We start from the raw sequence: 55,974 nt of genomic DNA on the forward strand, positions 1-55,974 counted from the left end.
CTGCATCATCTTCGAGGTGACGCCGCGGTACATGAAGCTGCACAGCTACTACCGGCTGCTGGATGCCGCCGCCGAGGCGGAGTTCGCCGCCCTGTTACGGCAGATAGTGGAACTGATACCGACGATCGACGATCAGGGAGTGGGGGGCTTCATGAAGTTGCCCCACAAGAATACCCGGCTGTTCAGTCACCAGCCGGTGCAACCGACGTTGTTCTACCCGGCCAATCCCAGGGCCCGGGACTGATCCAGCACGAAGCGCTGCAGCTCGGGATAAAAGCCGAGAAAGGCCTGCTCCATGGCGGAATACTGTTGCTGCAGGAGTGGCGCGCACCGGGGCAGGGGAGTGGGCCGGCGAAAACGGGGGTCGATGCGAGCGATGGCGAGGGTAATGCCCTCCAGGCTCCGGTAGCTTTCCAGCAAGCGGTATTGCTTGAGCCGCTCCACCAGGGTGACCATGGCCTCAGGCCAGTGTGCGTCCGGTTGCAGCTGCCGATGGCTGTAGCCGATAAAGTCGTCCAGCGGCCAGGGGTGATAGCGAGACCAGTGGCTGGCGAGAAAGTGATCGAACATCATGTCCATGATGATGCCGCCATAGCGACGAAAGGGGCTGGGCAGGTTACGCACGGCCCCGGCATGCAGGGGATGGGCATCGGTGAAACTGTCGATGCGCCGGTGCAGTTGAATACCGATCTGCAAGGATGATGGCAAACGGGGATCGATGCTGCCCCTGGCATATTCGCCGAGCAGGGCGCCGGGCAGGCTGGTGTTGCTGATATACGCCAGATGCAGGTGAGCCAGGTAATTCATGACGCAGGCTGATCGTCGGCACTGGCCCGGGCGTTCGCCAAATCCAGGTCCAGATCGTCGTCATCAGGCTCGTCGATCGGCGGCTCGGCCAGCTGGGCATCCAGCACCTCCAGCAGGTGGATGGCGACGGTGACGAAGTCGCTGTCGGTGACGATGCCCACCAGTCTGCCCTTGTCGACCACCGGCAGGCAGCCGTACTTGTGCTTTTGCAGATGAAGGGCGGCTTCGCGGATACCGGCTCTGGGGCTGACGGTGGTCACCTCATGCACCATCACCTCCGAAATCTGATGCTGTTGCAGAAAGTCGCCATTGGTGCTCTGCTCCAGACTCGACTCCTGCGCCGCCAGAATATCCCGCTGGCTGACCAGTCCCACCAGACGATCGTCCGTCTGTACCGGCAGATGACGGATATGATGGCGCTGCATCAGGGTGCGGGCTTCGGCCAGGGTGGTCGAGGGGGGCAGGGCGATGACGTTGCGTGACATAATTTCAGAGACGATGGCGGGCATAATCTTTCTCCTCTCTACTTTATATCAAGATAGCCTAACCGGGCGGTCGGGTAGAGCAACCTCTTGCGGCACCGGTACGGCCGCGCGGGAATGCCCATTATGCCCCAAGGGTGGGCGAATTGCCTTGATCCTGTGGGACGGCCTCACTAGACTAGCGCCCGTTATGACAAGAGGTTGTGTATGCTGGTCCGCGATTTTTCCTTTGAGCTCCCCGACGAACTGATAGCCCGCCATCCGATGCCCGAACGCTCCGCCAGCCGGCTGCTGCAGCTGAACGGTAACAGCGGTGACATCACCCATGGTCAATTCGGTCAGATCCTGAACCTGGTCAATCCCGGTGATCTGCTGGTATTCAACAATACCCGGGTGATCCCGGCCCGGCTGTTCGGGCGCAAGGCCAGCGGCGGCAAACTGGAAGTGCTGGTCGAGCGGGTGCTGGACGACAAGCGGGTGCTGGCCCACGTGCGCGCCTCCAAGGCGCCCAAACCGGGCTCTGCCCTTGTGCTGGAGCCGGATGTGCAGGCGACCATGCTGGCCCGCCACGACGCCCTGTTTGAAATCGAATTCCACGACGAAAGACCGGTGCTCGAGATCCTCGAAGCGGTAGGTCACATGCCGCTGCCGCCTTACATCGACCGGCCCGACACCGACGCCGACAAAGAGCGTTACCAGACCGTTTACAACGAAAAGCCCGGCGCCGTGGCCGCGCCCACCGCCGGCCTGCACTTCGATCAGCCGCTGTTGGACGCCCTGACCGCCAAGGGCGCCGAACTGGCCTTCGTTACCCTGCACGTGGGCGCCGGCACCTTTCAGCCGGTGCGGGTCGACAAGGTGCTCGAGCACAAGATGCACGCCGAATATATCGAAGTGTCGCCCGAAGTGGTCGCGCAGATAGCAGCCACCCGCGCCCGGGGCGGTCGGGTCATTGCCGTGGGTACCACCTCGGTACGCTCGCTGGAAAGCGCCGCCCGGGCCACCATGGCCAACGGCGAGCCGCTGGCGCCCTTTTACGGCGATACCGATATCTTTATCTACCCCGGCTACCGCTTCCAGCTGGTGGACGCCATGATCACCAATTTCCACCTGCCCGAGTCGACCCTGATCATGCTGGTCAGCGCCTTCGCCGGCTACGACCATATCATGGAAGCCTACCGGCAGGCGGTAGCCGAGCGTTACCGTTTTTTCAGCTACGGTGATGCCATGTTTATTACTCGACAACAGGGTTAAAAACAGGGATTAGGGACTGGTGACTGGGGATTCGAGCGCTGTTTACAGACTCAGGTTTACTCAGGCAGCGATGCCGCATGGTTTGCCGGGAGTAAACCCCGGCAAACCATGCCTCGGGTCTCTAATCCCTATTCCCTAATCCCCAGTCCCATAAAACCAAGGTCGGACTGTTTCTCCGGCCAGTGAGGTAACTGATGAAGTTTGAACTGCAAACCACCGATGGCCGTGCCCGTCGCGGCCGCCTGATCTTCGACCGTGGCGTGGTGGAAACCCCGGCCTTCATGCCTGTGGGCACCTACGGTACCGTCAAGGGCATGACCCCGGAAGAAGTCGCCGACACCGGCGCTCATATTCTGCTCGGCAACACCTTTCACCTGTGGATCCGTCCCGGTCAGGAGGTGATGAAGATGCACGGCGACCTGCACGATTTCATGAACTGGCAGGGCCCCATCCTCACCGACTCCGGCGGCTTCCAGGTGTTCAGTCTGGGCGACATCCGCAAGATCACCGAAGAAGGCGTTCATTTCCGCAATCCGGTCAACGGCGACAAGATTTTCCTGTCACCCGAAGTGTCGATGGAAATCCAGTACGATCTGGGCTCCGACGTGGTGATGATCATGGATGAATGCACCCCCTATCCGGCGACCTGGGAAGAGGCCAAGAAGTCGATGGAAATGTCTCTGCGCTGGGCCAAACGCTCGCGGGATCATTTCGACAAGCAGGGCAACAAGAACGCCCTGTTCGGCATTATCCAGGGCAGTGTCTACGAAGATTTGCGTGATCAGTCGCTGGAGGGTCTGCTCGAGATAGGCTTCGACGGCTACGCCGTGGGCGGCCTGGCGGTGGGCGAGCCCAAACACGAAATGCACAAGGTGCTGGAGCATACCTGCCCGAAAATTCCGGCCGACAAGCCCCGTTACCTGATGGGGGTGGGCAAGCCGGAAGATCTGGTGGAAGGGGTGCGTCGGGGCGTCGACATGTTCGACTGCGTGATGCCGACCCGTAACGCGCGCAACGGCCATCTGTTTACCACCGAAGGGGTGGTCAAGATCCGCAACGCCAAGCACAAGACCGATACCGGCCCGCTGGATGCGGACTGCGATTGCTACACCTGCAAGAATTATTCGCGCTCTTATCTGCACCATCTGGACAAGTGCAACGAGATCCTGGGTGCGCGTTTAAACACCATTCACAACCTGCGTTTCTATCAACGGGTGATGGAAGGTTTACGCGGAGCCATAGAGCAGGGTAAATTAGACGACTTTGTAGCTGAGTTCTATGCGCGTCAGGGTAAACCCGTGCCGCCATTGGGCCAGACGGAGCAAGTGGAATAACCAGGTTGACCATTGAGTCTGCAGCCTGGCGGCGGAAGGCACAGCACACCGACACGCTGTGAATACATCCATGTACGCTCGGACATGCCATCCATGGCATGTCACGGTCGGCTAAGCTGTATCCTTCCGTCGCCACGGAGGTTGTAACTCGGCACTTATTGTTTTAACCATCAACGAGGAAATGAAAAGAATGGATATTATCTCCAACGCTTATGCCCAGGACGGAGCCGCCGGTGGCGGTATGGAAATGATCATCATGCTGGTTGTGTTCGGCCTGATTTTCTACTTCATGATCTTCCGTCCCCAGTCCAAGCGGGTCAAAGAGCACAAGAACCTGATGTCTTCCCTGAGCAAAGGTGACGAAGTGCTGACCAACGGTGGCCTGGTAGGCAAGATTGCCAAGATCTCCGCCGAAAACGACTACGTATTGCTGAGCCTGAGCGAGCAGAGCCAGGTCACCATCAAAAAGGACTTCATCACCGCCGTCCTGCCCAAGGGTTCTATCCAGTCCCTTTAATTCTCTGTCGAGGAGCACAGCGTGTTAAATCGATATCCGCTGTGGAAATACTTGATGGTGATCGCCGTGATCACCATCAGTTTTCTGTATGCAGCACCCAATCTATTTGGTGAAGACCCTGCCTTGCAGGTGTCTGGCTCCCGTGGCACCCAGGTTACCCCCGCCGTTCTGAATCAGGCTCAGCAGACTCTCAGCAATGCCGGCATTGCGGTGAAAAGCGCCGCCCTGGCCGATGATCAGTTACTTATCCGCTTCCGTAATACCGACGATCAGCTCAAGGGCAAGGATCTGGTGGCGGATGTGCTGGGTGATGGTTACATCACCGCCCTCAACCTGGCTCCGTCAACGCCTTCCTGGCTCGAGGCCATCGGTGCCGGCCCACTCAAGCTGGGTCTCGACCTGCGTGGTGGTGTGCACTTCCTGATGGAGGTGGACATGGACGAAGCCCTGAGCCGGGTGCAGGAGCAGACGGTGCAGGACTTCCGCACCGACTTGCGTGAACAGCGCCTGCGTTATTCCGGTGTGCTGGCGAAAGACGGCGGCACCCTGGTGGTGTTCCGTGATGCCGAAACCCGTGACCAGGCGCTCAGCCACCTGCGTGGTCGTTACCCGGGGCTGGTGTTCTCCGACCGTGACAACGGCGAGACCTTCGGTCTGTTTGCGATGATGAGTGAGCAGCGGCTGAAGGAAGTGAAGGAATACGCCCTGCAGCAGAACATCACCATCATCCGTAACCGGGTCAACGAGCTGGGTGTGGCCGAGCCGCTGGTGCAGCGTCAGGGTGCCGAGCGTATCGTGGTGCAGTTGCCCGGTATTCAGGACACCGCCCGCGCCAAGGAAATCCTCGGCGCCACTGCGACCCTGGAATTCCGCCTGGTAGATGAAAGTGCCGATGTGGCCGCTGCCAGTGCCGGCCGGGTACCGCCCAACAGCGAGTTGATGCGGGACAGAGACGGTCGCCCGGTGGTGTTGCAAAAGCGCATCATCCTGACCGGTGAGCATATCGTGGATGCCAGCTCCGGCATGGACGAGTTCAGCCGCCCCCAGGTGAACATCAGTCTCGATGCCCCCGGTGGCAGTCGCATGGCCGATTTTACCAAGGATAATGTCGGTCGTCCGATGGCGACGGTGTTTACCGAGTACAAGCCCGGCGATGAGCAGAACGAAGATGGTACACGTCAGTTCCGCAAACAGCAGGAAGTGATCAACGTGGCCACCATACAGTCGCGGCTGGGGCGCAGTTTCCGTATCACCGGTATCGATTCCATGGCGGAAGCCCAGAATCTGGCGCTGCTGCTGCGGGCGGGTGCCCTGATTGCGCCCATCCAGATCGTGGAAGAGCGCACCATAGGCCCGAGCCTGGGACAGCAGAACGTGGAAAATGGCCTGCTGGCCATGGTCTACGGCATGCTGGCGGTGGTGCTGTTCATGCTGATCTATTATCGCAAGTTTGGCCTGGTGGCCAATGCGGCGCTGCTGGCCAACCTGGTGATCATCATCGGGGTGATGTCGATGGTGCCGGGGGCGACCATGACCCTGCCGGGTATTGCCGGCATCGTGCTGACCATCGGCATGTCAGTGGATGCCAACGTGCTGATCTTCGAACGGATCCGTGAGGAGCTGCGGGACGGGCGCGGAGTACAGCAGGCGATTCATATCGGCTATGACAAGGCGCTCGGCACCATTGCCGATGCCAACATCACTACCCTGCTTACCGCCATCATCCTGTTTGCGGTCGGCACCGGTCCCATCAAGGGCTTCGCCGTGACCCTGATGATCGGTATTCTCGCCTCCATGTTTACCGCCATCGTCGGTACCCGGGCTCTGGTCAACCTGCTCTGGGGCGGCAAGCGTCTCAGCAAACTGTCGATATGAGGAAATAACCGATGTTTGAGATCCTCAAAACCCGGGCGCCCATTCGCTTCATGCACTATTCAAAGGCGGCGACGGTGTTGTCGCTGGCCCTGATTGCGCTGTGCTTTTTCAGCCTCTTTACCCGGGGGCTGAACTGGGGCCTGGACTTCACCGGGGGCACCGTGGTCGAAGTCGCGTTCGAGCAGGCGGTTGTACTGGACGAGGTGCGCGATAACCTCGAACAGGTCGGCCTGTCGGGGGCGACGGTGCAGAACTTCGGTACCAGCAGGGACGTATTGATCCGGCTGGCGCCCCAGGAAGGGGTGGACGTGCAGCAGCAGGGCGAGTCGGTCATGACCGCCATGATGCAGGTGTCTGCCGAGGCAGAAATGAAGCGGCTGGAGTTCGTCGGCCCTGCCATCGGTGCCGAGCTGGCGGAGCAGGGTGGTCTGGCCATTCTGGTGGCCTTGCTCTGTATCCTGCTTTATGTCGGGATGCGCTTCGAATGGCGTCTGGCTTCCGGTGCCGTGCTGTCGCTGGCCCATGATGTGGTGATCACCCTGGGGGTGTTCTCCTGGATGCAAATCGAGGTGGACCTGACCATAGTGGCGGCCTTGCTGACGGTGGTGGGCTACTCGCTCAACGATACCATAGTAGTGTTCGACCGGGTGCGGGAAAACTTCCGCCGGGTGCGTGACACCAGCACCGCCGAGGTATTTGACGAGGCCATTACCGAAACCCTGAGCCGGACCCTGATCACCTCGGCCACCACTTTGGTGGTGGTGGTGGCGCTGTTCCTCAAGGGGGGCGCGCTGATCCACGGTTTTGCCACCGCGTTGCTGCTGGGCATCGGCTTCGGCACCTACTCTTCCATCTATATCGCCAGTGCCTGGGCCATGCTGCTCGGGGTACAGCGGGAGCATATGCTGCCGACACAGGTGGAGAAGGAAGGGGCGGATCAAGAGCCGTTACCCTGATAGCATCCTACCAAAGGGGCCTGTCGGGCCCCTTTTTATTGTGAAATGCATTTGCAACATGACAAATGTCGTGGAGCTGCATAACATGTGGTCATAATAAGACAAGTTCGGAGCCGTCTTGAAAGACAGATTATTGCTCGGTCCCTTGGCCTTTCTTGGTTTAATGCTGACCGGCTGCAGTGCGCCTCGGGTGGTGACGCCCACTCTGGTGTTACCCTTGCCGATGCAGGTTTCCTATGAAAGCGAGCTGGGAATTGCCCGTCTGGGACAGATGCTGAATTCACCGGGGTTGACGCCAGAGCAGCGCGCCGAGCTGTTTTTTCAGCGTGGCGTGGTGTTTGACCGGGTTGGACTGCGAGCCATGGCCCGCCTGGACTTTAACCGTGCGTTGCGGGAAAGGCCTGACTTTGCCGATGCCTATAACCTCAATGGCGTCTACCTGACCCAGAACCAGGAGTTTGACGAAGCCTACGAGGCTTTCGACTCGGCACTGGAGCTGGCGCCTGACTACGCCTACGCCAACCTGAACCGGGGCATCGCCCTGTATTACGGCGGCCGCCCCCAGCTGGCGGCACGGGATCTCAAGATTTTCCTGGAAGAAGACCCTTCCGACCCTTACCGGTTGCTGTGGTGGTATCTGGCGCTGGAGCAGCTCGATCCCGAGACCGCGACAGAGGCCTTGCACAGTCATCAGCAGATCCATGGCTCCGACGAGTGGGCCTGGGACATCGTCAACGTTTATCTGGGGTCGATGAGTGATGAACAACTGCTCAACCGTATCTCGGAAGAAAGTCAGGATAACCAGGAACTGGCCGAACGCCTGTGCGAAGCCTACTTCTATCTGGCCAAGCAAGCCCAGCATAATAAGCAACCGGAGCAGGCGGTGGTCTATTTCAAGCTGGCACTGGCCACCAACATCTACGATTTTGTCGAGCACCGCTATTCACTGCTCGAGCTGGATCTCATCGGTGAGCAGGCCCGCCTGAAACGCTGAAGACAGCCGTCAGTCAAACAAGCCAGCCCGCACCTTGTATCCTACCGCCAAGTGCGGGCTGGTTTCTCTTGCTGAAATCGATCAGTCATACCCCAAACCGCAACCCTGACCCGCATGCGACGCGGGCTACTGAACGCCGATGGCTGAAGGCTTACAGCTGCCTTCGACTGTGCTAGAATCCTGCGCCTTAAGCACCCTTGGATTACGTGAATATGCTTGAGCAAGTACGCATCGTGTTGGTCAATACCTCACATACCGGCAATATCGGCTCTGCCGCCCGCGCCATGAAAACCATGGGGCTGAGTGACCTGTGGCTGGTCGATCCGGTCAGCCCGCCGGACAGCCAGGCCATTGCCCTGGCCGCCGGTGCCAGCGATATTCTGGCCAATGCCCGCACCGTGCCGACCCTGGCCGAGGCCGTGGCCGACTGTGGCTTGGTGATCGGCACCAGTGCCCGTTCGCGTACCTGGTCCTGGCCCATGCTGGATGCCCGGGAGGCGGGAGAAAAAGTCATGACCGAAGCGCCGCGGCACAAGGTGGCGCTGGTGTTCGGTCGGGAGCGGACCGGTCTCTCCAACGACGAATTGCAGCAATGCCATTTTCACGTGGCCATTCCCGCCAATCCGGAATACAGCTCGCTCAACCTGGCGATGGCGGTGCAGACCCTGAGTTACGAAGTTCGCATGGCCTGGCTGGCAGGGGAGCAGGGAGCGGTGACCGAAATCGAACAGGACTACCCGCTGTCCGAGGATCTGGAACGTTTCTATCAGCATCTGGAGCAGACCCTGCTCGAAACCGGCTTCATCATCAAGCCCCATCCGGGACAGGTAATGACCAAACTGCGCCGGATGTTCAATCGGGCGCGACCGGAAGATCACGAGCTCAACATACTGCGCGGCATCCTGACTTCGGTGCAGAAAAAGGGCCGCTAACGGGAGCCGAATAGCTGACGGTTCTGGTCGGGTTAATACTTGACTGAAACACTCGGGTATGACACCCTGAGCCCATGTCTGAAAACGGTTTAATCACATGAGACTGACATCAAAAGGGCGTTACGCGGTAACCGCCATGCTGGATGTGGCGCTACACGGCGATACCGGCCCGGTGTCCCTGGCCGACATATCCGAGCGTCAGGGAATTTCCCTGTCTTACCTCGAGCAGTTGTTCGCCCGTTTGCGCAAGCAGGGCCTGGTCAGCAGCGTACGAGGTCCGGGTGGGGGCTACTTGCTGGGCATGAAAGCGACCGCTATTTCGGTGGGCGCCGTTATTGCCGCCGTCGATGAGTCGGTGGATGCCACCAAGTGTCAGGGCAAGGGGGACTGCCACAGCGGAAACCAGTGTCTGACCCATTCACTCTGGTGCGCGCTCAGTGATCGAATCAGCAATTTTCTTGATGGCATCAGCCTGGACGAGCTGGTTAACCAGCGGGATATCCGGCGGATTTCCGAGCGGCAAGACACCAATCTGAGCCTGCTGACTCTGGACGAGCCTGAACAACAGGCACAACAGAAAGTGAGCCTTAAAGTTCAACTTTAAAATGTCGATGACAAGACTGCCGAACAGGGCAGCGTTGGAACGGAGAATATGATGAAACTGCCCATTTATCTCGACTATGCGGCTACCTGCCCGGTAGACCCTCGCGTCGCCGAAAAAATGATGCAATGCCTGACCCAAGACGGCGTTTTTGGTAACCCGGCCTCCCGCTCGCACCGCTTCGGCTGGCAGGCGGAAGAGCTGGTTGATGTTGCCCGCAACCAGATTGCGGATCTGATCAATGCCGATCCGCGTGAAATCGTGTTCACCTCGGGTGCGACCGAATCCGATAACCTGGCCATCAAGGGTATTGCCAATTTCTACGGCAAGAAAGGCAAGCACATCATTACCTCCAAGACCGAGCACAAGGCTGTACTGGATCCCTGTCGCCAGCTGGAACGTGAAGGTTTCGAGGTCACCTATCTCGAGCCTCAGCCCAACGGCCTGTTCACTCTCGAGCAGATCGAAAATGCCATGCGTGATGACACCATTCTGGTGAGCATCATGCACGTGAACAATGAAACCGGCGTGATCCAGGACGTCAAGGCCATCGGCGAACTGTGCCGCAGCCGCAAGATCATGTTCCATGTGGATGCCGCCCAGAGCGCCGGCAAGACCGATATCGACGTGCAGGACATGAACATCGATCTGCTGTCCCTGTCAGCCCACAAGATTTACGGCCCCAAGGGCATCGGCGCCTTTACGTTTGCCGCAAGCCGCGCGTACGTCTGGAAGCCCAGATGCACGGTGGCGGCCACGAGCGGGGCATGCGCTCCGGTACCCTGGCGACCCACCAGATTGTCGGCATGGGTGAAGCCTTCCGTATCGCCAAGGAAGAAATGCACGCCGAAGGCGAGCGAATTCTGGCGCTGCGCAACCGTTTGTATGACGGGGTCAAGGATATCGAAGAAGTCTATGTCAACGGTGACCTGGAACAGCGGGTACCGGGCATTTTCAACATCAGTTTCGCCTATGTAGAAGGTGAGTCACTGATCATGGCACTGAAAGACCTGGCGGTCTCTTCCGGTTCTGCCTGTACCTCGGCCAGTCTGGAGCCGTCTTACGTACTGCGTGCCCTGGGGCTGAACGACGAGCTGGCGCACAGCTCCATCCGCTTCAGCATCGGTCGCTTTACCACCGAAGAACAGATTGACTACGCCGTGCGCCTGGTCAACGAGGCCATCGGCCGTCTGCGTGACATGTCTCCGCTGTGGGAAATGTTCAAGGACGGAATAGATCTGGATCAGGTTGAATGGGCACACCATTAAGGTGTCTAAATCATTGAAGCATGGGTGAGGAGTTAAATCATGGCTTACAGCGAAAAAGTAATAGATCACTATGAAAACCCCCGTAACGTCGGTGGTTTCGACAAGAACGATCCCAATGTAGCGACCGGCATGGTCGGTGCGCCGGCCTGTGGCGACGTGATGAAGCTGCAGCTGAAGATCAGCGACGAAGGCATCATCGAAGATGCCAAGTTCAAGACCTACGGCTGTGGTTCCGCCATCGCCTCCAGTTCGCTGATCACCGAGTGGGTGAAAGGCAAGAATCTGGACGAAGCGGCCAGCATCAAGAACACCCAGATCGCGGAAGAGCTGGCCCTGCCGCCGGTGAAAATCCACTGCTCCATTCTGGCAGAAGATGCCATCAAGGCAGCGATTGACGATTACAAGAAGAAGAAAAACCTGGCGTAAGACGGAGACACCATGGCGATCACCATTACCGATGCGGCTGCACAGCGGGTGCAGACCTTCCTGAACAACAGGGGCAAGGGCCTGGGATTGCGGCTGGGAGTGAAAACCTCCGGCTGCTCCGGTCTGGCCTATGTGCTGGAATTCGTCGACGAACTGTCCGAAGGCGACCAGGTGTTCGAGCATGGCGAGGTCAAGGTGATCGTCGACAGCAAGAGCCTGGTGTATCTGGACGGGACCGAGCTCGACTTCGCGAAGGAAGGCCTGAACGAGGGCTTTAAATTCAACAACCCCAATATCAACGGGGAATGTGGTTGCGGCGAAAGCTTTAACGTTTAAGGACCCCGGCATGAACTACTTCGAGCTGTTTGGCTTACCGGTCGAGTTTGGCCTCGACAGCCAGACACTGGCCGACACCTACCGTCAGCTGCAGATGCAGTTCCATCCCGACAAGTTTGCCTCCCGCCCCGAGCGGGAGCGCCTTCAGGCGGTACAACGTGCCGCCCAGATCAATGATGCGTTCACTACCCTCAAGCATCCCCTGAACCGTGCCGAATACCTGCTGTCCTTGCAGGGAATCGACATCCGTGCCGAACAACAAACCCTGAAAGATCCGCTGTTTCTGATGCAACAGATGGAGTGGCGCGAGCAGCTGGAAGAGATTCCCGCCGTTCAGGATGTGTTTGGTGCCATCATGGCGTTTGACCGGGAGCTGCAACAGGCCTCTGCCGACTTCTATGCCGAGCTGGAACAACAGCTCGGTTCTTCCCAGTGGCTGGATGCCGCCGATACGGTGCGCAAACTTAAATTCATGACCAAGCTGCATGCCGAACTCGAACGTTTGGAAGATGCGCAGCAGGAATTCTGAACCTCATGGCATTACTACAAATTTCCGAGCCGGGCCAGAGCGCGGCTCCTCATGAACACAAGTGGGCAGTGGGTATCGATCTCGGTACCACCAATTCGCTGGTGGCGGTGGTACGCAGCGGCCTGCCCGACACCCTGCCCGATGACCAGGGGCGCGAGCTGCTGCCGTCGGTGGTGCACTATACCCGGGACGGTCTGCGGATTGGCCATGACGCCAAGCACGAGGCCGAACTGGATCCGCAAAACACCATCGTCTCGGTGAAACGGCTGATGGGCAAGGCGCTGGCGGATATTCCTCGTCAGCGGCTGCCCTATGTCTTCCGCGAAACCGGAAACGGCGTGATCGAACTGGACACCCCCCAGGGCGCGGTCAATCCGGTACAGGTGTCGGCCGAAATCTTGAAAACCCTGGCACAAAGAGCCGAGCACAGCCTGGGTAACCCAATTCAGGGCGCCGTTATTACCGTGCCGGCCTATTTCGACGATGCCCAGCGCCAGGGCACCAAGGATGCGGCCCGTCTGGCCGGTCTTGAAGTGCTGCGGTTGCTCAACGAGCCTACCGCCGCCGCCATCGCCTATGGCCTGGACTCCGGTCAGGAAGGGGTGATTGCGGTTTACGATCTGGGCGGTGGTACTTTCGATATCTCCATTCTGCGTCTGCACAAGGGTGTGTTCGAGGTGCTGGCCACCGGCGGCGATTCCGCGCTGGGTGGTGACGACTTCGATCATGCGCTGGCCGACTGGATCCAGCAGCAGGCCAACATCGGCGAGCTGAGTCCGACTCAGCAGCGTAACCTGCTGGACGCCGCCTGTGCCGCCAAGCAGGCCCTGACCGACAGCGACACCGTATCGGTGAGCTGGGAAGGCTGGCAGGGTACCCTGAGCCGGACCGACTTCGATGCGCTTATCCTGCCCTGGGTCAACAAGACCCTGATGGCCTGCCGCCGGGCACTGAAAGATGCCGGTGTTAAGGTTGACGAAGTACAGCAAGTGGTAATGGTCGGCGGCTCGACCCGGGTGCCGCTGGTACGTGAGCGGGTCGGGGACTTCTTTGCGCGCGAACCCCTGACCAGTCTGGATCCGGACAAGGTCGTCGCCATCGGCGCCGCCATTCAGGCCGATGTGCTGATCGGCAACAAGCCGGACAGCGACATGCTGCTGCTGGATGTGATCCCGCTGTCGCTGGGGCTGGAAACCATGGGCGGCCTGGTGGAGAAGATCATTCCGCGCAACACCACCATACCGGTGGCCCGGGCGCAGGAATTCACCACCTTCAAGGACGGTCAGACCGCCATGGCCATCCATGTGTTGCAGGGCGAACGCGAGCTGGTGGCCGATTGCCGTTCCCTGGCCCGCTTCAACCTGACCGATATTCCGCCCATGGCCGCCGGTGCCGCCCATATCCGGGTCACCTTCCAGGTGGATGCGGACGGCCTGCTGTCGGTCAGCGCCACGGAGAAGTCCTCCGGGGCACAGGCCGCCATCGAGGTCAAACCCTCTTACGGGCTGAAGGAAGATGATATCGCCACCATGCTCAAGGCGTCGTTCGAACATGCGAAGGAAGACATCGACGCCCGTATGCTGGCCGAGCAAAAAGTGGAAGCGGCGCGGGTGATTGAAAATATCGTCAGCGCCCTGGCCGCCGACGGCGATGAACTGCTCAACGAGCAGGAGCGTGCCGACATCCTCGCGGCTGTCGAGTCACTGCAGCGCAGCGCCGAAGGGCAGGATCTGGATGCCATCAAGGTGGCGATAGAGCAAACCGACAAACAAACGGCCGATTTTGCCGCCCGCCGGATGGACGCCTCCATTCGCCGTGCCCTGGCCGGTCAACGAGTTGATAAGGTGTAACGATGCCGAAGATTGTTTTTCTGCCCCATGCCGAGCTGTGCCCCGAAGGGGCTGCGCTCGAAGCCAAGCTGGGCGAAACCGTACTGGACGTGGCCCTGCGCAATGGTATCGACATTGAGCACGCCTGTGAAAAATCCTGTGCCTGTACTACCTGTCATGTCATAGTGCGGGAAGGGTTCGACTCGCTGGAAGAAAGCTGCGAGCTGGAAGATGATATGCTGGACAAGGCCTGGGGGCTGGAGCCCGAATCGCGTCTGGGGTGTCAGGCCCGGGTAAGCGACGAGGATCTGGTGGTCGAGATCCCCAAATATACCGTGAACATGGTGTCCGAAGGTCATTGATCGGGGAGGGTGTATGAGTCTTAAGTGGACCGACAGTCGTGAAATCGCACTGGAGTTGCTGGATGCCTATCCGGAAACGGATCCCAAAACGGTGCGCTTTACCGATTTGCATCAGTGGATTTGCGAGCTGGAAGACTTTGACGACGATCCCGCCCATTCCAGCGAACGCATCCTCGAGGCCATCATCATGGTCTGGATGGATGAATACGAATAAAGCGGCAAGCAGCAACCGTGAGGAGTGAGTCGTAAGGCGTGAGGTGATTCTTCCCTGACGCCCCACCCTTTACCCTTACTGTTTTTAACTCACCGCTTACCGCTGTTTTCAAGCCACAGTTCTTCTGTGGCTTTTTCCGTTTTTCTGCCAACAGAACAAGGAATGATCATGCCTGCAATGATGAATGTCGTACTTAGTGCCGAAGCCGCTCCCGCGCAATGGGGCGACAAGGCGCTGTTGAGTTTTAAGGATGATGAAGCCCGGGTGCATGTGCCCAGCGCCGCCGAGCAGGAGCGCAAGGCGCAGCAGGCCGGGCGCAAGCTCGATGCCATGGGCATCAAGGCGGTGCGGCTGAGTGGCGATGGCTGGCAGTTGGAAACCCGCTGGGCCTTCGCCCAGGGCTTCTACAATGCCCGAGGCGGTCAGCAGCTGGAGTGGGGTGAGACGGCGGCGGAAGAGCTGGCCGAACTGCAAGCCCGCAACAAGGCCGCCCTCTGGGTGCGGGAGATGATCAACGGTACCCCGGAAGAGGTTTACCCGGCTTTTCTGGCCGCCGAGGCGGGCAAGTTCATTCAGTCGCTGGCCCCCCAGGCGGTGACCTATCGTACCTACAGTGGCGAACAGCTCAGGGATCTGGGTTATGTCGGTCTCTATGAGGTCGGCCGGGGCAGCGAACGCCCTCCCACCATGCTGGAGCTGGACTTCAATCCGGGTGGCCAGGCCGATGCGCCGGTCGCCGCGGCACTGGTGGGCAAGGGCATTACCTTCGACTCCGGCGGTTACAGTATCAAGTCGTCCGACGGCATGTCGGTGATGAAGTCCGACATGGGCGGTGCGGCCACCGTCACCGGCGCCTGGCGCTGGCTATCCAGCGCGGTCTGCAGCAACGGGTCAAGCTGTTCCTGTGCTGCGCCGAAAACCTGGTCTCGGGTCATGCCTACAAGCTGGGTGATATTCTTACCTACAAGAACGGCATTACCGTCGAGATCCTCAACACCGATGCGGAAGGCCGGCTGGTACTGGCCGATGGCCTGCTGGCGGCCAGCGCCACCGGTGCGCCCTTTATCCTGGATGCGGCGACCCTGACCGGTGCCGCCAAGATGGCGCTGGGCCGGGATTACAACGCGGTATTCAGCATGAACGAGACCCTGGCCCAGAGCACGGTACAGGCGGCCAGAGCCGAGTTTGAAAAAGCCTGGCACCTGCCGCTGGAGCCGTTCCATGTCGGCCAGCTGACCTCGTCGTTTGCCGATATGGCCAATATTCACGGTGGCGAGGGCATGGCCGGCGCCTCTACCGCAGCGGCCTTCCTGTCTCGTTTCGTGCCGGAAAGCGGCCGCCAGTGGGTGCACATGGACTTGTCCGGTTCTTATCAGAAGTCGGCCAACGATCTGTGGGCGGCCGGCGGCAAGGGCCATGGCGTGCGCACCATCGCCGCCATGCTGGCCCGGGTGTGTGAAGGTACCGACTAAGCACCAACAGCCACAAACGAGTACTTTGGGGCAATGGTGAGACCGTCGGGCAAAGGGCCAGCTCCGCCGACTCGCCGTAAACCCCTGGGGGCTCAGCCGCGCCATCCGTGGCGCGGATGGTCGGCTGAGCAGATCCCTTTGCCCTCGCTGAGACATCAGCGTCGTCTGTTTGTGCTGCCAATTTAGGGTGCAATTAAATTACCCGGCAATGGTGTTAACTTGGGCCGGCTTTACGTATAATTCGGCGCGCTTTATTCCGTCCGACTGATTATTTAAGGAACAAACATGGCTATCGAACGTACTTTTTCCATCATCAAGCCTGATGCCGTCGCCAAGAACCTGATCGGTGCCATTTATCACCGTTTTGAAACTGCCGGCCTGAAAATCGTTGCCGCCAAAATGGTACACCTGAGCCAGGAACAGGCTGAAGGTTTCTACGCCGAGCACAGCGAGCGTCCTTTCTTCAAGGCGCTGGTTGACTTCATGACTTCCGGCCCGGTAATGGTTCAGGTACTGGAAGGCGAAAACGCCGTACTGCGTCACCGCGAAATCATGGGCGCCACCAACCCGGCCGACGCGCTGGCTGGTACCCTGCGTGCCGACTACGCCGACAGCATCGATGAAAACGCCGTACACGGTTCCGATGCCGCCGCTTCTGCCGCGCGCGAAATCGCTTACTTCTTCAGCGACGAAGAAGTGTGCCCGCGTACCCGCTAAGGGATAACGTATGGCGAAAAAGGAGCTTCGGCTCCTTTTTTTATGTCCGTGATCTCCCGGGCGGGACTACGTCGACTCGTCTTCCCGTCTCTGTCTGCTCCGAGCATGTCAGGGGCGGGATTTCCGAGCCCCCGGAGATGGGTGCGTGGCGTACCGGGGGAGGCGTTTTTTTCGTTATTATCGGCCGGCGAGTGCCATCGCCGATGCCACCACCACTGGCAACCAGATGCTAAACTCTGTACAATTTCGCGCCCTGTGGGCTCTGGTCAGAAAGCGAGAGGCAACCGATGAGTGAAACAAAAGTAAACCTGCTGGATCTGGATCGTGACGGCATGCGTGCGTTCTTTAATGAACTGGGCGAGAAGCCGTTCCGTGCCGATCAGGTGATGAAATGGATCTATCACTTCGGTTGTGACGACTTCGAGCAGATGACCAACATCAACAAGGTACTGCGCGGCAAATTGCAGCAGCAGGCCGAAATCCGCGCGCCGGAAATCAGCGTCGAGAAAAAATCTGCCGACGGCACCATCAAGTGGGCCATGCAGGTCGGTGGCCAGGAAGTGGAAACCGTCTATATTCCCGATGGTGACAGAGCCACCCTGTGTGTGTCTTCCCAGGTCGGTTGTGCACTGGACTGCAAGTTCTGCTCCACCGCCCAGCAGGGCTTCAACCGTAACCTCAAGGTTTCCGAAATCATCGGCCAGGTGTGGCGTGCCGCCAGCCGGGTGGGTTTTGTGCGGGATAGCGGACGCAAGCCGATCACCAATGTGGTGATGATGGGCATGGGTGAACCGCTGCTCAACCTCAACAATGTGGTACCGGCGATGCGCCTGATGCTGGAAGACTATGGCTTTGGCCTGTCCAAACGCCGGGTGACCCTGTCTACCTCCGGGGTGGTGCCGGCACTGGACAAGATGGGCGACATGATTGATGTGGCGCTGGCGGTTTCTCTGCATGCGCCCAACGACAAGCTGCGCTCCGAGATCATGCCGATCAACGACAAGTACAATATTGCTACTCTGCTCGACAGCGTGCGTCGTTACATTTCCAAATCCAATGCCAATCACGGCAAGGTCACCATCGAGTATGTGCTGCTCGATCACGTCAACGACGACATGCAGCATGCCCATGAGCTGGCCGAGTTGCTGAAGGATCTGCCCTGCAAGATCAACCTGATCCCGTTCAATCCCTTCCCGGGCAACGATTACGGCAAGCCGAGCAACAGCCGCATCGATCGCTTCAACAAGGTGTTGATGCAATACGGCAATACCGTCACCATCCGCAAGACCCGGGGCGATGACATCGATGCGGCCTGTGGCCAGCTGGTGGGGGATGTGATCGACCGGACCAAGCGCACCATGAAAAAACGGATGCAGGAACAAAGTATATCCGTCACAATGGTTTAAGGATAAAAATCATTGGTGTGAAAGGGAATGCGAACGGTTACTTTACTGCCGATGTTACTGATGGGGACCATGCTGGGTGGTTGTGTGCACGAAACCACCTATCTGACCGATGGTCATCAGTCCCGGGATGTGATGTTCAAGCCGGAGGACGCGGCATTGACTCGCATGAATCTTGGTTTGGAGTATTTGCGGCGGGGAAATGCGGGGCAGGCCAAGTACAATCTTGACCGGGCCGTGGCGCAGGATCCCCGCAATGCCGATGTTCACCTTGCTCGAGCCTATTTTTATCAGTCGGTGTCCGATCTCGAGCAGGCCGAAAAAAGCTATCGTCAGGTGCTGAAGCTGAACCCGCAACACGGCGACGGACTCAATAATTACGGTGTTTTTCTCTGTGGCCGGGAACGTTTCGATGAAGCGGATGTCATGTTCAGGAGGGCCGTGGTGTCACCTGGCTACGTACAGGTGGCAGACAGCTATGAAAATGCCGCTTTCTGTGCCCTTCAACATGACAAACCCCAGGCCGCGCTCGAGTATTTCCGGCGGGCACTGGAGTTCAGTCCGGCCAGACCGAAGGCGCTGCTTGGCAGTGCCGAGTTGCTGGTAGAACAAGGGGATGATGGTGGTGCGAGCGAATATCTAGCCCGTTATCGGGACGACCATCAGCCCAGTCCACAAAGTTTATGGTTAACAGTACGTACCGCAGAGGCACAGGGGAGTGTGGCGCAGGCCCAACTGGCCGGTGCCGAGCTGGTACGATTATTTCCGGATTCAGAGCAGGCCAGGCGATTCTTATCAAATGACTATTAATGAAGCAGACCCGCAGCCTCAGGCTGAAAAACCAGTGGTAACGGCCGGCCCAGGGGCCCTGTTGCGTGATGCCCGCGAAGCCAAAGGCTGGACCCAGGCCGAAGTGGCCCGACGGTTGAATCTGCGGTTGGCGGTGATCGAAGCCATCGACAGCGATCAATACAAGGCCGGGGTCGCCGTTACCTTTCTTCGTGGCTACGTGAAAGCCTATGCCAAGGTAGTGGGGGTCAAGGAACAGGACGCGGTAGCCGCCTTCGATGGCATGAGTGGCGTCGAGCAGATCAAGGCTGCGGCGCCCATGCAGAGCTTTTCCAGAAAGACCCGGCAGCAGGCCAACGACAACTGGCTCAAGCGGATCAGCTGGCTGGTGCTGTTTGGCCTCATCGGCTCACTGTTTTACTGGTGGTGGCAGGACAGCGGCGCCAACTACATGGAGCGCAGCCTGGAGCCGATCACGGAGTTGAATGAGCCGGCACCGGTTGCCCCCGAGCCGTTATCGCCGGAGCTTCCTCAGCCGATTATTCCCGAAGCCCCGTTACCGGACAGTCCCGAACAACCGGTCGTGACAACGCCCGATGCTGCGGCACCGGCACTGGCACAAGACAGCGTTGACAGCAGTGAAGCCGAAGCCGCCGCAGAGCCGGCCGTGGTTGCCGAGCCGGAACCGGAATTACCCGCAGCCAATCCCCGTTTGCTGGCCATGAGTTTCAGCGACGATTGCTGGATTAAAGTGACCGACAGTCGTGGCCGGGTGCTGTCCGAAGGAGTGCAAAAGGCCAGGCAATCGCTTAGTCTCGAAGGTGAACCGCCATTTCGTCTGGTGCTGGGGGCGCCTCATGCCGCCAGTGTCGACTACATGAACCAGCCGGTGGACCTGTCTTCTTTCAGCGCCGGCCGGGTGGCCCGGCTGACCGTACCGAAACCCTGATTAACGCAAGAGTAAATGATGTCCCTACATGACAGCCCCATCGTTCGTCGCCAATCCAAGCAAATTCGAGTTGGCTCCGTGCTGGTGGGGGGTGATGCCCCCATCAGCGTACAGACCATGACCAATACCCTGACCACGGACGTGGCGGCGACGCTGGCCCAGATCCGGGCGGTGGAGAAAGCCGGCGCCGACATAGTGCGGGTCTCGGTGCCGACCATGGAGGCGGCCGAAGCCTTCAAGCTGATCCGGGCCGGCACCAGCATGCCGCTGGTGGCGGACATTCACTTCGATTATCGCATCGCGCTGCAGGTGGCCGAATACGGCGCCGATTGTCTGCGTATCAACCCGGGTAACATCGGCCGGGAAGACCGGGTGCGTGCCGTGGTGGATTGCGCCCGGGACAAGGGCATTCCGATTCGTATCGGGGTCAACGGTGGTTCGCTGGAAAAGGATCTGCAGGAAAAGTACGGTGAGCCGACGCCCGCGGCGCTGGTGGAGTCCGCCCTGCGTCACGTCGATATTCTCGACCGGCTCAACTTCGATCAGTTCAAGGTCAGCGTCAAGGCGTCGGATGTCTTTCTGGCCGTTGGTGCCTACCGGGAACTGGCTCGGCAGATAGAACAGCCGTTGCACCTTGGCATTACCGAAGCCGGCGGTTTCCGCAGTGGCGCGGTCAAGTCCGCCATCGGTCTGGGCATGTTGCTGGCCGAAGGCATCGGTGACACCCTGCGCATTTCGCTGGCTGCCGATCCGGTGGAAGAGGTCAAGGTCGGTTTCGATATTCTCAAGTCCCTGCGTATCCGTGCCCGGGGCATCAACTTTATCGCCTGCCCGTCCTGTTCTCGTCAGGAGTTTGATGTGATCAGCACCGTCAACGAGCTGGAAAGCAGGCTGGAAGATATCGTGGTGCCGATGGATGTGTCCATTATCGGTTGCGTGGTCAACGGCCCCGGTGAAGCCTGATCTCCGATCTCGGTCTGGCCGGCGCCCAGCGCAAGAGCGCCCTCTACGACGGAGGGGAGCGGGTCGGCCGTCTCGACAACACCAGCCTGGTGGACGAGCTGGAAAGCCGCATTCGGGCCAAGGTGGCGATGATGGATCCGGCCGCCCGCATACCGGTGCAGCCCAAAGACTGAACCCTCGTGAAGAAGCGGATACTGCTGCTCTCACGCCGACACGCCGTAAGGGGCATGGTTCTCGCAGTTTCATCCTGCTGCGAACATTCACTGGATGTTCGGTCAGGCCGAAACTGCTCCTCACGGCGAGCTGGCTCGGCCCCTGGGGGCTCGGACATGCCGTCCCTGGCATGTCACGATCGGCTTAGTGAGCAGCAGAATCCGCTTGCCGAGCCTTGTGGCGTCGCCTCTGGCATTCAATTTTCTTTAAGCCGTCAAACATAGAGATATTTTCGTGGCCAAACAGATTCAAGCAATTCGTGGAATGAACGACTGCCTGCCGGAGCAGACTCCCGCCTGGCAGCAGGCCGAAGCGGTACTGCGTGACCTCATGCGTGCCTACGGTTACGCCGAAGTGCGCATGCCCATCATGGAAGTCACCGGGCTGTTCAAGCGGGCCATCGGTGAGGTTACCGACGTGGTCGAGAAGGAAATGTACACCTTCGACGATCGCAACGGCGACAGCATGACCCTGAGACCCGAAGGCACCGCCGGTTGCGTGCGCGCCGGAATCGAGCACGGCCTGCTCTACAATCAGGAGCGCCGCATGTGGTACATGGGTCCCATGTTCCGTTACGAGCGTCCGCAGAAAGGCCGTTACCGCCAGTTTCATCAGTTCGGGGTGGAAGTGTTTGGCCTGCAGGGGCCGGATATCGACGCCGAGCTGATCATGCTCACCGCCCGGTTGTGGAAGACGCTGGGTGTCAGCGAGCACCTGGTGCTGCAACTGAACAGCCTGGGTCAGCCCGAAGAGCGGGCCGAATACCGCCAGGCACTGGTGACTTATCTCGAGCAGCACAAAGACAAGCTGGATGAAGACAGTCAGCGCCGCCTGTACACCAACCCCTTGCGGGTGCTGGACAGCAAGAACCCCGAGGTGCAGGCCCTGTTGCAGGATGCACCGGTACTCGCCGACTACTTCGGCGAGCAGACCCGGACCCACTTCGAGGGACTGAAGGCGCTGCTGACATCAGCCGGAATCGCATTCGAAATCAACCCTCGTCTGGTCCGTGGTCTGGACTATTACAACCTGACCGTATTCGAATGGGTCACCGAGAGTCTGGGAGCCCAGGGCACCGTCTGTGGCGGCGGTCGTTACGATGGTCTGGTCGAGCAGCTGGGTGGTCAGGCCACGCCGGCGGTGGGTTTTGCCATGGGCATGGAGCGACTGGTATTGCTGCTTGAGACGCTCAATCAGGTTGAAGCACAGCCGGCACAGGCCGATGTGTATCTGGCGATGATGGGTGACAACAGTCAGGCGGCGGGTTTTGCCCTGGCCGAGCGGTTGCGCGATCAGCTGCCGGGTCTGCGGGTGATGAGCCACTGTGGTGGTGGTAACTTCAAGAAGCAGCTGAAACGGGCCGACAAGAGCGGGGCGGGCATCGCCCTGATCCTGGGCGAAGATGAAATCGCCCGCGGCGAAGTAACGGTCAAGTATCTGCGTGGCCAGGGGGAGCAACAGACCCTGGCGGTTAATGACATGATAGAACAGCTCGGGAAGGGGATCTAAGTGGATATTTACAGTACCGAAGAGCAACAACTGGAAACCCTGAAACGGTGGTGGCAGGAGTATGGCAAGTCCATCATTCTGGGTGCCGTGATCGGACTGGGCGGTTTGTTCGGCTGGCGTTACTACCAGAGTCATCAGATAGAGACGCGTGCCGCCGGCGCCGAGGCCTTTGCCCAGATCAGTGAGCAGTTGGCGACCGAAGGGCAGGCCGCCTTCGAGCAGGCGAGTGCCTTCGTTGAACAGAATCAGGGCAACAATTATGGCGAGCTGGCCGCCCTGCTGCTGGCGGCCGAAGCGGTGAAGGTCAATGATCTGGCGCTGGCCCGGCAACAGCTGGAGCTGGCCCTGGCCGGCACCGAGGATCCGGCGCTGAGTGACACCATTCGCCTGCGTCTGGCCCGGGTGTTGCTGGCGCAGAATGAGCCGACAGAGGCCCAGTCCTACCTGGATAATGTCACCGCCGATGCGTTTGGCGCCCTGCGCAGCGAAGTGCAGGGAGATCTCTTCATGGCCCAGGAGCAGCGTGATGCGGCCGGTGATGCTTACCGGGCGGCACGGGATGCCGGCGGCCTGACCGATAATCCGGGGCTGCAGCTGAAACTCGATAATCTGGCGGTGTCGACCGAGCTGGGTGACGAAGAATGAGCATGCGTAAACAACTGATCCTGATGCTACCGCTGGTGCTGGGCCTGACCGCCTGTTCCAGCCAGCCGGAAGTTGCACCGGCAAACCCCTTGCCGGACGTCAAGAATACCCTGGATACCAAACCACGCTGGTCGGCCTCGGTCGGTGACGGTGTCGGTGATTTCTATTCCCAGTTGAGCCCTGTGGTGGTCGGTGAGCGGGTGTTCGCCGCTTCCCGGGACGGCATGCTGGCGGCCTATGCCCGTGACAACGGCAAGCGGCAGTGGCAGTTGCGTCTGGACAAGCTGGATATCAATGACAACCAGCGTAGTCCCCGTATCTCCGGTGGCCTGACCGCCGCCTATGGCAACCTCTACTTCGGCTCCGAGAACGGTATCGTCTATGCCGTCTCCCAGGCCGATGGCAAGCTGCTCTGGACCCGGTCGGTGCCCGGTGAGGTACTGGCGGCCCCGGCGGTGGACGAAGGCAAGGTGGTGGTGCATACCAGCGCCGGCAATCTGGTGGCGCTGGACTCGACCAGCGGCGAGCAGCAGTGGCAATTGCGCAACGAGCAGCCCAGCCTGACCCTGCGCAGCATGGCCACGCCGGTCACCACCGGTGGTGCCGTACTCTATGGCCGTGCCGATGGTCGTCTGGGGGTTGCCCTGCTGGCCAACGGTCAGCCGGTACGCGATACCCGTATTGCCAGCCCTCGTGGTGCGACCGAGCTGGAACGCATGGTGGATGTGGCGGCCCGGCCGGTGATTCTGGGCGATATTCTGTTCACTATCGCTTATAATGGCCAATTGACCGCCCATCAGCTGATTTCGGGGCAAGAATTGTGGAAGCGCCAGTACCAGGGCTCTCAGGATCTGAGCACCGATGGTCGCCAGCTTTATATCAGCGACAGCCGCAGTCACCTGTTTGCGGTGGATGCGCGCAGCGGTATGGAGCTGTGGTCGAATACCGAGCTGGAAAATCGTCAGCTGACGGCCTCGGTGGTGTTCGGTGATTATCTGGTGGCTGGTGACGGTGAAGGTTACCTGTACTGGTTCGATCGTCAGAGCGGCGTGCTCAAATCGCTGCAGCGTATCGACAGCGAGGGGCTTTATGTGGCTCCCGTGGTAGCCGGCGATACCCTTTATGTGCAAAGCCGCGGCGGTGATCTGGTGGCCATCGGCCAACCCTGATCGCGGCGGACATGACACCACCGGCTCCTGATCGGCGATCAGGAGCCGTTATTGTTTTTTGGAGAAGTGTTTATGATGCCTGTTGTGGCCTTGGTGGGCCGCCCCAATGTGGGCAAATCCACCCTGTTTAATCGATTGACCCGTACCCGGGATGCGTTGGTGGCAGATTTTCCCGGCCTGACCCGGGATCGGAAGTATGGCCAGGCCAAGATTGGCGAGCTGGAATTTATCGTGGTCGATACCGGCGGTATCGACGGCACCGAAGAAGGCATCGAGCTGAAAATGGCCGAGCAGTCGCTGGCAGCCATCGACGAAGCGGATGTGGTGCTCTTTATGGTCGATGCCCGTGCCGGCCTGACGGTAGCGGACGAAGCCATTGCCGCACACCTGCGTCGTTGTCAGAAAGACACCTTGCTGGTAGCCAACAAGACCGATGGTATCGATGCAGATACCGCCGTCAGCGAGTTCTATCAACTGGGCCTGGGTGATATCTATCAGATCGCCGCCGCCCATGGCCGAGGCGTGCTGAATCTGCTGGAAACGGCGCTGGCCCCCCAGCTGGAAGAGCTGGCTGCCGAGGCAGAGCCGGAGTCGGATGATACCGAGGGTGATGAACTCGATTTTGACCAGCTTGATATTGACCAGTCCGATCTGAACAGTGTTATCGAGGCGATGGACCGGATTGACGAAGAAGAGGCGGTGCCGTTCGAGGATCTGCCCATCAAGCTGGCCATCGTCGGTCGCCCCAACGTGGGCAAGTCGACCCTGACCAACCGCATTCTCGGTGAAGACCGGGTGGTGGTGTACGACATGCCGGGCACGACCCGCGATTCCATTTACATTCCGATGAAGCGGGATGAGCGGGATTTCATCCTGATCGACACCGCCGGCGTTCGTCGTCGGGGCAAGGTACACGAAACCGTCGAAAAGTTTTCGGTGATCAAGACCCTGAAGGCGATCGAAGACGCCAACGTGGTATTGCTGGTGCTGGATGCCCGTGAAGGCATTTCCGATCAGGATCTCAGCCTGCTGGGCTTCGTGCTCAACGCCGGACGCAGTATCGTGCTGGCGGTCAACAAGTGGGACGGCCTGAACCAGGACGTGAAGGACGAGATCAAGCGCGAGCTGGACCGTCGCCTCGGCTTCATCGACTTTGCTCGCCTGCACTTTATCTCGGCGCTGCACGGCAGCGGCGTGGGTAACCTGTTCGGCTCGGTGGTGGAGGCGTATGAGTCGGCCACCAAGCGGGTGAACACCTCCATGCTGACCCGCATCATGCAGATGGCACAGGACGATCATCAGCCGCCGCTGGTACGGGGTCGCCGGGTCAAGCTCAAGTACGCTCATGCGGGGGGGTACAACCCGCCACGCATCATAGTGCACGGCAACCAGGTAAAGGACTTGCCCGAATCCTACAAGCGTTACCTGATCAATTACTTCCGCCGCTCGCTGCAGGTGATGGGTACCCCCATCCGGGTCGAGTTCCAGGAAGGGGATAACCCCTACGCCGGGATCAAGAACAAGCTGACGGAAACCCAGCTGCGCAAGCGCAAACGCATGATGCGTTTCATCAAGAAAAAATAAGCAATCAAACGCCGGCCCAGCCGGCGTTTTTCATGAGAAAGTCTGAGCAGTCAGACATGAAGCCTGAGGTGTCAGGCCGGCGCTGCACGCAGCTACCGGACTGACGCTTCCCCCTTTACTCCTTATCCTTCACGTTCTTTTCTTGGTCTAGTATGGATAGCAGGGCCGCAGTGGCCCGTTATGGACAAGGGGAAACATTATGTATAAATCGCTGTTGGTGGCCGTGGACGGCTCGGAACACGGTAAAAAGGCCCTCACGCTGGCCTGCCATCTGGCTCGGCAGGATCATGCCAGGCTGCATATTCTGCATGTTCCCGAAGTGCTGACACAGGAATCGACCCTGATATGGGGCATCGGTGCCGTCGCCATCGAAGACAGTCGCAACAAGCTGGAAGCCATCGGCAAAAAAGTCATCGAACAGGCCGAAGCCGAAGCCAGAGCGCTGGGCGCAACTCAAATAGAGACCCATCTTGCTCAGGGAGAGCCGGCCCGGGCCATTATCCATCAGGCAGAGACGCTCGGCGTCGAGGTGATAGTACTGGGTTGTCGCGGCCTGGGTGATCTGGCCGGACTGGTGATGGGCAGCGTCTCGCACAAGGTTACCCATGGTGCCAAGTGTGGGGTTATTACCGTACGCTGACCGCCGCACCACATCGATGGGGTGGGAGGCGGTGACGGACAATCGCGCCTCGTGCTACCGCGGGGAAAACCAGCAGGCCGGGAAGACCGATTGTAAATAAAAGGTGATGGCGGCTCAGGCCGCCGACTCGGTGTTGAACTGGGTCAGAAAATAGGCTCTGTTACGGCTCAATATTTTACGGCGAGCGTCCTGCATCTGGAGCTTACGGCGGGGCGACCAGGTGGCCGTCTTGCGCTGTTTCAACAAGATACGTCTTCGTTTTTGCATGATGAATTCCTCTTTAACCGGTGCAGCTCTGCAATTGGAGTGCAGTATGATTTCATTTGATATCAGGTTGCGCTGCCCGGGTAAAGTGACATTACTGTTAAAGTTCCGGATCTGCCGATGCGCTCTCACGCTGGGCGGTCAGGCCGGGATCCGTCGTCGGATTGTCGAGCCACAGCAGGCTCTGGTAATACTGACGGATATTGTTGACAAATTGTTGCGCCTCCCGGCCGCGGGCATAGCCGTAGCGGGTTTTGCTGTGCCACTTGGGCTGGTGCAGCAGCGGCAGACTCTCTTTTACCTCGGCCCAGGAATTGGGGTTCTGATCGCGCATCCGGGTCAGACGACGCGCATCCAGCATATGCCCCAGCCCCAGATTGTAGGCCGCCAGCGCAAACCACACTCGTTCATCTTCGGGAATGGCGTCCGGCAATCGTTCCATCAGTGAGGTCAGGTAGCGGGCGCCGCCGCGAATGCTCTGCTCCGGATCCAGTCGGTTTTCTACTCCGACCTGTCTGGCGGTGTCTTCGGTCAGCATCATCATGCCGCGCACGCCGGTATAGGAACGGGCCTTGGGATCCCAGTGTGATTCCTGGTAACTGATGGCTGCCAGCAGGCGCCAGTCCAGCTCCCCGGCATAACGTTCGAACAGCGGCTGATAGCGGGGCAGAATATCTTCCGTTCGGCGCAGAAAGGTGCGGGTATCCACATAATCGAAATTCTGTATGTGGCCGAAATATTTTTCGTTCAACCGGGCCAGGGTGCCGGAGCGATTCAACTGGTCAAAAAACACCAGCATCTGGCCGAGCAGGCTGTCGTCGGCACGCTGATCCAGCATCCAGGCAACCGGCTGGGACTCCCCCAGGGTAAAGGCGGCGTCGATATTGGGATAATAGCGCTGCGTGCGGGCCAGCAACGTGTCGGCCACCAGGGTATGAGCCGTTTGGCCTTCGGCCACCTGGCGCAGCAAGTCTTCTTCATCCGAATCCCGCCGGGTTTCCCAGTGCAGCTCGGGCAATTCCTGCTGCAGTTTGTTCAGCCATTCGGCCTGGCTGGAGCCGGCGAGTACCCTCACTTCACCCTGTATTTGCTCGGGATCATCCGGGCGGGGATCACCCTTGCGATAGACCAGGGTCTGGGCGATTTCGTAATAACTGGGGCCAAAACGATACTGCTGGCGACGCAGGGGCGTGCTGATCAGGCCGGCGGCGAGCATATCGACCTTGCCCGAGTCGAGCAGCACGAAGAGCTCGTCCAGGCTGTAGGCCGGGACCATCTGCAGCTCCACGCCCTGATGTTCGGCAAAAAGCCGGGCCAGTTCATAATCCAGTCCTTCTTCCTGATCATCCCGCAGAAAATAATAAAGCGGATGATAGAGGGTGCCGACCCGCAAGGCTCCTCGAGACTGGATTTGCTCCTGCTGGGTACGGGCATATTCTTGGGGGTCACAGCCGCCGAGGCCCAGCAAACTCAGCAGCAGGGTGGCTTTGGCAAGCATCAGAACAGGGCGCAAAGGCGGCTCCTCATTTAACTCAGTCGGCATTTTATAGCAGAAGTTGACCACTTCGTCAGGCAAACGCCGATCTTTCCGCGGGACCTGGCAGAACAAGGCGCTGGAAATCGGCGTCGACAGGGCAGGGGTGTAAACCTATAATACCGCCAATTTCTCAACCCCCCATTCACTCACGCTTTGAGAATTGCCACTATGGAAATACTGAGAGGCTCACCGGCCTTATCCGGTTTCAGGACCCAGGCTCTGGTTCGCCGGGCCCAGGAACAGGATCTGCCGCTGGCAGGAATCGAAACCGAGTATGTGCACTTTGTTGCACTGAACGCCAACCTCGAGGCCGACAGTCGACAAATCCTGAGCCAGCTGCTCGACAGCCCCGCCCAGGGCATTACTCCTTCCGCCGGCAGTCTGCTGGTGGTGGTCACCCCCCGCCCCGGAACCCTTTCTCCCTGGTCCAGTAAGGCCACCGACATCGCCCGCAACTGCGGCCTGAAGCCGGTCAAGCGTATCGAGCGGGGCATCGCCTATTACCTGAGCTTCGAGCGCACTCCCAGCGCGGCCGAGCTTGAGGCGGTCAAGGCCATGCTGCACGACCGCATGACCGAGGTGACGCTGGACAGTCTGGAAGATGCCAGTTGCCTCTTTGCCGAGGCCGAGCCGGCCCCGGTGACCGCAGTGGATATTCTGGGTGGCGGGCGCGAAGCGCTGGCCGAGGCCAATGTGCGCATGGGCCTGGCACTGGCCGACGATGAAATCGATTATCTGTATGAAGGTTTTACCGGCCTGGGCCGTAATCCCAACGATATCGAGCTCTACATGTTCGCCCAGGCCAACTCGGAGCATTGCCGGCACAAGATCTTCAACGCCGACTGGACCATCGACGGCATCGAGCAGCCCAAGTCGCTGTTCAAGATGATCAAGAATACCTTCGAGCAGACGCCGGAACACGTGCTGTCGGCCTACAAGGATAATGCGGCGGTCATGGCCGGCTCAACCGCCGGACGTTTCTTCCCCAGCCCCCAGTCCGGTGAATATGCGTATCATCAGGAAGACATTCATATTCTGATGAAGGTGGAAACCCACAACCACCCCACCGCCATTTCCCCCTATGCGGGGGCCGCCACCGGTTCCGGCGGCGAAATTCGTGACGAAGGCGCCACCGGCCGCGGCTCCAAGCCCAAGGCAGGTCTGGTCGGTTTCAGCGTGTCCAACCTGAAAATTCCCGGCTATGCCCGCCCCTGGGAGCAGGACTTCGGCAAACCCGAGCGTATCGTCAGCGCCCTCGACATCATGATCGACGGCCCGCTGGGTGGCGCGGCCTTCAACAACGAATTCGGCCGTCCGGCCCTGCTCGGTTATTTCCGTACCTTCGAAGAGCAGGTATCGAGTTTCAACGGCGAGGAAGTGCGTGGCTATCACAAGCCGATCATGCTGGCCGGTGGTCTGGGCAACATTCGCGGCGAACACGTGCAGAAAGGCGAAATCACCGTGGGTGCCAAGCTGGTGGTACTGGGTGGTCCGGCGATGAACATCGGTCTGGGCGGCGGTGCGGCGTCCTCCATGGCGTCCGGCCAGTCCAGTGAAGACCTGGATTTTGCCTCGGTACAGCGTGACAACCCGGAAATGGAGCGTCGCTGTCAGGAAGTGATCGACCGTTGCTGGGCCATGGGTGATCAGAACCCGATCCAGTTCATCCACGATGTGGGCGCGGGTGGTTTGTCCAACGCCATGCCCGAGCTGGTCAACGACGGTGGCCGCGGTGGTCGCTTCGAACTGCGCAATATTCCCAACGACGAGCCGGGCATGAGCCCGCTGCAAATCTGGTGTAACGAGTCCCAGGAGCGCTACGTGATGTCGGTAGCCGGCGATCGGATGGCGGAATTCGAAGCCATCTGTCGCCGTGAGCGGGCGCCTTTCGCCGTGGTCGGTGAAGCGACGGCCGAGCCGCACCTGAGCCTGCATGATGAGCACTTCGATAACCAGCCCATCGATATGCCGTTGGAAGTGCTGTTGGGCAAGCCGCCCAAGATGCAGCGCGATGTGACCACCGCCGCTCATCAGAGCCCGGCACTGGAACTGCACGGCATCAATATCAAGGACGCCGCCGAACGGGTACTGACCCTGCCGGCGGTCGCCGACAAGGGCTTCCTGATCACCATCGGTGACCGTACCGTTACCGGTCTGGTTGCCCGGGACCAGATGGTGGGCCCCTGGCAGGTGCCGGTGGCCGACTGTGCCGTCACCGCGGCCGCCTTCGATACCTATGCCGGTGAGGCCATGTCGATGGGTGAGCGGGCTCCGGTGGCCCTGCTCGATTTCGCCGCCTCGGCCCGACTGGCCGTGGCCGAGTCGATCACCAATATTGCCGCCACCGACATCGGTGAGCTCGAGCGCATCAAACTGTCTGCCAACTGGATGTCTGCCGCCGGTCACCCCGGTGAAGACGCCGGTCTGTACGAAGCGGTCAAGGCCGTGGGCGAAGAGTTGTGTCCGGCGCTGGGTCTGACCATACCGGTGGGCAAGGACTCGATGTCGATGAAAACCCGCTGGCAGCAAAACGGCGAAGATCAGTCGGTGACCGCACCACTGTCGCTGGTGATCACCGCCTTCGGTCGGGTGAATGATGTGCGTGCCACCGTGACGCCCTGGCTGCGCAGCGATCAGGGCGATACCGATCTGATCCTGATTGACCTGGGCAATGGCAAGAACCGTCTGGGCGCCTCGGCGCTGGCGCAGGTGTACCGTCAGCTGGGCGACAAGCCCGCGGATCTGGACAGCCCGGAGCAGCTGAAAAGTTTCTTCTATGCCATTCAGGCGCTGGTGGCCGAGAACAAGCTGCTGGCCTACCACGACAAGGGCGATGGCGGCCTGTACGTGACCCTGGCGGAGATGGCCTTCGCCGGCAACACCGGTCTGGATATCGAACTGGACCTGCTGGGTGCCGATCAGCTGGCGGCCCTGTTCAACGAAGAGCTGGGTGCCGTGATCCAGGTTCGCCGGGAAGACAAGGAAGCGGTGCTCACCTGTCTGGCCGGTCATGGCCTGGCCGCGTGCAGCCATGTGATCGGTCAGCTTAACCAGGATGATCAGCTGCGCTTCTTCTTCGCCGGTGACGAAGTCTATGCCGCGCCGCGCACCGAGCTGCGCCGTCTGTGGTCCGAGACCAGTTACCGGATGCAGGCGCTGCGTGACAACCCGGATTGTGCCAAGAGCGAGTTTGAAGCCAAGCAGGACGCCTCCAACCCGGGGCTGTCGGTGTCGCTCAGCTTCGATCCCAAGGAAGACATCGCCGCGCCCTTTATCGCCAAAGGCGTGCATCCGCGCATGGCCATTCTGCGCGAGCAGGGCGTCAACTCCCATATGGAGATGGCGGCGGCCTTCGATCGCGCCGGTTTTGCCTCCGTCGACGTGCACATGAGCGATCTGCAGAGCGGTCGTTACCGGCTGGACGAGTTTGCCGGCCTGGTGGCCTGTGGCGGCTTCTCCTACGGTGACGTGCTGGGCGCGGGCGGCGGCTGGGCCAAGTCGGTGCTGTTCAACGAGGCGCTGCGCGCTCAGTTTGAAGCCTTCTTTGCCCGCCAGGACAGCTTTGCCTGGGCGTGTGCAACGGTTGCCAGATGCTGTCCCGCCTGCGGGATCTCATCCCCGGTGCGGCGCACTGGCCGGACTTCGTGCGCAACACCTCCGAGCGTTTCGAAGCCCGTTTCAGCCTGGTGGAAGTACAGGAGTCACCCAGCCTGTTCCTGTCCGGTATGGCCGGCTCTCGTCTGCCCATCGCCGTCTCTCATGGCGAAGGTCGGGTACAGCCGCTGCACGCGGATATCAGCGCCATCGAGGCCAGCGGTACCGTGGCGCTGCGCTATGTGGACAACCAGGGCCTGGCGACCGAACGTTATCCGTTCAACCCGAATGGCTCTGCCAACGGCATTACCGGCCTCACCAGTCAGGATGGCCGGGTTACCATCATGATGCCGCACCCGGAGCGGGTGTTCCGCACCGTGGCCAACTCCTGGCACCCGGACGGCTGGGGCGAGGATGGCGGCTGGATGCGTATCTTCCGCAACGCCCGTAAAAACCTCGGCTGATGTAAATTGTCGCCAATACTAAACAAGCCCGCAGCAATGCGGGCTTTTTATTTCTCATTTGAATCTATATGATAACACTGCCCGAAAAACAACCACTGCAAACAGTGCTTCGCGACCTGGTGAACAGGGCGAGGAAGGGAGTGTATCGAGCCCATTCATTCCACCAGTAGAGTGCGGACATGGATTACAGTAATTTGTTATGGACCACCCCGGTCGACTGGCATCGGGTCAGCACGGACTGCTTGCGGGAACTTGCCGCCAGTTCACTGACTCTGGTGCGGGAAGTCATGCAGTATACCCGGGAGGGAATCGTGGTGATGGATGCCCGCGGTCGGGTGGTCGGCGTCAATCCGGCTTTTTGCCGGCTCTGCGAGCTGGAGGCCGCCGATATCGAAGGTTGTCACATCACCAATCTCAACCAGGATCTGCACGAACGTCGCTACTATCGCCAGATCTGGCATCAACTGCAGCGGCAGGGATACTGGCAGGGTGAAGTACAGCATCATAACCGTCAGGGTGCGCTGGCCACCCACTGGCTGACACTGCATCTGGTCAGGGATAATCAATCCCGGGTCGGCCATATTATCGGTATCCTCGACGACATCAGCCGGCTCAGGCAGTCCGAGGAGCGGCTCAGCTACCTGGCACACCACGATGCCCTGACCGGCACCGCCAACCGCACCTTTCTGCTGAGCTGGTTCGACAAGGTGAAGACGGCACTGGAACAGGACGAGCAGTTGGCACTGCTGTTCATCGATCTCGATCGTTTCAAGCCCATCAACGACAGCTTTGGCCACGGGGTGGGAGATGAGGTGCTCAGGGTGCTGGCCGCCCGACTGCAGACGCAGATAGATGCCAATGAGCTGGTGGCGCGTATCGGCGGTGACGAGTTCGTGATGATATGGCGCAGGCCGGTGACGGAGACGGCGCTGATGGCCAGGGCGGAGCAGTTACTGACCCGGCTGAAGGCCCCGATGCAGGTGGCGGGTTATGAGCTGAGCGTGGGCGCCAGTATCGGCATCAGCTTCTATCCCGAACAGGGGCTGGAGCTCGATACCCTGCTGCGCTATGCGGATACCGCCATGTATGAGGCCAAGACCTACAGCAATACCCGGGTCTGCCTGTTTGACCGTGGCCAGTTCGCCCGGTTGGAACTGCAGCAGCGACTGGCCGGAGAATTTCTCCAGGCAATAGAGTGCCAACAGTTGTTTCTGGAGTACCAGCCCACCCTGGCACTGGACAGCAACCGGTGGCTCAGCCTGGAGGCGCTATTGCGTTGGCGCCATCCCGAGTTGGGAGTCCTGTATCCGGAGCAGTTTCTGCCGGCCGCCGGTGCGGCGGGCCTGCTGTTGCGACTGGCCGACTGGGTCTTTACCGATGCGGTCCGGCAGGTTCGTCACTGGCAGCAGCAGGACGACTGGCAGGGGCGAGTCAGCATCAACCTGAATGGTCTGGAGCTGGAGCAGCAGCGGAGTGGCCATTGGCTGGCGTTGTTGCAGCACCAGGAGGTGAGCCCCGGTTCCTTTATTCTGGAATTGCGCAGCGATTTCATGATGCGCCGCAGCGAGTCGTTGCAGGGGGTGCTGAGTCGCTTCCGGACGGCCGGCATGGCGGTGTATCTGGATAATGTCGGGGCGGCGGGACGATTCAACTTCGGCAAGCTCAGGCAGCTACCGATCGATGGCATCAAGATTGACCGCAGTCTGCTGTCCGATCAGTTCGACACCCTGGACCAGTCGGTTATCCGCTCGCTACTGTTGCTGTCCCGAAGCCTGGACATCGAGGCGGTGGCCTGCGGTGTGGAAACCGAAGAACAGGTGCAGTTTCTGCACCGGTACGGTTGTGAAGCGGTGCAGGGCCGGCTGCTGGCACCCCCGATGAGTCCGGAGGAGTTGGGCAGGGCTTGCTGCCACGGGCCGGACGGGAGTCGTCATTAGGTTTACTCCAGGCCGTGCAGAGACAGTTTCCCCGGTGCGACTTCCAGGCTCAGCACCTTGTTTTTCAGCTGGCGCTGCACCGGATCCTGCTCATCCAGGGTATACACCGGGTACTGGGACAGATAACCGGCCATTGCCTGCAGCAGCATCGGCAGCATAAAGCTGCCCTGAGGGGAGCTGTCATTCTGATTCAGTCGATAATTCAACAGTTCGAACTCGTCCAGAAACAGGGCTCCTTGCTCATCGTCATAACGAGGGCGGGCGCTGAAGTCGCCGTTGATATCCCAGCGGTAATGCTGCTCTCCCTGACTGACCGAGATAATCCCCTGCCCCAGTACCCGGGCCTTGTCCGGACTCTGTCGTCCCAGCTCGACCTTGATATCCTGCAGCTGGATCCCGGCCGACAACCAGTCGCCCAGGGTGAATGGAAATTCCTTGCCAAGCTGCAGCGCAAGCTGGCGGTTGAGCTGTTGTTCGGTCAGCGTCAGGGTTTGTGCCGAGGCCCAGCCACTGAAGCCAAAGACCATTAAAAAAAGTATAATTTTCATTAGCCTGTATCCATGTCCCGGTTTTCTGTAACGTAACCAGTCTGCACCGTGCCGCTTTAGAGGAGCAAGGCATTTTTGAGTGATTATATTTATACCATATTGGGCTGGCTGCTCTTCATCGCCCACACCAGTCTGGTGATAGGGGTGACACTCAGGGTGATCATGAAGCGCCGGCCCGTCGGGGTGTCCCTGGCCTGGCTGGCGCTGATTTTTGCCATCCCCATTCTCGGGGTCGCGACCTATGTGCTGTTTGGCGAGGTACGCCTCGGTCGCAAACGCGCAGAGCGGGCCAAAACCATGTACCGGCCCTATGCAGACTGGATCAGCGTGCTGGTGGCGCGCTTTCCCGGTCAGAAGTTCGAGGTCAGCGATCCGGTCAGGCCCATCTATGAGCTGGTCAAGGCCCGGCTCAATATGCCGATGCTGAGCGGCAACGGCATGACACTGTTGCAGCAGCCGGGCGACATCCTCGCGGCAATGCAGGCCGATATCCGCTCGGCGCGCAGTTCCTGCTATCTGGAATTCTATATCTGGCATGCCGGAGGGCGTGCCGATGATATTGCCTTTGAATTGATGAATGCCGCCCGGCGGGGGGTGGACTGCCGTGTGTTGCTCGACTCGGTGGGTAGCGCCGATTTCTTTCGCAGCCATTGGCCCAGACGGTTGCGCAAGGCGGGTGTCAAGCTGATAGAAGTGTTGCCGGTGGGGGCCTTCCGGGTGTTTTTCGAGCGCCAGGATCTGCGCATGCACCGCAAGCTGGTGGTCATCGACGACGACGTGGCCTATACCGGCTCCATGAACCTGGTGGATCCGGCCTGTTTCAAGCAGGATGCGGGCGTGGGGCAGTGGGTCGACATCATGCTGCGGATCCGTGGCCCCATCGTGCCCATCTTCTGGTCGCTGTTTGTGTGGGACTGGGAAATGGAAACCGGTGAACGGCTGCTGGAGCAGCTGGAATACCACCCCATCAGTTGTCTGGACAACCAGCTCAAGCTGCAGTTACTGCCCTCGGGGCCCTTCATGGGCGGCGATGCCATCCAGCAAAGTCTGCTGACCGCCATTTATCAGGCCCGGCGGCGACTGGTGCTGATCACGCCTTATTTTGTGCCCGACGATCCCCTGGTGGCAGCCTTGTGCTCGGCGGCAGACCGGGGCGTCGAGGTGCAGCTGGTATTACCGGCCAGAAACGATTCCCGTATGGTCAACTATGCCTGCAATGCCTTCTTCGACGAGTTGCTGCATTCGGGGGTGGAAATACACCTGTATGCCGCCGGTTTGCTGCACACCAAGTGTGTGCTGGTCGATCATCAGTTTGCCCTGGTGGGCACGGTAAATCTGGACAAGCGCAGCCTGTGGCTGAACTTTGAAATGACGTTGCTGGTGGATGACGGCGAGGCGATGGGAGAGCTGTTGCAGCTGGCCGACGGCTATCTGGCCGATGCTCAGCCGATATCCTGGCTGGAGTGGCGCCGGCGACCGCTGCGCCGACGGGTGGCGGAAAACCTGTTCTACCTGTTGAGTCCGCTGCTGTAAAGCCAAGACTGGGGACTGGGGAATAGGGAACCGGGGATTTGACGTCCCCGAGTCACCGCTTTACTGCCGATAATGCTTGAGGAAGCGGGCGAGGCGGCCGATGGCGTCTTCCAGCTCTTCTACCCGCGGCAGGGTGACCAGGCGGAAGTGATCCGGTGATGGCCAATTGAAGCCGGTGCCCTGTACCAGCAGCATTTTTTCCTGCAGCAAGAGATCATACACCATCTTCTGATCGTCCTTGATGTTGTACATCTTGGGATCCAGGCGGGGGAACATGTAGATGGCGCCCTTGGGTTTGACGCAACTCACGCCCGGGATCTCGTTCAGCAGCTCCCAGGCCCGGTCACGCTGGCGGCGTAGCCGACCGCCGGGCAACACCAGTTCGTTGATGCTCTGATAGCCGCCCAGCGCCGCCTGAATGGAGTGCTGCATGGGCACATTGGCACACAGCCGCATGGACGACAGCATCTCCAGCCCTTCGATATAGCCCCGGGCCTGGTGCTTGGGACCGCTCAGCATCATCCAGCCCTGACGGAAACCGGCGGCACGATAGCTCTTGGACAGACCGTTGAAGGTGGCGACCAGCACGTCGTCACAGAGGGTGCACACCGAATGGTGGGCCACGTCATCGTAGAGGATCTTGTCGTAGATTTCGTCGGCGAAGATGATCAGCTTGTTCTGGCGGGCGATCTCTATCACCTCCAGCAGGAATTCACTGCCGTAAACGGCGCCGGTGGGATTGTTGGGGTTGATCAGCACGATGCCCTTGGTACGCGGGGTGATCTTGGATTTGATGTCGTCCAGATCCGGGTACCAGTCGGCCTGTTCGTCACAGGTGTAATGCACCGCCTTGCCGCCGGAAAGGGTAACCGCCGCCGTCCATAACGGATAGTCGGGGGAGGGCACCAGAATTTCGTCGCCGTTGTTCAGCAGCGCCTGCATCGCCATCACGATCAGCTCCGACACCCCGTTGCCGATGTAGATATCGTCCAGATCGGTGGTGCGCAAGCCTTTCTGCTGGTAATACTGCATCACCGCCTTGCGTGCCGAAAACAACCCCTTGGAATCGCAGTAGCCCTGGCTGGTCGGCAGGTTGACGATCACGTCTTTCAGTAGCTCTTCCGGCGCCTCGAAGCCGAAGGGCGCGGGGTTGCCGATGTTGAGCTTGAGGATGCGATGACCTTCGTCTTCCAGGCGACGGGCCTCTTTGTGGACTGGCCCGCGGATGTCGTAACAGACGTTGTCCAGCTTGTGCGATTTTTCTACGGAATACATGGGTGCTAACGGCCTCGGATTACAGACCGGCCCGGGCTGTCACCGACAAGCAGAACGCCAGCTGGGCGGCATGAGATTCATGTGCCACGGGCAAAAAAGCGACTCGGGAGCCACCGGCCGGTAAAGACTAGTGATATGTTCCATGATGAGACTTTGTAGCCGAGATGAAAAGGGGTAATCAGCGGGTTGTGATGAAAAACAAGGGATTGTGAGGAGTGAGGGTAAGGAGTGAGGCGGAAAACACAGCGGTCAGAAGACAGCTCTTTTGCTTGTTCGCCTCACCCTTCATGGTTTTAAAACTTACTGATACAGCCCCAGGTGTTCCTTGGCATGCGCTTCGAATTCGGTGTAACCGCCGATGTGCTGCTGGTCGAGAAAAATCTGCGGCACGGTTTCCACCGGCTTGCCGACGGTTTTTTCCAGATCTTCCTTGGAGATGCCTTCGGCATGAATGTCGACGTAACGGTAGCTGAAATCGTCACGCTCGGCGGTCAGTTTTTCTGCCAGCTCTTTGGCGCGAACACAAAAGGGGCAACCGGGACGACCAAAAATCACTGTAAACATGGGCTCTCTCCTGACTGATTGATGAAGTGCAGTATAAAGGCCGCACTCCCGTTGTATAAATCGTTAATTTATTGGCTATCGATTGGTTTCGGCTATCGCCCGAGGGGTGGCTGCCTGTTCCAGCCAGTGCCGTTCAAAGCGCCGGGCCGGCCATTCTCCCTGACCGGCGGCAATGTTCCTTTCGTGCTCGGGGCTGATCGACAGACCGTTCTGCAGCAGCACGAAGGCCTTGCGCCGGCCGCCGTCGGTATCGATAAACCCGGCCAGATTCTGCACATGGGCGATGGTGCCGGTCTTGGCCATGATTTTGCCCTTGAGCGCCGGGCCGAGCACGCTGCGGCGATAACGCAGGGTGCCACTTTCGCCGCTGACCGGCAACACACCCATCAGCCAGCTGGCGCGCGGATCCCGGGAGATGACCAGCAGCACCGCCAGCAGATCTTCGGCGCGCAGCAGATTATGGGAAGACAGGCCGGAGCCGTCCGCCAGCCAGGACGGCCCCAGATCGATACCGGCCTGCTCGTTGAGGATGTTGCGTACCGCCAGGGTGCCGTTGCGAAAGCTGCCGGGCTGCTGGAAGTGCTCGGCGCCGAGTGTTCGCAGCAGGCTGTCTGCATAGAGGTTATCGGAGTGCTCCAGGATCTGCCGGCTCAACTCCCGCAGCGGCGGTGAGCGGTGATGAGCCAGTTCGGGCCAGTCGCCGACCTGTACCCGGCTGGCGAGGATGCCGCCAGACACCCGCAATCCGGCCTGGCCCAGCGCCCAGCGAGTCAGTTGTTCCCCCCAGGCGTTAACATCCTGAATGGCAAAGCGCAGAGGCCAGGGATCCTTGCGCGGGCCGATACAGCCGGTGAGACGGTAGCGGTTGGGCGGGGTCATCTCCACTTCCAGTTCGCAAAAACGCCGTTGCTGCTCGGCACGGCTCAGTACCTCGACGTCGGCGCTGACCTCGATGGGCTGATGGGACGGCACCGTTGCCCGGGCGGGCTGGTCCGGGCGGGCATAGAGGGCGCCCTGTACGCAGTTTCGGTCCAGGATCAGGGCCGATACCGGCGAGGTATAACAGACACTCAGGTCGTTCCACGACCAGCCATTGCCGTGATCGTAGCCGCCGAAGTGTTGCTGATTGAGCAGCACATTACCGCTTACCTGCCGTACGCCGGTGCGTTTCAGCAAATCCCGTAGCTGCTCTCTGGTTAACGAGGGGTCGCCGACGAAGTCGATCAACAGATCGCCGACCAGCTTGCCGTTTTTCAGTTTGCCCCGGTAGCGGACGCTGGTGTCATAGCGCCAGTCCGGCCCCAGCGCCAGGCGCCGGCCAGGGTGGTCAGCAGCTTCTGGGTCGAGGCCGGTTTCAGCAGCAGCTGGGCGTTGTGGGTCGATTCGATCTGGCCGGTGGTGGCGTCGGCCAGTATCCAGGCCGCCTGACCGTGCTCCGGCGGAATAGCCGCCTTGCTTGCTTCCTGCGGGGCAATGGCCTGAACCGAGAGGCTGAGGATGATGGTGGCGAGGCCGATGAAATAACGATGCATAATGCTCTTCAAGGTAATGGGTCTTTTACGGTTACGGGCTGTTTAAAGTGAATGGGCGGTGCGAAACCGGCCTGATAATCGAACAGGGTTTCCCTTATCTTCCAGCCGCGTTTGTGGCTTCTGGCGATCACGAAGTCCGGGTGGCGAAAGCGCGTGGCGCTGGCGACCACCTCGGCCAGGGAGGTAAACTCCGGTTCCAGCCCCGGGGCCGGCCAGTGCGGACGCACAAATTCCAGAAAAAAGCGACCGCGCTTGCCCTTGTTGTCGAAAGCATACCATTGCTGCAGCTCGGTGCCATCCTCGTCGTGATAGGTGACCTTCAGTGCCGGGCCGAACTTGCCGTTGGCCTCTTCCAGACTCAGTCCCGCGCAGCGCAGTACCAGGGCATCCTTCAGTGCCAGGGCGTCTTTCAGCTTCTTGTCCGGATCCACCAGCAGGTGGCCGCAGTCGTTGCATTCCCGGGCGGCAATGTCGTTTTCCGCCAGACACTGGGGGCAGGACTTGAAGCGAAAGCGATAACCGCAGGGCTCGCCGGGGCCGCCCTCGTCATCCTCGAACAGGCCCTGACAGCGACGGCCGAAGTGCTCCAGCACCCGGCCTTCGTTGTCGGTCTTGCCCCAGAAGATATTGGCGAAGCCGCAGGCGGGGCACAGCACCTGCACCTGAGTGGTGTCCGGGTGGGGACGGGGCTCGCCCACATCGGGGGCGAAGATGTCCATGTTGTTGCCCGCGTAATCCAGCACCAGGCAGTCGGTCTTGTCCGGGCTCAGACGCAGGCCCCGGCCGATGATCTGCTGATAGAGTGCCACCGACTGGGTGGGTCGCAGCAGGGCAATCACATCCACATGGGGGGCGTCGAAGCCGGTGGTCAGCACCGAGACGTTGACCAGAAACTTCAGCTCCCGGGCCTTGAAGCGGCGAATGATGTCGTCCCGCTCCGGGCCCGGGGTGTCACCGGTGATCAGCGCCGTCTGTCCTTCCGGCAGCAAGCCGGCCACCTCCGCGGCATGGCGCACCGTGGCGGCAAACACCATGACCCCGACCCGGTCGGCGGCGTAGTCCTGGATCTGTTGCACGATGTGCGGCGTGACCCTGGGCTGGCGCGCCAGCTCCTGTTCCAGTTGCTGCTCGGTAAAGAGCCCCTGCTCATACAGCCTGGAAAAGTCATAGTGCACCACGGGGGCGTCAATCAGCTGCGGCGGGCACAGGTAGCCCTGCTTGATCATCAGCCGCAGCGGCAGCTCGAAGATGCACTGCTTGAAGAAGCGTGGCGAGCGGCTGCGGACCATGCCGTGATAATGGGTCTGATAAATCCAGCCCAACCCCAGCCGGTAGGGGGTGGCGGTCAGTCCCAGCACCTTCAGCCGGGGACTGGACTGGCGCAGGTGCTTGATCACCTGCAGATACTGGCTGTCGTCGTCATCCGACACCCGGTGGCATTCGTCGATCACCACCAGGCTGAAACCGGAGAAATGGTCCAGGTTGCGCGCCACCGACTGCACCGAGCCGAACACCACCTGGGTGTGGGCCTGTTTCTGGCCGAGGCCGGCGGAAAAAATCGCCGCCTGCTGGCCGTAACTCTGGTACTTGGCGTGGTTCTGCTCCACCAGTTCCTTGACGTGCGCCAGTACCAGCACCCGGCCGCGGGCGATGCGTGCCAGCTCGGCGATGACCAGGCTCTTGCCGGCACCGGTGGGCAGCACCAGCACCGCCGGTTCGTCATGGCGACGAAAGTACTCCAGGGTGCGATTCACCGCATCCTGCTGATAGGGGCGAAGGGTAAACACCGACTTTCTCCAATGCTGAGCAGATGCTGGCAGGATACAATAACGCCGACCATCGGCGGCAGGGATGCCGCCGTTGAGCATACATGGATGTACTTGCTGCGTGTCGGCGTATTGTGCCTGCCAGCATTGTGCATCTGCAGCATCTTGCACACGTCAGGCCTCACATTTGTCCCGGAATAAGGTATCTTTAGCGTCTATCCGAGAATAACCGAGGCAAACATCTATATGATCATCAAACCCAAGGTCCGTGGCTTTATCTGTACCACCACCCATCCGGTTGGTTGTGAGGCGAATGTACGCGAGCAGATCGCCTACGTCAAAGCCAAGGGTCAGCTTGAACAGGGTCCCAAAAAGGTACTGGTGATCGGGGCATCCACCGGCTATGGTCTGGCTTCCCGCATCAACGCTGCCTTCGGCAGCGGTGCCGCCACCATCGGCGTGTTCTTCGAGAAGCCGGCCACCGAGAAAAAGACCGGCTCTGCCGGCTGGTACAACGCAGCCGCCTTCGACAAGGCCGCCAAGGAAGAAGGCCTGTACGCCAAGAGCATCAACGGCGATGCCTTCTCCAACGAATGTCGTGACCAGGTTATCGATCTGATCAAACAGGATCTGGGTCAGATTGACCTGGTGGTGTACTCCCTGGCCTCGCCGGTACGCAAGATGCCGGACAGCGGCGAACTGGTGCGCTCCGCCCTCAAGCCCATCGGCGAACCCTACAAGTCTACCGCCCTGGATACCAACAAGGACGTGCTGGTGGAAGCCGTGGTCGAGCCGGCCAACGAGCAGGAAATTGCGGATACCATCAAGGTGATGGGCGGTCAGGACTGGGAATTGTGGATGAACGCGCTGGAAGACGCCGGCGTGCTGGCCGAGGGCGCCAAGTCCGTGGCCTACTCCTACATCGGTACCGATCTGACCTGGCCGATTTACTGGCACGGCACCCTGGGCAAGGCCAAGGAAGATCTGGACCGCGCCGCTCACGCCATCGATACCAAACTCAAGGCCAAAGGTGGCAACGCCCATGTGGCGGTGTTGAAGTCGGTCGTCACCCAGGCCTCCGCCGCCATTCCGGTCATGCCGCTGTATATCTCCATGGCCTTCAAGGTGATGAAGGAGCAGGGCATCCACGAAGGCTGTATCGAGCAGATCCAGCGCCTGTTCACCGACCGTCTGTACAGCGGCGAAGCGGCCCAGGTCGACGAGCAGAACCGCTTGCGTCTGGATGACTGGGAACTGCGTGACGAAGTGCAGAACGCCTGCCGCGAGATCTGGAAACAGGTTCAGGACGACAACATCTACCAGCTCACCGATTATCAGGGCTACAAGGACGAGTTCCTGCGTCTGTTCGGTTTCGGCCTGGCCGGCGTGGATTACGATGCCGACGTCAATCCGGAAGTCAGCTTCGAAGTGATTGAGCTGGTATAATCCATTCGTTATCTGAAAGCCCCGGCAACGGGGCTTTTTTTTGTTTCAGGGAGGCAGCATGCCCCATTGCATTATCGAATATTCCACCACCCTGACCGTTCAGATCAGTCCCGCCGGGCTGGTGGCTGCGGTGCATCAGGGCGCGGTCGACAGTAGCCTGTTCGGCCTCGACGATATCAAGACCCGGGCGATGGGTTACGACTATCATCATAATGGCGGCAGCCAGCGCGATTTTATCCATGTGACGCTGAAAATTCTGTCCGGCCGCGACTCCGAGCAGAAGGCCGCCTTGTCGGATACGGTGCTGGAGGCGCTGGCCGAGCTAGGCTTGCAGAATATCGCCCTCACCGTCGAGGTGGTCGATCTGGATCGGAGCAGTTACGCCAAGCGGTTGGTCTGAATCCGACGTACCCGCGGCGGTCCCGCTTGGCGAGTTGTGTCCGCAGGGCATAGAGTAAAGGCGTGTCACAAGGCAGGAGGTTCCATGAAGACCCGATTAAAGCTTGCAGCTCTGATGCTCGGTGGCCTGCTCGGCAGCGCCGTCATGTCCGCCCAGGCACAGCCCCCCGAAGGCAAAGGCCAGGACCATGCTCCCGGCAAGCAGAAAGAGCAAAAAGATCAGAAATGGCGTAACGACGACCACCGGGACCAAAAGCCGGAACGCCGCCAGGATGATGACCGCGACCGGGTGTCTCGGCATGAACACGAACGCGACCGTGAGCATCGGCGTGACCATGACCGTGACCGGCGGGGAGACCGGCATTACCCCGATGTCGATGAAACCGCTCTGCGTCTGATATTCCGTGAGCACCGGGATTGGCTGGATTACGATAGCCGGCGGGATGCACTGCCGCCGGGGATCAGGATGAACCTGCAGCGGGGCAAGCCGTTACCGCCCGGCATCGCCAAACGCTTTGATCCTCGTCTGCACGAGCGACTGCCTTATTATCAGGGGCACGAATGGCGGCGGGCGGGGGACAAGGCGATACTGGTGGATTTGGCTACCGAAAACGTCCGCTTTGTACTGGAGAGTATGTTCGACTGAAGATGAACCCGCTGTCGGCAGCGGGGTTCAGACGCAAACGACCCGGTTTTTACCCGAATTTTTGGCCGCATACAGGGCGTCGTCGGCCAGACGCAGCCATTCGGCCGACAGGTTGATACCACCTCTGAGGGGGGCGATGCCCAGGCTGATGGTATAGCGAATATCGCTGCCATGGGGGGCGACCACGGCGGCTTCGACGGTCTGGCGTAGTCGTTCGGCGATAATGCGGGCTCCCTCGGCATCGGTTTCCGGCAGGATGATACCGAATTCCTCGCCACCATAGCGTCCGGGATGATCCGTGAGGCGCAGGCTGCTACGAATGCTGGCGGCGACATGGCGGATCACCTCATCGCCGGTCGGGTGGCCGTGGTGATCGTTGATGGACTTGAAGTTGTCTATGTCCAGCATCACCAGACTGCAGTCATGACCATAGCGTCGGTAACGGGCGAACTCGGCATCGAGCTGGTTCTCCCACGCGCCCCGATTCAGCAGGCCGGTCAGGTTGTCGGTGATGCTCAGGCGGGCCAGTTGTGCATTGGCCTGTTCCAGCGCCAGTCGGCTACATGCCACATCGGTGACATCGTAGATCATCAGGCATACGCGGGTGATGCTGCCATCGGGGTCCGTCAGCGGGCTGATGGTCAGGTTTTGATACATGGCGGGGGCGGTGCCGGTCACCGGGCGGGTGGTGCCGAAGCGAAACAGGTAAGGACGTTGCTCCCAGGAGGTAAAGGTACGGGTCTTGAGGGTGACAACCGTATCTACCTTGCGCCGCAGCCAGGTCTCGGGCAGATCGGGAAACAGTCTGAACAGTGGTCTGTCCCGTACTTCGCCGGCGGTCAGCCCGCTGTGATTTTCCATGAAACCGTTCCACAGCTGTATCTGGAAATCCAGATCCAGAACCACCAGGCCGATCTCGACCGACTCCAGCATATCCAGCAGCCAGTGAAAGGCGTGTGGGTCCTGTTGGGTGAGATTCATCGTTTACTCCGCCAGATAAATCAGACGCTGCTCCAGTCGGTTGACCGAGTCTTCCGTCAGCAGTACCAGGAGGTTGCAGTGAAGGTGCAACTGCTCCAGCTCGTAGGGGATTTCGATACACAACAGTTGTTCGCTCTGCCGATCGTGATGTTCGAGCAAGGTGGTGACCTGTTGGTGTTGCCCGAGAACCGAGGGCTGTGACAGCCCCAAACGAATATCGAGTTGCTCTCCGAGTCCATTAAGGAAGGCGCCAAACAGGATACTCGACATGTCCATCAGTATCTCAACTTCGTTCGCTGCCGTGTCGGGGGGGGCGTAATGCAGTAGCCGGGCCATTTCCCCGATGCTGGCATCGGAAAACAGCAGCAGCGCTTCTCCGGATACGCCGGCCCCCACAAAGCCCTGACAGACGGCGGAATAATGGTTATTGCCTTCTGCGGCAGAAATGACCATGCTGAGCTCGCTGCGATCTATTCGTGACACCCGCGGGATCGGCTGTTCAACAAATACATTCAGCAGTCGGGCCAGCAGATCGGTGGCTTGTCCCATGGCCACATTGGCCATCTCCTGCAGGTAACTCTGGAGTGATGGTGCAGGGGAAGGCAAGGTGTCAGGCGCACTCCGCCGGGTATCGGCACCAGGCCGGTAAAGCCCATAGCTGGACAGTTGCCGGGCCAGTGTCTGCGCATTGACGGGTTTTTTAAGGAAGTCCAGCGCCCCCAGCTCCTTGACCTGTTGCAGCGCCTGAGGCTGAATATCGCCGGAAACCACCAGTGTCAGCACCCGGATTGCTTCCTGCTGGATCGCCTGTAACACGCCATAGCCATCCAGCTCCGGCATGTTGAGATCGAGAAACAATACATCGATGTGCTGACTGCGCAGCAGGTTCAGGGCATCGCTCCCCTGCTCGGCAAACTGGATGTTTATATCCCAGTCGTCGGGCAGGGTGGCGGCGATTTGCTTACGAGCCAGGGCCGAATCGTCACATATCAGAACATGGGTCGTCATGCCGTCAGTGCCTGTGTTATTGATGGAAGTGCTCGGCAGTCTGGCCAAGATATGCTATTCAAACATACTTTTGTGAGAGTGGATAGGTTGCATATGAAACCACGCTGTCATTTTGAAAATCAGGTTTGTTTATTTGCAATATTGCTGGTGAGGTAACAATTGTGACCGTCGATTATTGACAGGGTGTTCGGCGCCCTCGGACCGGCATGCTCGTTCGTGCCGGCGCTATAATCTACTTCAGAACAACAATTATAATTGGTTGAAAATGGACAATTTTTTCTCTCTTGGACGATGGATGCCGGGGCTGGTCGTGTTGCTGGGATACCAGCGGGCCTGGTTGCTGCCGGATATCAGGGCCGGCGTCTCGGTGGCGGCGGTGGCACTGCCGGTCGCCATTGCCTATGCCGAGCTGGCCGGGGTCGGCGCCGTGGTCGGGCTCTATTCCTGTATTCTGCCGATGATTGCCTATGCCCTGTTCGGCTCTTCCCGCCAGTTGATTGTCGGGCCCGATGCCGCCACCTGTGCGGTCATTGCCGCCGTGGTCACCCCGCTGGCAGCGGGGGATGCCAGCCGCCACTGGCAACTGGTGATGACCATGACCGCCATGACCGGCTTCTGGTGTCTGGTTGCCAGCCGGTTCAAGCTGGGGGTGCTGGCCGACTTTTTGTCCCGGCCCATTCTGATGGGATTATTGAACGGGGTGGCGATCACCATTATCGTCGGTCAGCTGTCCAGTATCTTTGGCTTTACCTTCGCCGAAACCGGGCTGATTGAGCGGGTGTTGGCGGTGCCGGATTATGTTTCCCTGGTGCATGTACCCACCCTGGGCATCGGCCTGCTGACCCTGACGGTGATGCTGCTGTGCCGGCGTTTTCGGCCTCAGCTACCCAGCTCATTGCTGGGGCTGGCGGTTGCCGCGACCCTGCTTTGGTTCATGGGGCCACAGCGGCTCGAGGTGGCGGTGGTCGGTACCCTGAGCGGGGGCATCCCCCGGTTGCAGATACCGGAGTTTCCGCCCGGCCTGATAAGGGAGCTGGTGCTGCCGGCACTTAACCTCGCCATGGTGAGCTTTGTCTCCATGATGCTGACCGCCCGCAGCTTTGCAGCCAAAAACGGCTACGATATCGACGCCGATAAGGAGTTCAGGGCGCTGGGGTTTGCCAACCTGGCTTCGGCGCTTTCCCAGGGCTTTGCCATCAGTGGTGCCGACTCCCGCACCGCGGTGAACGACGCCAACGGCGGCAAGAGTCAGCTGGTTTCCATTGTGGCGGCGCTGGTAATTGCGGTGGTGACCTTTTTCCTGACCTCGCCCCTGCAATACATCCCCACTGCCGCGCTGGGTGTGGTGCTGGTAATGGCCTCGCTGTCGCTCACCGACTTTCGCGGCCTGTGGGCGCTGCGCCATTCGGATAACGCCGCCTTCTGGCTGGCCTGGATTACCTTCGCCAGCGTGCTGTTCATGGGAGTGATCCCCGGAATTACCCTGGCGGTGCTGCTGGGGCTGTTCCAGTTTCTGCGCAATGTGATGCGCCCGACCGATCAGCTGATGGGCATGAACGGCGAGGGAGTAGTACATACTCTGGGTCATAATGAAGAGGTCAAGGCCATCACCGGGGTGTTGATTTACCGCTTCAATTCGCCGCTGACCTATTTCAATGCCGCCTATTTCAAGAGGCGGGTATTGCAGCTGCTAACCGGTGAGGCCCATCCGCCCAAGTGCCTGATCATCGATGCGGTTTCCTGTTTTACTCATCAGGATATCAGCGTGATGAGCATGGTCGGCGAACTGCACAAGGAACTGAAACGTCGAGGTATTCATATGGTGATGGCGGGACGACGCGGTCAGATGACCCACTGGCTGAAACAGGCGGGCATCCGGGTCGGCGAAGAAGGCATACTGGTCTATCCCGATCTCTATCAGGCCCTGCGCATGACCCGGGCCGATCGGGAGCCGCCACCGGCCGCCGAATCCCGTGACCCGGTGGAAGCACCGGAGGTCGCAAGTGCGGTGTTCAGGCAACAGGAGTCTTCCTGATGGCCCGACTATCTGCCTACCTGCTGTGGTTGCCGCCGCCGGGCGTGGTGGCACTGACGGCGACCATGATGTGGCTGACCGGACAACAGGCGGGAGGCTGGTCGGTGGTTTTTTCCGGGCAACAGCCGCTGGCGTTGTTGATGCTGCTGACGGCCCTGGTGGCGATGCTGCTGGCGGTCTGGCAGCTGCACCGGGCCCGCACCACGGTACTGCCATTCAATCCCGGCAACAGCAGCAGCCTAGTGACCGGCGGCATTTTTCGCTATTCGCGCAATCCCATTTATCTGGGGGATTTGTTGCTGTTGCTGGCGTGGGCGCTCTGGCTCGGCAATTTTCTCAGCCTGCTCTGGCTGCCGTTGTTTATCGGTTACATGAACAAGGTGCAGATAGCGGCGGAAGAAAGGGCGCTGGCGGCGAAGTTTGGTGCCGATTACCTCGACTACTGCCACCGGGTTCGGCGCTGGCTTTAGCTCGGTCAGGCTTGCGAGTGCCTGCCGGCAACTCTACACTGGCCGCTTTTCATCATCAAACCTGCCCTAACCGGGGTATTCATGCCGGTTGATGGCAGGCCATCGGGAGAGAGTACCGGCCCTATGAGCGAAGACAACGGCGCTACCCGCCTCAATAAATTCATCAGCGAAACCGGCATCTGCTCCCGGCGCGAGGCCGACCGGCTGATCGAACAGGGACGAGTCACCGTCAATGGCGAGGTGGCCGGCATGGGGGTGAAAGTGACCACCGCCGACCACGTGACCGTGAACGGCAAGCCGCTGCGCGCCAAGCCCCAGGCGGTGTATCTGGTCTACAACAAGCCGATAGGCATTACCTGTACCACCGACCGGGCCATTCCGGACAATATCGTCGATGCGGTCAAGTACAAGGCGCGCATCTTTCCCATCGGCCGGCTCGACAAACCCTCCTGTGGCCTGATCCTGCTGACCAACGACGGCGATATCGTCAACAAGATACTGCGGGCCGGCAACGCCCACGAGAAAGAATACATCGTCTCGATGGACAAGCCGGTCACCGATGACTTTGTCGCCCGCATGGGGGCCGGGGTACCGATACTCGATACCGTCACCAAGCCCTGCAAGGTCAGAAAGGTCGGCCCCAAAACCATCAATATCACCCTGACCCAGGGCCTGAACCGCCAGATCCGCCGCATGGCCGAATACCTGGGATTCAGTGTCACCAGCCTGCGTCGGGTGCGGATCATGAATATCGAGCTGGGCGGGCTGAAATCCGGCCAGTGGCGGGAAGTGACGCCGAAGGAGCTGGCGCAGATCAACGCCATGATTGCAGGATCGAGCAAGACCGAAGAAGCCTCGATTCTCGAGCAACCCAGAGCCGCCCGGCAGGGGCCGCGGATCAAGGACAAGCCGGCAGCGCCCGGTCGCAATAAACCGTCGACACCCCGCGAACGAGACCGTCGCTCCGCTCCGGCGGGTGCTGGCCGGCCCGGCTCGCGTTCGGGTTCCAGGCCAAGCAGCCGGCCAGGTGCCCGACCCGGCGGCAAGAAGCCCGGGCGCTGAGATTTTGCCGAAGCTTCAATTCGTCATTCTAACGAACGTCAGAATCTGGTCTTTCTGTTGATTAGGGCGTTGTTGGCGTGAGATACCGGGGCAAGCCCGGTATGACGGTGATCTCGTTATTCTGGCGGACTTGCCGTTCCTTTATTTCTGTCAAGTTGCGGCCCCGGGGAAGGAGCAAAGCGGCTAGTGACCCATTGCTGCCGAGTGTATACTAGCCGCCACTTCGGGCGCACTTTCACAACAGGATTACAGGGAACAGGCCGTTATGATCCCAAGGATTGATCTGCAGCAACAGATAACCCCTACTTATTTTGCTTTTCTCGACGCGCTGGCCGACAGCGGCTTTCGTGGTGATATCGAACGCAGCTATGCCAGCCGGTTGGCGGTGGCCACCGACAACAGCGTCTATCAGAGCCTGCCTCAGGCGGTGGTGTTCCCCCGTTCGACTCAGGATCTGGTGGTGATGCTGGGGCTGGCGACCAAGACTGCCTACCGGGACATCAAATTTTCTCCCCGGGGCGGCGGCACCGGCACCAATGGTCAGTCACTGAACGACAACATAGTGGTGGATTTGTCCCGCCACATGCATCAGTTGCTGACGATTGATGCGGAAGGCCGCCGGGTGCGGGTGCAGACCGGTATGGTCAAGGACCGGCTCAATCAGCTGGTGGCGCCACACGATCTCTTCTTCTCTCCGGATCTGTCGACCAGCAACAGAGCCACCCTCGGTGGCATGATCAACACCGATGCGTCCGGTCAGGGCTCGCTGGTTTACGGCAAAACCTCGGATCATGTGCTGGGCGTGACTGCCGTGCTGGTGGACGGCACCATCATCGAGACCGGCCCCGTCTCCGGCGAGGCGCTGGACCAGAAGCTGGCAGAAGACAGCCGGGAAGCGGAGCTGTATCGCTGCGTTTATCACAGCGTGACCGACCACGCCGGTGAAATAGAACAGCGTTTTCCCAAGCTGAACCGCTTCCTGACCGGTTACGATCTCAAGCACGTCTATGACAAAGCCTCTCATACCCTGGATCTGACCCGTATTCTGTGTGGCTCCGAAGGCTCGCTGGCCTTTATTGCCGAAGCCTGGCTCGACCTCACTCCCATCCCGACCTATCGCACCCTGGTCAACGTCAAGTACGACAGCTTCCAGTCGGCGCTGCGCAATGCGCCGCTGATGGTGGAGGCCAAGGCGCTGTCGGTGGAAACCGTGGACTCCAGAGTACTGGGGCTGGCGCGGGAAGACATCATCTGGCATTCGGTCAGCGACCTCATTCAGGACGTGCCGGGCAAGGTGATGGACGGCCTGAACATGGTGGAATACGCCGATCAGGACGGAGACGCCCAGCGCGAGAAGGTCGAGGCACTCTGTGCCCGGCTCGATGGCCTGATCGAACGGGGCGAGGCGGGCATCATTGGTTATCAGGTGTGTGACGATCTGGCCTCGCTCAACCGCATCTACGCCATGCGCAAGAAGGCGGTGGGCCTGCTCGGCAACACCAAGGGCCGCAACAAGCCGGTGGCCTTCGTGGAAGACACCGCGGTGCCGCCCGAGCACCTGGCCGACTATATCAATGAATTCCGCGCCCTGCTGGATGAGCAGGGTTTGCAATACGGCATGTTCGGCCACGTGGATGCGGGGGTACTGCACGTGCGTCCGGCGCTGGACATGACCGATCCGGAGCAGGAGGTGATGCTGCGCAAGATCTCCGATCAGGTGAATGCACTCACCGCCAAATACGGCGGCCTGATGTGGGGCGAGCACGGCAAGGGCTATCGTTCCGAGTACAGTCCCACCTTCTTCGGCGAAACCCTGTTCACCGAGTTGCGCCGCATCAAATCGGCCTTCGACCCCTTCAACCGGCTCAACCCCGGCAAGATTTGTACCCCGCTCGACAGCCTGGATCAGCTGGTGTCGGTAGACGCCACCAAGCGTGGCTTCTTCGACCGGCAGATTCCGGTCCATGTGCGTGACGGCTTCACCCAGCCGATGGACTGCAACGGCAACGGCCTGTGTTTCGACTTCGATGTGCGCTCGCCCATGTGCCCGTCCATGAAGCTGACCGCCGATCGTCGCCATTCGCCCAAGGGCCGGGCCGGGCTGGTGCGGGAGTGGCTGCGCCAGTTGTCGGCTCAGGGCTTCGATCCCATGGCCGAAGAGGCGGCGGTGATGAGCCGCAGCGCCAGCGTCAAGGGGCTGGTGGAGCGGGTGAAATTCACCTGGCAGAAAAGCCGGGGCGAGTACGACTTCTCTCACGAGGTGAAAGAGGCGATGGACGGCTGTCTGGCCTGCAAGGCCTGCTCCAGTCAGTGCCCGATCAAGGTGGATGTGCCCACCTTCCGCGCCCGCTTCCTGCAGCTGTATCACCAGCGCTACCAGCGTCCGCCCAAGGATTACATGGTGTCCTGGGTCGAAAGCTATACCCCCTGGATGGCCAAGGCGCCCAGGCTGGTCAATCCGGTGATGAGCAACAAGTGGGTACAGAGCGGCGCCAGGTCGCTGCTGGGCATGGTGGACATGCCGCTGGTGAGCGATCCCAGCCTGAATAACCTGCTGGCAGCCAGTCCGGCGGCACGCTTCGACATGGCCGAGTTGCGGGCACTCAGCGACGAACAGAAGGCGAAAACCCTGCTGATAGTGCAGGATCCTTTCACCTCTTTCTATGATGCCAATGTGGTGTTCGATCTGGTGCAACTGGCGACCGCGCTCGGTTTCAATCCGGTGGTACTGCCGTTCAAACCCAATGGCAAGCCGGCCCACGTCAAAGGCTTTCTGCGCCGCTTCGCCGCCATGGCGGCCGACAGCGCCCAGTTCCTCAACCATCTGGCCCGGCTCGGCATTCCTCTGGTGGGGGTCGATCCGTCGCTGGTGCTCTGCTACCGGGATGAATACACCAAGATCCTGGGCCCGGCCCGGGGCGAGTTCGAGGTGCTGCTGCCGCAGGAATGGCTGCTGCAGCAACTGGAGCGGCTGCCCGCCAGAACCGCGGAAGGCGAGCCCTGGTATCTGTTTGCCCACTGTAGCGAAAAAACCGCGCTGCCGGCCACTCACCAGGATTGGAGCCGGATCTTTACCCATCTTGGCGCCAGGCTTGAGCCGGTGGCGGTGGGGTGTTGCGGCATGGCCGGTACCTATGGTCACGAGCGCGAGCACCTGGAAGGCTCCAAGCAGTTGTATGCCATGAGCTGGGCCGAGCCGATGAACAAGCTGCCGCGGGAACGTTGCCTGGCCACCGGTTTTTCCTGCCGCAGCCAGGTCAAGCGCATCGAAGGGCAACGGATCAAGCATCCGGTGCAGGCACTGCTAAGCTTGTTGGCTTGAACCGGCGCGTGAGGGGGGAAGGCTTCACCCCTCACCATATTTGCGAATGAAGGAGAGCATATGGGTCTGATACTGGGTTTGATTATCGGTGGTCTGGCCGGCTGGATTGCCGGTAACCTGACGAAAGGGCAGGGCTTTGGCCTGCTCGGCAACATACTGGTCGGCCTGGTGGGCGGCTTTCTCGGCGGCGTGGTGTTTCGTCTGCTGGGGCTGGCGGCCACCGGTGTCATCGGCTCTCTGATCATGTCGGTTATCGGCGCCGTTCTGCTGATTTTTATCGTCGGAAAAATCAGACGCTCCAGGTCGTAGGCCGCCAGCGGGTGTAGGGGCGATAGGCCGCCACAAGGCGGCTTCTGCACCATGGATCGTGCTAGCTGCGGCCCTTGGCCGACAGCCAGCCATTCCCTTCGGCTTCAATTAGTGCTGGACAATTTACCCTGATTAGAAGAGAATGCGCCCTCAGCCCAGTTGGGCATGACCTTTTGTGATGTGGGTCACGACGATTTAAGCTTAAATGTGTTGCTTAACTATGTCGTTATAACCCGCCTATTCGGCATGCTACATGGCGATTCAACAGAGCAATCAAGTTGAACTCGTTAAGACCCTGGGTTTATGTAGCTGCCAAAGTATGTGCGTTGAAGCGGGTTATATTGCGTTTTTTAGGAACATAACGCATCACGTCCGCGCCAAACGACGCGACCCTTCTCGGGTTGCCCGTCCCCTCCATTTGGGCGCGACGACACAAGTCTGGCAGATCGACATCCATGATGAGAAAGACGGACTGGGTTAACCCGGAAAGTCAACCATGGCGGTGTTGAGACAAAAACGGCCAGATTAGCCTTGTGAATCTTAGTGTGTATACACTCTGTAAAGGGAAGCCCTCACGATAAGTGAGCATGGGTTGTCCCTGGCCTTTTACTGTATCAGTCCGCCGACATTCTATTTATTCGGAACTGTTAAATGACAAATACTTCTACTGTACCTGCGACTACCGTACCTGCTTTTGCCGATCTTGGTCTGGCGCCTGCCGTATTAAATGCACTGGCCGATGCCGGTTATGTGCAGCCTTCTGCTATTCAGGCCGCCGCCATTCCGACTCTGCTGAGCGGTCGTGATGTTCTGGGTCTGGCACAAACCGGTACCGGTAAAACTGCCGCCTTTGCTCTGCCGTTGCTGAGCAGCATCACCGGTGGCAATGCCACTCCGCAGGTACTGGTGCTGGCGCCGACGCGTGAACTGGCCATCCAGGTTGCCGAGTCTTTCGAAGCTACGCCAAGTACCGCAAAGAAATCCGTATCCTGTCCATCTATGGTGGTCAGGCTTATGACTCGCAAATTCGTGCCCTGAAGCGCGGTGTCGACATCGTGGTCGGTACCCCTGGCCGGGTAATGGACCACATGCGCCGTGGCACCCTGAAGCTGGACAACCTGCAGGCACTGGTGCTGGATGAAGCAGATGAAATGCTGCGCATGGGCTTTATCGACGACGTTGAGTGGATTCTGGAGCAGACTCCGTCCACCCGTCAGATTGCCCTGTTCTCGGCCACCATGCCGCCGGCCATTCAGCGTGTTGCGCAGAAATACCTGAAAGACCCGCAGGAAGTACGGATCGAGAACAAAACCCGTACCAACTCCAGCATTCGCCAGCGTTACTGGTTTGTGCGTGGCATGAACAAGCATGAAGCCCTGTGTCGTCTGGTCGAGACCGAAAACATGGATGCCATGCTGGTATTCGTGCGTACCCGTAAGGACGCCGAAGATCTGGCGGACATGATGAGTCGCGAAGGTCACGCCTGTGAAGCCCTGCACGGCGACATTCCGCAGAAACTGCGTGAAAAAGTGATTGAGCGTCTGAAAAATGGCCGTCTGAACATCCTGGTTGCCACCGACGTGGTTGCCCGTGGTCTGGACGTTGAGCGCATCAGTCATGTGGTCAACTTCGACATGCCCCACGACAACGAGTCTTACGTGCACCGTATCGGCCGTACCGGTCGTGCCGGCCGTGAAGGTGATGCCATCCTGTTTGTAACCGGTCGCGAAAAGCGCGGTTTGTACAACCTGGAGCGCCACACTCGTCAGCCGATCGAAGAAATGCAGATGCCGTCTGCGGATGAAATCAACAAGATCCGTGCCGAGCGTTTCAAGTCTCGTCTGCGTGTCAGCGTTGAAGCCGATGAAAAATCACTGGCGCCTTTCGCCGAGATGATTGAATCGCTGCTGGAAGAAGGCATGGACAGCGCCCAGCTGGCCGCCGGTCTGGCTCGTCTGCTGCAGGGCGACCGTCCGTTGTTCATGGAAGACCGCCCGATGGCCGCTCGCCGTCCCGACGTGCGCGAAAACCGTGAACGTGGTGAGCGCACCGAGCGTCCGCGTGCTGCCCGTGGCGGCCGTGACGACGTCTCTGGCGTGGTGATGGAAACCTTCCGCGTTGACGTGGGTCGGGTACACGGCGTCAAGCCGGGTCACCTGGTTGGCGCCATCGCCAACGAAGCAGACCTGGAGTCCCGTTATATCGGCCAGATCCAGATTCACGATGATTTCTCTACCGTGGATCTGCCGGAAGGCATGACTGCCGATGTGCAGAAGGTTCTGCAGAACGTGCGTGTTTGTCAGCGTCCGCTGAATCTGGCCAAGTACGAAGGCGGCCCGCTGCCCCGTCGCAGCTTCCGTGCCAACGACGATCGCAAGCCGCGTTCACCTCGTCGTAACGACAAGCGCCTGAACGGCTAATCACCGCTTCATCGTGCTACTAAAAGGCCTGCCGGGTAACCCAAGCCATTCCCCTTTCGTGTGCATGGCTTGAGGCGGGGAAAATGGGCGACG

The 55,974-nt window shown here is 59.8% G+C and carries 45 protein-coding genes and 7 pseudogenes (1 of these 52 running past the window's edge); 40 read left to right on the forward strand and 12 right to left on the reverse strand.

The window, feature by feature from the left end; all coding sequences use genetic code 11:
* Positions 1–244 carry the 3' portion of a hypothetical protein gene (locus BFR47_RS18330; RefSeq protein ID WP_245748717.1) on the forward strand. It extends 182 nt beyond the left edge of the window, so 244 of the gene's 426 nt are visible here — the last part of the coding sequence; its start codon lies beyond the left edge, outside the window; its stop codon occupies positions 242–244.
* On the opposite strand, the gene BFR47_RS00265 is transcribed toward BFR47_RS18330, so the two are convergent.
* Both BFR47_RS00265 and BFR47_RS00270 read right to left on the reverse strand, forming a co-directional pair.
* Positions 214–807 carry an acyl carrier protein phosphodiesterase gene (locus tag BFR47_RS00265; RefSeq protein WP_071471212.1) on the reverse strand — a complete coding sequence of 198 codons (594 nt, stop codon included), beginning with the start codon at positions 805–807 and terminating at the stop codon, positions 214–216. The two genes, BFR47_RS18330 and BFR47_RS00265, sit on opposite strands and share 31 nt — an antisense overlap.
* On the reverse strand, positions 804–1,316 hold the full coding sequence (locus BFR47_RS00270; protein ID WP_071471213.1) for a CBS domain-containing protein: 513 nt from the start codon (positions 1,314–1,316) through the stop codon (positions 804–806). Before BFR47_RS00270 ends, BFR47_RS00265 begins: the two co-directional genes overlap by 4 nt.
* 180 nt (positions 1,317–1,496) lie before the next feature.
* Here BFR47_RS00270 and queA point away from each other — a divergent pair, with 180 nt between their 5' ends.
* The 26 genes and pseudogenes from queA (at position 1,497) to BFR47_RS00400 (ending at position 26,769) form a co-directional block, all read left to right on the forward strand.
* Positions 1,497–2,543, forward strand: a complete 1,047-nt coding sequence (gene queA / locus BFR47_RS00275) for a tRNA preQ1(34) S-adenosylmethionine ribosyltransferase-isomerase QueA (protein WP_071471214.1) — start codon at positions 1,497–1,499, stop codon at positions 2,541–2,543.
* Between the two features lie 194 nt (positions 2,544–2,737).
* On the forward strand, positions 2,738–3,877 hold the full coding sequence (gene tgt, locus BFR47_RS00280; protein ID WP_071471215.1) for a tRNA guanosine(34) transglycosylase Tgt: 1,140 nt from the start codon (positions 2,738–2,740) through the stop codon (positions 3,875–3,877).
* Between the two features lie 190 nt (positions 3,878–4,067).
* The gene (gene yajC, locus BFR47_RS00285) at positions 4,068–4,394 is read left to right on the forward strand and encodes a preprotein translocase subunit YajC (protein ID WP_071471216.1); all 327 of its coding nucleotides are present in this window, start codon (positions 4,068–4,070) and stop codon (positions 4,392–4,394) included.
* 21 nt (positions 4,395–4,415) lie between these two features.
* Positions 4,416–6,269: a protein translocase subunit SecD gene (gene secD, locus BFR47_RS00290; RefSeq protein WP_071471217.1), complete on the forward strand. Its 1,854-nt coding sequence runs from the start codon at positions 4,416–4,418 to the stop codon at positions 6,267–6,269.
* 11 nt (positions 6,270–6,280) lie between these two features.
* Entirely contained in the window at positions 6,281–7,225 is a 945-nt protein-coding gene (gene secF / locus BFR47_RS00295) for a protein translocase subunit SecF (RefSeq protein WP_071471218.1), read from the forward strand.
* Between the two features lie 118 nt (positions 7,226–7,343).
* A complete protein-coding gene (gene nlpI / locus BFR47_RS00300; RefSeq protein ID WP_281245916.1) occupies positions 7,344–8,219 on the forward strand; it encodes a lipoprotein NlpI in 876 nt (291 codons plus the stop codon).
* Positions 8,220–8,431: 212 nt separating this feature from the next.
* Positions 8,432–9,151, forward strand: coding sequence for a tRNA (cytosine(32)/uridine(32)-2'-O)-methyltransferase TrmJ (gene trmJ / locus BFR47_RS00305; RefSeq protein ID WP_071471220.1), 720 nt, complete (start codon positions 8,432–8,434; stop codon positions 9,149–9,151).
* Between the two features lie 97 nt (positions 9,152–9,248).
* A complete protein-coding gene (iscR, locus tag BFR47_RS00310; RefSeq protein WP_083398939.1) occupies positions 9,249–9,755 on the forward strand; it encodes a Fe-S cluster assembly transcriptional regulator IscR in 507 nt (168 codons plus the stop codon).
* 51 nt (positions 9,756–9,806) lie between these two features.
* Positions 9,807–11,020 (forward strand): annotated as a pseudogene (locus BFR47_RS00315) (IscS subfamily cysteine desulfurase).
* Positions 11,021–11,059: 39 nt separating this feature from the next.
* Positions 11,060–11,446 carry a Fe-S cluster assembly scaffold IscU gene (gene iscU / locus BFR47_RS00320; RefSeq protein ID WP_071471221.1) on the forward strand — a complete coding sequence of 129 codons (387 nt, stop codon included), beginning with the start codon at positions 11,060–11,062 and terminating at the stop codon, positions 11,444–11,446.
* A 12-nt stretch (positions 11,447–11,458) separates the two neighbouring features.
* Positions 11,459–11,782 carry an iron-sulfur cluster assembly protein IscA gene (iscA, locus tag BFR47_RS00325; protein ID WP_071471222.1) on the forward strand — a complete coding sequence of 108 codons (324 nt, stop codon included), beginning with the start codon at positions 11,459–11,461 and terminating at the stop codon, positions 11,780–11,782.
* Positions 11,783–11,792: 10 nt separating this feature from the next.
* On the forward strand, positions 11,793–12,311 hold the full coding sequence (gene hscB, locus BFR47_RS00330; protein WP_071471223.1) for a co-chaperone HscB: 519 nt from the start codon (positions 11,793–11,795) through the stop codon (positions 12,309–12,311).
* Between the two features lie 5 nt (positions 12,312–12,316).
* Positions 12,317–14,161, forward strand: a complete 1,845-nt coding sequence (gene hscA / locus BFR47_RS00335; protein WP_071471224.1) for a Fe-S protein assembly chaperone HscA — start codon at positions 12,317–12,319, stop codon at positions 14,159–14,161.
* 2 nt (positions 14,162–14,163) lie between these two features.
* The gene (gene fdx, locus BFR47_RS00340; RefSeq protein ID WP_071471225.1) at positions 14,164–14,502 is read left to right on the forward strand and encodes an ISC system 2Fe-2S type ferredoxin; all 339 of its coding nucleotides are present in this window, start codon (positions 14,164–14,166) and stop codon (positions 14,500–14,502) included.
* A gap of 13 nt (positions 14,503–14,515) precedes the next feature.
* Positions 14,516–14,716, forward strand: a complete 201-nt coding sequence (gene iscX / locus BFR47_RS00345) for a Fe-S cluster assembly protein IscX (protein WP_071471226.1) — start codon at positions 14,516–14,518, stop codon at positions 14,714–14,716.
* A 168-nt stretch (positions 14,717–14,884) separates the two neighbouring features.
* A pseudogene (gene pepB / locus BFR47_RS00350) lies at positions 14,885–16,188 on the forward strand (aminopeptidase PepB).
* A gap of 285 nt (positions 16,189–16,473) precedes the next feature.
* Positions 16,474–16,905, forward strand: coding sequence for a nucleoside-diphosphate kinase (ndk, locus tag BFR47_RS00355; protein ID WP_071471227.1), 432 nt, complete (start codon positions 16,474–16,476; stop codon positions 16,903–16,905).
* 287 nt (positions 16,906–17,192) lie between these two features.
* Positions 17,193–18,311, forward strand: a complete 1,119-nt coding sequence (gene rlmN / locus BFR47_RS00360) for a dual-specificity RNA methyltransferase RlmN (RefSeq protein WP_071471228.1) — start codon at positions 17,193–17,195, stop codon at positions 18,309–18,311.
* Positions 18,312–18,338: 27 nt separating this feature from the next.
* Positions 18,339–19,118 carry a type IV pilus biogenesis/stability protein PilW gene (gene pilW, locus BFR47_RS00365; protein WP_071471229.1) on the forward strand — a complete coding sequence of 260 codons (780 nt, stop codon included), beginning with the start codon at positions 18,339–18,341 and terminating at the stop codon, positions 19,116–19,118.
* Between the two features lie 61 nt (positions 19,119–19,179).
* On the forward strand, positions 19,180–20,046 hold the full coding sequence (locus tag BFR47_RS00370; RefSeq protein WP_245748718.1) for a RodZ domain-containing protein: 867 nt from the start codon (positions 19,180–19,182) through the stop codon (positions 20,044–20,046).
* Between the two features lie 18 nt (positions 20,047–20,064).
* Positions 20,065–21,182, forward strand: a pseudogene (gene ispG / locus BFR47_RS00375) (flavodoxin-dependent (E)-4-hydroxy-3-methylbut-2-enyl-diphosphate synthase).
* Between the two features lie 274 nt (positions 21,183–21,456).
* Positions 21,457–22,731 (forward strand): histidine--tRNA ligase, encoded by a 1,275-nt coding sequence (hisS, locus tag BFR47_RS00380; protein ID WP_071471231.1) that lies wholly within the window; start codon positions 21,457–21,459, stop codon positions 22,729–22,731.
* Positions 22,732–23,376 carry a YfgM family protein gene (locus tag BFR47_RS00385; RefSeq protein ID WP_071471232.1) on the forward strand — a complete coding sequence of 215 codons (645 nt, stop codon included), beginning with the start codon at positions 22,732–22,734 and terminating at the stop codon, positions 23,374–23,376.
* 2 nt (positions 23,377–23,378) lie between these two features.
* Entirely contained in the window at positions 23,379–24,545 is a 1,167-nt protein-coding gene (gene bamB, locus BFR47_RS00390) for an outer membrane protein assembly factor BamB (RefSeq protein ID WP_245748719.1), read from the forward strand.
* Between the two features lie 72 nt (positions 24,546–24,617).
* Positions 24,618–26,129, forward strand: coding sequence for a ribosome biogenesis GTPase Der (gene der, locus BFR47_RS00395; protein WP_071471251.1), 1,512 nt, complete (start codon positions 24,618–24,620; stop codon positions 26,127–26,129).
* 199 nt (positions 26,130–26,328) lie between these two features.
* Positions 26,329–26,769, forward strand: coding sequence for a universal stress protein (locus BFR47_RS00400; protein ID WP_071471234.1), 441 nt, complete (start codon positions 26,329–26,331; stop codon positions 26,767–26,769).
* Positions 26,770–26,883: 114 nt separating this feature from the next.
* On the opposite strand, the gene BFR47_RS17895 is transcribed toward BFR47_RS00400, so the two are convergent.
* Positions 26,884–27,036, reverse strand: a complete 153-nt coding sequence (locus BFR47_RS17895; RefSeq protein ID WP_175514037.1) for a hypothetical protein — start codon at positions 27,034–27,036, stop codon at positions 26,884–26,886.
* A gap of 97 nt (positions 27,037–27,133) precedes the next feature.
* A complete protein-coding gene (gene mltF, locus BFR47_RS00405; RefSeq protein WP_245748720.1) occupies positions 27,134–28,546 on the reverse strand; it encodes a membrane-bound lytic murein transglycosylase MltF in 1,413 nt (470 codons plus the stop codon).
* A gap of 192 nt (positions 28,547–28,738) precedes the next feature.
* On the opposite strand from mltF, the pseudogene purL reads away from it, so the two are divergent.
* Positions 28,739–32,628: pseudogene (gene purL / locus BFR47_RS00410) on the forward strand (phosphoribosylformylglycinamidine synthase).
* 179 nt (positions 32,629–32,807) lie between these two features.
* Positions 32,808–34,565 carry a putative bifunctional diguanylate cyclase/phosphodiesterase gene (locus BFR47_RS00415; protein WP_071471236.1) on the forward strand — a complete coding sequence of 586 codons (1,758 nt, stop codon included), beginning with the start codon at positions 32,808–32,810 and terminating at the stop codon, positions 34,563–34,565.
* A gap of 2 nt (positions 34,566–34,567) precedes the next feature.
* Here BFR47_RS00415 and BFR47_RS00420 read toward each other — a convergent pair whose 3' ends face one another.
* Positions 34,568–35,113, reverse strand: a complete 546-nt coding sequence (locus tag BFR47_RS00420) for a YceB family lipoprotein (protein WP_083398940.1) — start codon at positions 35,111–35,113, stop codon at positions 34,568–34,570.
* A gap of 75 nt (positions 35,114–35,188) precedes the next feature.
* Between BFR47_RS00420 and cls the strand changes: the two genes are divergently transcribed.
* Complete coding sequence (cls, locus tag BFR47_RS00425) at positions 35,189–36,646, forward strand: cardiolipin synthase (protein ID WP_071471237.1); 1,458 nt, start codon at positions 35,189–35,191, stop codon at positions 36,644–36,646.
* A 60-nt stretch (positions 36,647–36,706) separates the two neighbouring features.
* Here the strand turns inward: cls and BFR47_RS00430 are convergent, their stop codons facing one another.
* The 5 genes and pseudogenes from BFR47_RS00430 to radD all read right to left on the reverse strand — a co-directional run bounded on the left by BFR47_RS00430 (position 36,707) and on the right by radD (position 41,804).
* Positions 36,707–37,921 carry a pyridoxal phosphate-dependent aminotransferase gene (locus tag BFR47_RS00430; RefSeq protein WP_071471238.1) on the reverse strand — a complete coding sequence of 405 codons (1,215 nt, stop codon included), beginning with the start codon at positions 37,919–37,921 and terminating at the stop codon, positions 36,707–36,709.
* Between the two features lie 300 nt (positions 37,922–38,221).
* Positions 38,222–38,485, reverse strand: a complete 264-nt coding sequence (locus tag BFR47_RS00435; protein WP_071471239.1) for a GrxA family glutaredoxin — start codon at positions 38,483–38,485, stop codon at positions 38,222–38,224.
* 75 nt (positions 38,486–38,560) lie between these two features.
* Entirely contained in the window at positions 38,561–39,796 is a 1,236-nt protein-coding gene (gene dacB / locus BFR47_RS00440; protein WP_342713607.1) for a D-alanyl-D-alanine carboxypeptidase/D-alanyl-D-alanine endopeptidase, read from the reverse strand.
* Positions 39,739–40,017: a hypothetical protein gene (locus BFR47_RS18335; RefSeq protein ID WP_245748721.1), complete on the reverse strand. Its 279-nt coding sequence runs from the start codon at positions 40,015–40,017 to the stop codon at positions 39,739–39,741. Before BFR47_RS18335 ends, dacB begins: the two co-directional genes overlap by 58 nt.
* A 42-nt stretch (positions 40,018–40,059) precedes the next feature.
* Positions 40,060–41,804 (reverse strand): annotated as a pseudogene (radD, locus tag BFR47_RS00445) (DNA repair helicase RadD).
* Positions 41,805–42,029: 225 nt separating this feature from the next.
* On the opposite strand from radD, the gene fabV reads away from it, so the two are divergent.
* The 3 genes from fabV (at position 42,030) to BFR47_RS00460 (ending at position 44,274) form a co-directional block, all read left to right on the forward strand.
* Positions 42,030–43,229, forward strand: a complete 1,200-nt coding sequence (gene fabV / locus BFR47_RS00450; protein WP_071471240.1) for an enoyl-ACP reductase FabV — start codon at positions 42,030–42,032, stop codon at positions 43,227–43,229.
* 58 nt (positions 43,230–43,287) lie between these two features.
* The gene (locus BFR47_RS00455; protein ID WP_071471241.1) at positions 43,288–43,629 is read left to right on the forward strand and encodes a 5-carboxymethyl-2-hydroxymuconate Delta-isomerase; all 342 of its coding nucleotides are present in this window, start codon (positions 43,288–43,290) and stop codon (positions 43,627–43,629) included.
* Between the two features lie 84 nt (positions 43,630–43,713).
* Positions 43,714–44,274, forward strand: coding sequence for an anti-virulence regulator CigR family protein (locus BFR47_RS00460; RefSeq protein WP_245748722.1), 561 nt, complete (start codon positions 43,714–43,716; stop codon positions 44,272–44,274).
* 27 nt (positions 44,275–44,301) lie between these two features.
* Here BFR47_RS00460 and BFR47_RS00465 read toward each other — a convergent pair whose 3' ends face one another.
* A complete protein-coding gene (locus BFR47_RS00465) occupies positions 44,302–45,255 on the reverse strand; it encodes a sensor domain-containing diguanylate cyclase (protein ID WP_071471242.1) in 954 nt (317 codons plus the stop codon).
* Positions 45,256–45,258: 3 nt separating this feature from the next.
* Positions 45,259–46,263: a response regulator gene (locus BFR47_RS00470; protein ID WP_071471243.1), complete on the reverse strand. Its 1,005-nt coding sequence runs from the start codon at positions 46,261–46,263 to the stop codon at positions 45,259–45,261.
* Between the two features lie 265 nt (positions 46,264–46,528).
* On the opposite strand from BFR47_RS00470, the pseudogene BFR47_RS00475 reads away from it, so the two are divergent.
* The 7 genes and pseudogenes from BFR47_RS00475 to BFR47_RS19355 form a co-directional block, all read left to right on the forward strand.
* Positions 46,529–48,217, forward strand: a pseudogene (locus BFR47_RS00475) (SulP family inorganic anion transporter); the annotation flags it as partial.
* Between the two features lie 80 nt (positions 48,218–48,297).
* Positions 48,298–48,768 (forward strand): methyltransferase family protein, encoded by a 471-nt coding sequence (locus tag BFR47_RS00480; protein WP_071471245.1) that lies wholly within the window; start codon positions 48,298–48,300, stop codon positions 48,766–48,768.
* Positions 48,769–48,891: 123 nt separating this feature from the next.
* Positions 48,892–49,830, forward strand: a complete 939-nt coding sequence (gene rluF, locus BFR47_RS00485; protein ID WP_071471246.1) for a 23S rRNA pseudouridine(2604) synthase RluF — start codon at positions 48,892–48,894, stop codon at positions 49,828–49,830.
* A gap of 265 nt (positions 49,831–50,095) precedes the next feature.
* Entirely contained in the window at positions 50,096–53,152 is a 3,057-nt protein-coding gene (gene ydiJ / locus BFR47_RS00490) for a D-2-hydroxyglutarate dehydrogenase YdiJ (RefSeq protein ID WP_071471247.1), read from the forward strand.
* A gap of 60 nt (positions 53,153–53,212) precedes the next feature.
* A complete protein-coding gene (locus BFR47_RS00495; RefSeq protein WP_071471248.1) occupies positions 53,213–53,461 on the forward strand; it encodes a GlsB/YeaQ/YmgE family stress response membrane protein in 249 nt (82 codons plus the stop codon).
* Positions 53,462–54,112: 651 nt separating this feature from the next.
* Positions 54,113–55,392, forward strand: a pseudogene (locus BFR47_RS19350) (DEAD/DEAH box helicase); the annotation flags it as partial.
* 51 nt (positions 55,393–55,443) lie between these two features.
* The gene (locus BFR47_RS19355) at positions 55,444–55,881 is read left to right on the forward strand and encodes a DbpA RNA binding domain-containing protein (protein WP_483869858.1); all 438 of its coding nucleotides are present in this window, start codon (positions 55,444–55,446) and stop codon (positions 55,879–55,881) included.
* Positions 55,882–55,974: the final 93 nt, after the last annotated feature.

Origin of the sequence: Oceanisphaera psychrotolerans, from assembly GCF_001870485.1 — a bacterium.
GTDB lineage: Bacteria > Pseudomonadota > Gammaproteobacteria > Enterobacterales > Aeromonadaceae > Oceanimonas > Oceanimonas psychrotolerans.

Excerpts from the sequence above, each read along its gene's own strand:
- BFR47_RS00265 (WP_071471212.1), bottom strand. The coding sequence starts at position 807 with ATGAATTACCTGGCTCACCTGCATCTGGCGTATATCAGCAACACCAGC.
- BFR47_RS00270 (WP_071471213.1), bottom strand. The coding sequence starts at position 1,316 with ATGCCCGCCATCGTCTCTGAAATTATGTCACGCAACGTCATCGCCCTG.
- queA (WP_071471214.1), top strand. The coding sequence starts at position 1,497 with ATGCTGGTCCGCGATTTTTCCTTTGAGCTCCCCGACGAACTGATAGCC.
- tgt (WP_071471215.1), top strand. The coding sequence starts at position 2,738 with ATGAAGTTTGAACTGCAAACCACCGATGGCCGTGCCCGTCGCGGCCGC.
- yajC (WP_071471216.1), top strand. The coding sequence starts at position 4,068 with ATGGATATTATCTCCAACGCTTATGCCCAGGACGGAGCCGCCGGTGGC.
- secF (WP_071471218.1), top strand. The coding sequence starts at position 6,281 with ATGTTTGAGATCCTCAAAACCCGGGCGCCCATTCGCTTCATGCACTAT.
- trmJ (WP_071471220.1), top strand. The coding sequence starts at position 8,432 with ATGCTTGAGCAAGTACGCATCGTGTTGGTCAATACCTCACATACCGGC.
- iscR (WP_083398939.1), top strand. The coding sequence starts at position 9,249 with ATGAGACTGACATCAAAAGGGCGTTACGCGGTAACCGCCATGCTGGAT.
- iscU (WP_071471221.1), top strand. The coding sequence starts at position 11,060 with ATGGCTTACAGCGAAAAAGTAATAGATCACTATGAAAACCCCCGTAAC.
- iscA (WP_071471222.1), top strand. The coding sequence starts at position 11,459 with ATGGCGATCACCATTACCGATGCGGCTGCACAGCGGGTGCAGACCTTC.
- hscB (WP_071471223.1), top strand. The coding sequence starts at position 11,793 with ATGAACTACTTCGAGCTGTTTGGCTTACCGGTCGAGTTTGGCCTCGAC.
- hscA (WP_071471224.1), top strand. The coding sequence starts at position 12,317 with ATGGCATTACTACAAATTTCCGAGCCGGGCCAGAGCGCGGCTCCTCAT.
- fdx (WP_071471225.1), top strand. The coding sequence starts at position 14,164 with ATGCCGAAGATTGTTTTTCTGCCCCATGCCGAGCTGTGCCCCGAAGGG.
- iscX (WP_071471226.1), top strand. The coding sequence starts at position 14,516 with ATGAGTCTTAAGTGGACCGACAGTCGTGAAATCGCACTGGAGTTGCTG.
- ndk (WP_071471227.1), top strand. The coding sequence starts at position 16,474 with ATGGCTATCGAACGTACTTTTTCCATCATCAAGCCTGATGCCGTCGCC.
- rlmN (WP_071471228.1), top strand. The coding sequence starts at position 17,193 with ATGAGTGAAACAAAAGTAAACCTGCTGGATCTGGATCGTGACGGCATG.
- pilW (WP_071471229.1), top strand. The coding sequence starts at position 18,339 with ATGCGAACGGTTACTTTACTGCCGATGTTACTGATGGGGACCATGCTG.
- bamB (WP_245748719.1), top strand. The coding sequence starts at position 23,379 with ATGCGTAAACAACTGATCCTGATGCTACCGCTGGTGCTGGGCCTGACC.
- der (WP_071471251.1), top strand. The coding sequence starts at position 24,618 with ATGATGCCTGTTGTGGCCTTGGTGGGCCGCCCCAATGTGGGCAAATCC.
- BFR47_RS00400 (WP_071471234.1), top strand. The coding sequence starts at position 26,329 with ATGTATAAATCGCTGTTGGTGGCCGTGGACGGCTCGGAACACGGTAAA.
- BFR47_RS17895 (WP_175514037.1), bottom strand. The coding sequence starts at position 27,036 with ATGCAAAAACGAAGACGTATCTTGTTGAAACAGCGCAAGACGGCCACC.
- BFR47_RS00415 (WP_071471236.1), top strand. The coding sequence starts at position 32,808 with ATGGATTACAGTAATTTGTTATGGACCACCCCGGTCGACTGGCATCGG.
- BFR47_RS00420 (WP_083398940.1), bottom strand. The coding sequence starts at position 35,113 with ATGAAAATTATACTTTTTTTAATGGTCTTTGGCTTCAGTGGCTGGGCC.
- BFR47_RS00430 (WP_071471238.1), bottom strand. The coding sequence starts at position 37,921 with ATGTATTCCGTAGAAAAATCGCACAAGCTGGACAACGTCTGTTACGAC.
- BFR47_RS00435 (WP_071471239.1), bottom strand. The coding sequence starts at position 38,485 with ATGTTTACAGTGATTTTTGGTCGTCCCGGTTGCCCCTTTTGTGTTCGC.
- BFR47_RS18335 (WP_245748721.1), bottom strand. The coding sequence starts at position 40,017 with ATGCATCGTTATTTCATCGGCCTCGCCACCATCATCCTCAGCCTCTCG.
- fabV (WP_071471240.1), top strand. The coding sequence starts at position 42,030 with ATGATCATCAAACCCAAGGTCCGTGGCTTTATCTGTACCACCACCCAT.
- BFR47_RS00455 (WP_071471241.1), top strand. The coding sequence starts at position 43,288 with ATGCCCCATTGCATTATCGAATATTCCACCACCCTGACCGTTCAGATC.
- BFR47_RS00460 (WP_245748722.1), top strand. The coding sequence starts at position 43,714 with ATGAAGACCCGATTAAAGCTTGCAGCTCTGATGCTCGGTGGCCTGCTC.
- BFR47_RS00465 (WP_071471242.1), bottom strand. The coding sequence starts at position 45,255 with ATGAATCTCACCCAACAGGACCCACACGCCTTTCACTGGCTGCTGGAT.
- BFR47_RS00470 (WP_071471243.1), bottom strand. The coding sequence starts at position 46,263 with ATGACGACCCATGTTCTGATATGTGACGATTCGGCCCTGGCTCGTAAG.
- BFR47_RS00480 (WP_071471245.1), top strand. The coding sequence starts at position 48,298 with ATGGCCCGACTATCTGCCTACCTGCTGTGGTTGCCGCCGCCGGGCGTG.
- rluF (WP_071471246.1), top strand. The coding sequence starts at position 48,892 with ATGAGCGAAGACAACGGCGCTACCCGCCTCAATAAATTCATCAGCGAA.
- ydiJ (WP_071471247.1), top strand. The coding sequence starts at position 50,096 with ATGATCCCAAGGATTGATCTGCAGCAACAGATAACCCCTACTTATTTT.
- BFR47_RS00495 (WP_071471248.1), top strand. The coding sequence starts at position 53,213 with ATGGGTCTGATACTGGGTTTGATTATCGGTGGTCTGGCCGGCTGGATT.
- BFR47_RS19355 (WP_483869858.1), top strand. The coding sequence starts at position 55,444 with ATGGAAGACCGCCCGATGGCCGCTCGCCGTCCCGACGTGCGCGAAAAC.